55 protein-coding genes (2 of these 55 running past the window's edge) are annotated in these 54,637 nt (G+C 69.6%); 23 read left to right on the plus strand and 32 right to left on the minus strand.

What is annotated here, in order from left to right:
- The 3 genes in view from GGQ96_RS06635 to GGQ96_RS06645 are tightly spaced (each overlapping or abutting the next) and all read right to left on the minus strand, a layout consistent with a single transcriptional unit that may run on beyond the window.
- A protein-coding gene (locus GGQ96_RS06635) for a TolC family protein (protein ID WP_246360214.1) crosses the window boundary here: on the minus strand, positions 1-72 show its start. The gene continues 1,386 nt to the left of window position 1, outside the view; only the first 72 of its 1,458 coding nucleotides appear in the window; it begins with the start codon at positions 70-72; its stop codon lies off the left edge, out of view.
- Positions 72-1,163 (minus strand): efflux RND transporter periplasmic adaptor subunit, encoded by a 1,092-nt coding sequence (locus GGQ96_RS06640; protein ID WP_184112841.1) that lies wholly within the window; start codon positions 1,161-1,163, stop codon positions 72-74. The genes GGQ96_RS06635 and GGQ96_RS06640 overlap by 1 nt, the downstream gene beginning before the upstream one ends.
- Positions 1,147-2,832: an ATP-binding cassette domain-containing protein gene (locus GGQ96_RS06645; RefSeq protein WP_184112843.1), complete on the minus strand. Its 1,686-nt coding sequence runs from the start codon at positions 2,830-2,832 to the stop codon at positions 1,147-1,149. The genes GGQ96_RS06640 and GGQ96_RS06645 overlap by 17 nt, the downstream gene beginning before the upstream one ends.
- Positions 2,833-3,012: 180 nt before the next feature.
- On the opposite strand from GGQ96_RS06645, the gene GGQ96_RS06650 reads away from it, so the two are divergent.
- Complete coding sequence (locus GGQ96_RS06650) at positions 3,013-3,915, plus strand: LysR family transcriptional regulator (RefSeq protein WP_184112845.1); 903 nt, start codon at positions 3,013-3,015, stop codon at positions 3,913-3,915.
- 18 nt (positions 3,916-3,933) lie between these two features.
- Here the strand turns inward: GGQ96_RS06650 and GGQ96_RS06655 are convergent, their stop codons facing one another.
- Entirely contained in the window at positions 3,934-4,995 is a 1,062-nt protein-coding gene (locus GGQ96_RS06655) for an SDR family oxidoreductase (RefSeq protein ID WP_184112847.1), read from the minus strand.
- A 92-nt stretch (positions 4,996-5,087) separates the two neighbouring features.
- Here GGQ96_RS06655 and GGQ96_RS06660 point away from each other — a divergent pair, with 92 nt between their 5' ends.
- Both GGQ96_RS06660 and GGQ96_RS06665 read left to right on the plus strand, forming a co-directional pair.
- A complete protein-coding gene (locus GGQ96_RS06660; protein ID WP_184112849.1) occupies positions 5,088-5,468 on the plus strand; it encodes a winged helix-turn-helix transcriptional regulator in 381 nt (126 codons plus the stop codon).
- Positions 5,469-5,506: 38 nt separating this feature from the next.
- Positions 5,507-5,827 carry a hypothetical protein gene (locus tag GGQ96_RS06665; protein ID WP_184112851.1) on the plus strand — a complete coding sequence of 107 codons (321 nt, stop codon included), beginning with the start codon at positions 5,507-5,509 and terminating at the stop codon, positions 5,825-5,827.
- A 16-nt stretch (positions 5,828-5,843) separates the two neighbouring features.
- Here GGQ96_RS06665 and GGQ96_RS06670 read toward each other — a convergent pair whose 3' ends face one another.
- Genes GGQ96_RS06670 through GGQ96_RS06680 form a run of 3 tightly spaced genes read right to left on the minus strand, consistent with a single transcriptional unit; the run spans position 5,844 to position 8,790 of the window.
- Positions 5,844-6,860 carry a DHH family phosphoesterase gene (locus GGQ96_RS06670; protein ID WP_184112853.1) on the minus strand — a complete coding sequence of 339 codons (1,017 nt, stop codon included), beginning with the start codon at positions 6,858-6,860 and terminating at the stop codon, positions 5,844-5,846.
- A gap of 50 nt (positions 6,861-6,910) precedes the next feature.
- Entirely contained in the window at positions 6,911-7,894 is a 984-nt protein-coding gene (locus GGQ96_RS06675) for a glycosyltransferase family 2 protein (RefSeq protein ID WP_184112855.1), read from the minus strand.
- A complete protein-coding gene (locus tag GGQ96_RS06680) occupies positions 7,891-8,790 on the minus strand; it encodes a polysaccharide pyruvyl transferase family protein (RefSeq protein WP_184112857.1) in 900 nt (299 codons plus the stop codon). Before GGQ96_RS06680 ends, GGQ96_RS06675 begins: the two co-directional genes overlap by 4 nt.
- 161 nt (positions 8,791-8,951) lie before the next feature.
- On the opposite strand from GGQ96_RS06680, the gene GGQ96_RS06685 reads away from it, so the two are divergent.
- Positions 8,952-9,098: a hypothetical protein gene (locus GGQ96_RS06685; RefSeq protein ID WP_184112859.1), complete on the plus strand. Its 147-nt coding sequence runs from the start codon at positions 8,952-8,954 to the stop codon at positions 9,096-9,098.
- Here GGQ96_RS06685 and GGQ96_RS06690 read toward each other — a convergent pair.
- From GGQ96_RS06690 to GGQ96_RS06710, 5 genes are all read right to left on the minus strand, one after another.
- Positions 9,088-9,846: a hypothetical protein gene (locus tag GGQ96_RS06690; RefSeq protein ID WP_246360216.1), complete on the minus strand. Its 759-nt coding sequence runs from the start codon at positions 9,844-9,846 to the stop codon at positions 9,088-9,090. The two genes, GGQ96_RS06685 and GGQ96_RS06690, sit on opposite strands and share 11 nt — an antisense overlap.
- A 36-nt stretch (positions 9,847-9,882) precedes the next feature.
- Positions 9,883-10,191, minus strand: coding sequence for a hypothetical protein (locus GGQ96_RS06695; protein WP_184112861.1), 309 nt, complete (start codon positions 10,189-10,191; stop codon positions 9,883-9,885).
- Between the two features lie 194 nt (positions 10,192-10,385).
- On the minus strand, positions 10,386-11,018 hold the full coding sequence (locus GGQ96_RS06700) for a hypothetical protein (protein ID WP_184112863.1): 633 nt from the start codon (positions 11,016-11,018) through the stop codon (positions 10,386-10,388).
- 88 nt (positions 11,019-11,106) lie between these two features.
- Positions 11,107-12,309: a 3-oxoadipyl-CoA thiolase gene (gene pcaF, locus GGQ96_RS06705; RefSeq protein WP_184112865.1), complete on the minus strand. Its 1,203-nt coding sequence runs from the start codon at positions 12,307-12,309 to the stop codon at positions 11,107-11,109.
- A 128-nt stretch (positions 12,310-12,437) separates the two neighbouring features.
- Positions 12,438-15,986, minus strand: a complete 3,549-nt coding sequence (locus GGQ96_RS06710) for a hydantoinase B/oxoprolinase family protein (protein WP_184112867.1) — start codon at positions 15,984-15,986, stop codon at positions 12,438-12,440.
- Positions 15,987-16,097: 111 nt separating this feature from the next.
- Here GGQ96_RS06710 and GGQ96_RS06715 point away from each other — a divergent pair, with 111 nt between their 5' ends.
- Genes GGQ96_RS06715 through GGQ96_RS06730 form a run of 4 tightly spaced genes read left to right on the plus strand, consistent with a single transcriptional unit; the run spans position 16,098 to position 19,232 of the window.
- Positions 16,098-16,613: a winged helix DNA-binding protein gene (locus GGQ96_RS06715; protein ID WP_184112869.1), complete on the plus strand. Its 516-nt coding sequence runs from the start codon at positions 16,098-16,100 to the stop codon at positions 16,611-16,613.
- 8 nt (positions 16,614-16,621) lie between these two features.
- On the plus strand, positions 16,622-17,287 hold the full coding sequence (locus tag GGQ96_RS06720; protein WP_184112871.1) for a DUF969 domain-containing protein: 666 nt from the start codon (positions 16,622-16,624) through the stop codon (positions 17,285-17,287).
- Entirely contained in the window at positions 17,284-18,249 is a 966-nt protein-coding gene (locus GGQ96_RS06725; RefSeq protein ID WP_184112873.1) for a 5-oxoproline transporter, DUF979 family subunit, read from the plus strand. The genes GGQ96_RS06720 and GGQ96_RS06725 overlap by 4 nt, the downstream gene beginning before the upstream one ends.
- Positions 18,237-19,232 (plus strand): DUF2891 domain-containing protein, encoded by a 996-nt coding sequence (locus GGQ96_RS06730; protein ID WP_221239843.1) that lies wholly within the window; start codon positions 18,237-18,239, stop codon positions 19,230-19,232. The genes GGQ96_RS06725 and GGQ96_RS06730 overlap by 13 nt, the downstream gene beginning before the upstream one ends.
- On the opposite strand, the gene GGQ96_RS06735 is transcribed toward GGQ96_RS06730, so the two are convergent.
- Together GGQ96_RS06735 and glf are read right to left on the minus strand one after the other, a co-directional pair.
- Complete coding sequence (locus tag GGQ96_RS06735) at positions 19,172-21,421, minus strand: sugar nucleotide-binding protein (RefSeq protein WP_184112877.1); 2,250 nt, start codon at positions 21,419-21,421, stop codon at positions 19,172-19,174. The genes GGQ96_RS06730 and GGQ96_RS06735 overlap by 61 nt on opposite strands.
- Before the next feature lie 36 nt (positions 21,422-21,457).
- Positions 21,458-23,614, minus strand: coding sequence for a UDP-galactopyranose mutase (gene glf / locus GGQ96_RS06740; protein WP_184113219.1), 2,157 nt, complete (start codon positions 23,612-23,614; stop codon positions 21,458-21,460).
- 311 nt (positions 23,615-23,925) lie between these two features.
- On the opposite strand from glf, the gene GGQ96_RS06745 reads away from it, so the two are divergent.
- The 4 genes from GGQ96_RS06745 to GGQ96_RS06760 all read left to right on the plus strand — a co-directional run bounded on the left by GGQ96_RS06745 (position 23,926) and on the right by GGQ96_RS06760 (position 27,843).
- Positions 23,926-25,341 (plus strand): glycoside hydrolase 5 family protein, encoded by a 1,416-nt coding sequence (locus GGQ96_RS06745; RefSeq protein ID WP_221239844.1) that lies wholly within the window; start codon positions 23,926-23,928, stop codon positions 25,339-25,341.
- Positions 25,338-26,048 (plus strand): DUF2161 family putative PD-(D/E)XK-type phosphodiesterase, encoded by a 711-nt coding sequence (locus GGQ96_RS06750; RefSeq protein ID WP_184112879.1) that lies wholly within the window; start codon positions 25,338-25,340, stop codon positions 26,046-26,048. Before GGQ96_RS06745 ends, GGQ96_RS06750 begins: the two co-directional genes overlap by 4 nt.
- Before the next feature lie 60 nt (positions 26,049-26,108).
- A complete protein-coding gene (locus GGQ96_RS06755) occupies positions 26,109-26,381 on the plus strand; it encodes a hypothetical protein (protein ID WP_184112880.1) in 273 nt (90 codons plus the stop codon).
- Positions 26,382-26,808: 427 nt separating this feature from the next.
- Positions 26,809-27,843, plus strand: a complete 1,035-nt coding sequence (locus tag GGQ96_RS06760) for a glycoside hydrolase family 5 protein (protein ID WP_343058949.1) — start codon at positions 26,809-26,811, stop codon at positions 27,841-27,843.
- A gap of 94 nt (positions 27,844-27,937) precedes the next feature.
- On the opposite strand, the gene GGQ96_RS06765 is transcribed toward GGQ96_RS06760, so the two are convergent.
- Positions 27,938-29,521, minus strand: coding sequence for a Na+/H+ antiporter (locus GGQ96_RS06765; RefSeq protein ID WP_184112881.1), 1,584 nt, complete (start codon positions 29,519-29,521; stop codon positions 27,938-27,940).
- 215 nt (positions 29,522-29,736) lie between these two features.
- Here GGQ96_RS06765 and GGQ96_RS06770 point away from each other — a divergent pair, with 215 nt between their 5' ends.
- Positions 29,737-30,753, plus strand: coding sequence for a glycoside hydrolase family 43 protein (locus GGQ96_RS06770; RefSeq protein WP_184112882.1), 1,017 nt, complete (start codon positions 29,737-29,739; stop codon positions 30,751-30,753).
- Between the two features lie 344 nt (positions 30,754-31,097).
- Here GGQ96_RS06770 and GGQ96_RS06775 read toward each other — a convergent pair whose 3' ends face one another.
- The 5 genes from GGQ96_RS06775 to GGQ96_RS06795 all read right to left on the minus strand — a co-directional run bounded on the left by GGQ96_RS06775 (position 31,098) and on the right by GGQ96_RS06795 (position 36,977).
- Positions 31,098-31,367 (minus strand): hypothetical protein, encoded by a 270-nt coding sequence (locus tag GGQ96_RS06775; protein WP_184112883.1) that lies wholly within the window; start codon positions 31,365-31,367, stop codon positions 31,098-31,100.
- Positions 31,368-31,499: 132 nt separating this feature from the next.
- The gene (locus GGQ96_RS06780) at positions 31,500-32,288 is read right to left on the minus strand and encodes a DUF1206 domain-containing protein (protein WP_184112884.1); all 789 of its coding nucleotides are present in this window, start codon (positions 32,286-32,288) and stop codon (positions 31,500-31,502) included.
- Positions 32,289-32,422: 134 nt separating this feature from the next.
- Positions 32,423-34,933, minus strand: coding sequence for a glycoside hydrolase family 9 protein (locus GGQ96_RS06785; protein WP_343058950.1), 2,511 nt, complete (start codon positions 34,931-34,933; stop codon positions 32,423-32,425).
- Positions 34,934-35,007: 74 nt separating this feature from the next.
- Entirely contained in the window at positions 35,008-35,949 is a 942-nt protein-coding gene (locus GGQ96_RS06790) for an alpha/beta hydrolase (protein ID WP_184113226.1), read from the minus strand.
- Between the two features lie 152 nt (positions 35,950-36,101).
- The gene (locus tag GGQ96_RS06795; RefSeq protein ID WP_184112885.1) at positions 36,102-36,977 is read right to left on the minus strand and encodes an SDR family oxidoreductase; all 876 of its coding nucleotides are present in this window, start codon (positions 36,975-36,977) and stop codon (positions 36,102-36,104) included.
- Between the two features lie 179 nt (positions 36,978-37,156).
- Between GGQ96_RS06795 and GGQ96_RS06800 the strand changes: the two genes are divergently transcribed.
- The 3 genes from GGQ96_RS06800 to GGQ96_RS06810 all read left to right on the plus strand — a co-directional run bounded on the left by GGQ96_RS06800 (position 37,157) and on the right by GGQ96_RS06810 (position 38,781).
- Positions 37,157-38,068 (plus strand): Gfo/Idh/MocA family protein, encoded by a 912-nt coding sequence (locus GGQ96_RS06800; protein WP_184112887.1) that lies wholly within the window; start codon positions 37,157-37,159, stop codon positions 38,066-38,068.
- 93 nt (positions 38,069-38,161) lie between these two features.
- Positions 38,162-38,419 carry a hypothetical protein gene (locus tag GGQ96_RS06805; protein ID WP_184112889.1) on the plus strand — a complete coding sequence of 86 codons (258 nt, stop codon included), beginning with the start codon at positions 38,162-38,164 and terminating at the stop codon, positions 38,417-38,419.
- A gap of 176 nt (positions 38,420-38,595) precedes the next feature.
- Positions 38,596-38,781, plus strand: coding sequence for a hypothetical protein (locus GGQ96_RS06810; protein ID WP_246360224.1), 186 nt, complete (start codon positions 38,596-38,598; stop codon positions 38,779-38,781).
- An 18-nt stretch (positions 38,782-38,799) separates the two neighbouring features.
- On the opposite strand, the gene GGQ96_RS06815 is transcribed toward GGQ96_RS06810, so the two are convergent.
- On the minus strand, positions 38,800-39,282 hold the full coding sequence (locus GGQ96_RS06815) for a GAF domain-containing protein (RefSeq protein WP_184112890.1): 483 nt from the start codon (positions 39,280-39,282) through the stop codon (positions 38,800-38,802).
- 376 nt (positions 39,283-39,658) lie between these two features.
- Between GGQ96_RS06815 and GGQ96_RS06820 the strand changes: the two genes are divergently transcribed.
- The 4 genes from GGQ96_RS06820 to GGQ96_RS06835 are packed head-to-tail and all read left to right on the plus strand — an operon-like array spanning position 39,659 to position 41,289.
- Positions 39,659-39,907, plus strand: coding sequence for a glutaredoxin domain-containing protein (locus tag GGQ96_RS06820; protein WP_184112891.1), 249 nt, complete (start codon positions 39,659-39,661; stop codon positions 39,905-39,907).
- Positions 39,908-39,911: 4 nt separating this feature from the next.
- The gene (locus GGQ96_RS06825) at positions 39,912-40,439 is read left to right on the plus strand and encodes a TspO/MBR family protein (RefSeq protein WP_184112892.1); all 528 of its coding nucleotides are present in this window, start codon (positions 39,912-39,914) and stop codon (positions 40,437-40,439) included.
- Entirely contained in the window at positions 40,436-40,798 is a 363-nt protein-coding gene (locus GGQ96_RS06830; RefSeq protein WP_184112893.1) for a DCC1-like thiol-disulfide oxidoreductase family protein, read from the plus strand. The genes GGQ96_RS06825 and GGQ96_RS06830 overlap by 4 nt, the downstream gene beginning before the upstream one ends.
- Complete coding sequence (locus GGQ96_RS06835; RefSeq protein WP_184112894.1) at positions 40,795-41,289, plus strand: DUF427 domain-containing protein; 495 nt, start codon at positions 40,795-40,797, stop codon at positions 41,287-41,289. Before GGQ96_RS06830 ends, GGQ96_RS06835 begins: the two co-directional genes overlap by 4 nt.
- Positions 41,290-41,311: 22 nt before the next feature.
- On the opposite strand, the gene GGQ96_RS06840 is transcribed toward GGQ96_RS06835, so the two are convergent.
- From GGQ96_RS06840 to GGQ96_RS06860, 5 genes are all read right to left on the minus strand, one after another.
- The gene (locus GGQ96_RS06840) at positions 41,312-42,292 is read right to left on the minus strand and encodes an aldo/keto reductase (RefSeq protein ID WP_184112895.1); all 981 of its coding nucleotides are present in this window, start codon (positions 42,290-42,292) and stop codon (positions 41,312-41,314) included.
- Positions 42,293-42,371: 79 nt separating this feature from the next.
- The gene (locus GGQ96_RS06845; RefSeq protein WP_184112897.1) at positions 42,372-42,671 is read right to left on the minus strand and encodes a putative quinol monooxygenase; all 300 of its coding nucleotides are present in this window, start codon (positions 42,669-42,671) and stop codon (positions 42,372-42,374) included.
- 96 nt (positions 42,672-42,767) lie between these two features.
- Positions 42,768-43,025, minus strand: a complete 258-nt coding sequence (locus tag GGQ96_RS06850; protein ID WP_184112899.1) for a hypothetical protein — start codon at positions 43,023-43,025, stop codon at positions 42,768-42,770.
- An 18-nt stretch (positions 43,026-43,043) separates the two neighbouring features.
- Positions 43,044-46,307 carry an error-prone DNA polymerase gene (locus GGQ96_RS06855; protein ID WP_184112901.1) on the minus strand — a complete coding sequence of 1,088 codons (3,264 nt, stop codon included), beginning with the start codon at positions 46,305-46,307 and terminating at the stop codon, positions 43,044-43,046.
- Positions 46,307-48,088 carry a Y-family DNA polymerase gene (locus GGQ96_RS06860; protein WP_184112903.1) on the minus strand — a complete coding sequence of 594 codons (1,782 nt, stop codon included), beginning with the start codon at positions 48,086-48,088 and terminating at the stop codon, positions 46,307-46,309. Before GGQ96_RS06860 ends, GGQ96_RS06855 begins: the two co-directional genes overlap by 1 nt.
- Before the next feature lie 252 nt (positions 48,089-48,340).
- Between GGQ96_RS06860 and GGQ96_RS06865 the strand changes: the two genes are divergently transcribed.
- The 3 genes from GGQ96_RS06865 to GGQ96_RS06875 are packed head-to-tail and all read left to right on the plus strand — an operon-like array spanning position 48,341 to position 50,328.
- Complete coding sequence (locus GGQ96_RS06865) at positions 48,341-48,706, plus strand: hypothetical protein (RefSeq protein WP_184112905.1); 366 nt, start codon at positions 48,341-48,343, stop codon at positions 48,704-48,706.
- Between the two features lie 12 nt (positions 48,707-48,718).
- Positions 48,719-49,345: an SOS response-associated peptidase gene (locus tag GGQ96_RS06870; protein WP_184112907.1), complete on the plus strand. Its 627-nt coding sequence runs from the start codon at positions 48,719-48,721 to the stop codon at positions 49,343-49,345.
- 2 nt (positions 49,346-49,347) lie between these two features.
- Positions 49,348-50,328, plus strand: coding sequence for an MBL fold metallo-hydrolase (locus GGQ96_RS06875; protein ID WP_184112909.1), 981 nt, complete (start codon positions 49,348-49,350; stop codon positions 50,326-50,328).
- Between the two features lie 5 nt (positions 50,329-50,333).
- On the opposite strand, the gene GGQ96_RS06880 is transcribed toward GGQ96_RS06875, so the two are convergent.
- The 6 genes from GGQ96_RS06880 to GGQ96_RS06905 form a co-directional block, all read right to left on the minus strand.
- Positions 50,334-51,374, minus strand: coding sequence for an LLM class flavin-dependent oxidoreductase (locus tag GGQ96_RS06880; protein WP_184112911.1), 1,041 nt, complete (start codon positions 51,372-51,374; stop codon positions 50,334-50,336).
- On the minus strand, positions 51,374-52,282 hold the full coding sequence (locus tag GGQ96_RS06885) for an ATP-grasp domain-containing protein (RefSeq protein ID WP_184112913.1): 909 nt from the start codon (positions 52,280-52,282) through the stop codon (positions 51,374-51,376). The genes GGQ96_RS06880 and GGQ96_RS06885 overlap by 1 nt, the downstream gene beginning before the upstream one ends.
- A 72-nt stretch (positions 52,283-52,354) precedes the next feature.
- Positions 52,355-53,611, minus strand: a complete 1,257-nt coding sequence (lysA, locus tag GGQ96_RS06890; RefSeq protein ID WP_184112915.1) for a diaminopimelate decarboxylase — start codon at positions 53,609-53,611, stop codon at positions 52,355-52,357.
- Positions 53,608-53,892 carry a hypothetical protein gene (locus GGQ96_RS06895; protein ID WP_184112917.1) on the minus strand — a complete coding sequence of 95 codons (285 nt, stop codon included), beginning with the start codon at positions 53,890-53,892 and terminating at the stop codon, positions 53,608-53,610. Before GGQ96_RS06895 ends, lysA begins: the two co-directional genes overlap by 4 nt.
- Entirely contained in the window at positions 53,889-54,410 is a 522-nt protein-coding gene (locus GGQ96_RS06900; RefSeq protein ID WP_246360225.1) for an SAM-dependent methyltransferase, read from the minus strand. The genes GGQ96_RS06895 and GGQ96_RS06900 overlap by 4 nt, the downstream gene beginning before the upstream one ends.
- Positions 54,411-54,420: 10 nt before the next feature.
- Positions 54,421-54,637 carry the 3' portion of a hypothetical protein gene (locus GGQ96_RS06905; RefSeq protein WP_184112919.1) on the minus strand. Its footprint extends 47 nt past the window's final position, so the window shows 217 of its 264 coding nt (coding positions 48-264); its start codon lies beyond the right edge, outside the window; it ends in the stop codon at positions 54,421-54,423.

Raw genomic sequence — 54,637 nt, forward strand, 5'->3', positions numbered from 1 at the left:
ACGTTGGGCGACGGCCGGCGCGGGCAGGGCCGTGGTGACGAGCAGGGCGGGTATCAGGAGCAGCGACCGCATCATTTCAGCTTGCCTGCCTTGGCCGCGATCTTCTTGTCGTCGTCCTTGCCGCCGGCATCCTTGCCGGTGCCATCCTTGTCAATCACGGACTGCCCGAACTCGAGCGGAAAGTCGTTGAGCTGGCGCCAGAGCTCATAGCCGACCGTGACCGTCTCGCCCTGCACCCAGCCCTGCACCTTGCCGCCCAGCCGGACGAAGCGCCGCTCCGGCCAGGCGGGCTTGCCGGGGGCGGGTTCGACCAGGATCCGGAACAGCCCCTGCGCATTGGCATTGGGATCGATCGTGCGGACGCGGCCATCGAAGAAGCCATAAGCGACCGAGGGCCAGCCGCTGAACTGTATCGCGGGCCAGCCCTCGAACTCCAGTCGCACCGGCCGGCCGGGACGCAGCAGCGGCACGTCGCGGCCATCGATCAGCAGCTCCACCGCGCGCTCCACCTGTTCGGGTGCCACCACCGCCAGCGCCGTTCCTGCCGAGACATAGGCGCCGCCGGCCGCCGCGTTCAGGTTCTGGATCCGGCCGTCGCGCGGTGCACGGACGAGCTGCGCCGACTGGCGGTTGAGCTGCACGTCGATCCGGTTCAGCTTGGCGCGCGACTCCGCCAGCTTCGCGCCGGAGTCCGCCACTTTGATCTGCGCCTGCTCATAGTCGCGGCGCGACGCCAGTCCTTCGGCATAAAGCTGTCGGGTGCGGTTGACGTCGATCTGCGCGACCGCACGCGACTGCTGCACCGAGGCGATCTCCGCCTGCACCTGGGCCCGCTCGGCCGCGAGGCGCGACAGCAGGTTGGGATCGAGATCGATGATCCGGGCGATCGGGTCGCCACGCTTCACATGCTGGCCGTCATGGACGTACCAGCGTTCGACCCGGCCGGGGACCAGCGCGGTCACGTCCTGCGCTCGGTCCTGCGGGTCGAGCGAGACGACCTGACCGCGCCCCACCGCGGTCTGGAGCCAGGGCACGAGAAACAGGATGACGATGGCCGCGGCGATGCCCATCGCCACGATCCAGGCCACGGCGACCGCGACGCGCGGCGGCCGCAGCGACGCCAGGGTGCGGAAATGGGCGAGCTGTTCAGGCGGATACGGCATCGTCGCCCTCCCGGTTGCAAGCGGCCTGGAGCGCGGCCAGCGTCGCGAAGCGGCGCTGTTCGGTCAGGCCAAGATGGAGATAGCCGTCCAGTGCCAGATCCTCGGGCCGGCCGGTGCAGAGCAGCACGGTGGTGCCATGCGCCTTCAGCACCTGCATGGCGGCGCGCAGCCGCTCGGGCGGCAGCAGGTCGAAGATCTGGCCGAGCAGCAGCAGCTTGGGCCGGACGAGCAGCGCATTGGCCAGCTTCAGCGCCATGGTCTCGCCGACGCTGAGTGGATAGCCCGTCGAGCCGAGCGGCGTGTCGAGCCCCTGCGGCAGGCTGGCGAGCCGGCGTTCCAGCCCGACCATGGCCAGCGCCTCCATCGCCGCGTCGTCCAGCCCCTGCGAGGCGAGGCGGAGATATTCGCGGATCGTCACCTCGACGATCGTCGACCGGTCGAGCACCGTCACGTCCGAGCGCAGACGGTACATGTCGAACGAGCCGAGGTCGCCGCCGCCGATCCGGACCAGGCCGCGCTCCGGCAGCGCGTGCCGCTTCAGCAGCATGGCCAGGCCGCGCTCGGCACCCGGCTCGGCGACGGCCACGAGCTGCTCGCCGGCCTCCAGCGTCAGAGTGTAGCGCGCGTCCCGGAACGCCACGTCGGTCAGCTTGACCGCGCCGTCGCGCGGGCCATTGTCGCCGCGCACCGGGGCCTCCTGGGGAATGGCGAACAGCAACGACAGTTCCTCGGAACTGGCGACCATGTCGTAGAAGATGTCGAGATAAGTGCCGAGCTGGGCGATGCCGTAGAATACGCCCGACAGGATCAGCTCCGCCGCGACGAGCTGGCCCAGCGACAATTGCCCGCGCAGGATCAACATGCCGCCGAGCAGCAGCAGCCCGGCGCTGGCGAAGGCGTAGATCAAAAGGAAGGCGACGGTCTGCGCGAACTGGTAGCGGAAATAGCGACGGTGGGTCGCGACATAGGCCTCGGTCATCGCCTCCGACCGGGTCATCGCGAAGTCGAGATGGCGGGCGGACTTGTAGAAGCCGTTCGATCCGCCGACGCTTTCCAGCCAGCCGGCGGCATTGTGCTTGGCGTGGCTGAGCGCGACCGCGCCGCTGATTGCGCCACGCCGCCAGAGCATCCAGACCAGCAGCACCGCCGCCACCAGCACCGCGTTGAACGCGAGGAACACCGGGTGGTAGAAGCTGGTGATGGTCAGTCCGATCACTGCCTGGAGCATGATCGTGAAGGCGCCGATCACCATGCTCGGCACCGATTTCTGCACGACCACCAGGTCGAAGAAGCGGTTGAACAGGTGACCGCGATTGCCGTCGGCGAAAAAGGGATCCTGCGCATGGACCGCGCGCAGCGTGACTTCCGCCACCACCCGCGCGAACAACCGTCGTTCGAACGCTGCCATGATCCAGACGCGCAGCGCGCTGAGCCCCGCCACCATCAGCAGCAGGAGGAGGAGGACGCCCGACAGAGCCCAGAGCGGCGCCGGCATCGCGGTATTGGCGACGCTGTTGATGAGGAGCTGCACCGAGATCGGCGTCGCCAACGCCAGCAGGCTGATCGCAATCGTATAGACGATCCCCAGCCGGATATAGGCTCCGTCAGGCCCGATGCTCTGCGACAGCCACCCCACCGCGTCGCGAAATCCCAGTCGTTGCGCTGCCAAGACCATCCCCTTTTCGCGCCCTGGCCTGGCTCGGACAGACTCGAGTCCGCCAAAATCCTGCCGCTCAACCCAGGCGCACCATCGACGATTAATTCAGATTGCACCAGGGTAACGACATATCATCCGCAAGGCCAATCGGATTTGGGATGAAGCGCCCATAGGCTCGGGCTATAGGAAGCCATGCCCACGCTGCGTCAACTCGAATATCTGGTCACCATCGCGGATACGGGATCGTTCGCGCTCGCCGCGCGCGTGGCGCGGGTCTCGCAGCCGACGCTCAGCCAGCAGGTTCGCGCCCTGGAGGACCGGCTGGGCGCGCGGCTTCTGGAGCGGAGCGCGTCGGGGGCCATGCTGACGCCGGTGGGGCGCACGATCGTGGCGACGGCGCGGCGCATGTTGAGCGACGCCAGCGATATCGTCGCCTTAGCGGCGGGGGCGTCGAACAGTCTCGCGGGCATCCTGCGGCTGGGCACGACGCCGACGCTCGGGCCGTATCTCCTGTCGCCGATCATCGCCGAATTGCACCGCATGGCGCCGAACCTGCGCCTGCATGTCCGCGAGGGCATTCCCGACGAGCAGATGCTGGAATTGTCGCGGGGCGACATCGACGTGATGCTGGGGCCGTTGCCGATGAGTGGCGACGACCTGACGATCGAGCCGCTGTTCCGCGAGCCGCTCCATCTGGTCGCGGCGCTCGACCATCCGATCGACTCGGCCGCCGAGGCCCCGCCGGAAGCGCTGGCCGGCACCCCACTGCTCACGCTCGACCCGCGCCACCACCTGGCCCGGCAGGCGGCCGAGATCGCAGAGCGCTATGGCATGACGGTCGCCCCGGATTATTACGGCACCAGCCTGGACAGCCTGCACCAGATGGTGGCGAGCGGGTTGGGGCTGGCGTTGCTGCCCGGCCTCTACCTGCGGTCGGATGTCGGTGGCCTGGCCGGCCTCAAGATCCTGTCCGTCCAGAACTGGCGGGCGCATCGGTCGATCGCGATCGCCTGGCGCCGGCAATCGCCGATGAGCGCCGCCTTCCGCCTGATCGCCGACCATGTCCAGGGTTGCGCCCGCCAGCTCTTGGCGTGATGCCGTTCGGGCCCGCCTTTACGGGATCAGGCGATCGTCGCGCAGCCGCTGGAACAGGTCGAAAAAGGCATCGTCGGTCGGACGGTAATCGGTGAAGCCGAGCCGCCGGCTCTTCGACATGTCGGTGACGACTTCGATCGGACGGCCCAGGTCGGCGTCGGTATGCCAGGGCGAGGCGAGGCGGGCCAGGTCGGCTTCGGCAAGTCCTTCGCGCGTCGCGATCTCGCGCCACAGGCCGGCATCGTCCGCCATCTGGTCCTCCAGCGGCCGCACGATGCCGTCGAACGGCGCGGCCTCGATGCCAAACCAGTCGGCGATGCGACCCCACATCCATTGCCAGCGGAAGACGTCGCCGTTGACGATGTTGAACGCCTGATCATGCGCCGCCGCGGTCTCGGTCGCCCACAGCATGTGCCGCGCGAGCTGGCCCGCATCGGTCATGTCGGTCAGCCCGCTCCACTGCGCGGCCGAACCGGGGAAGCGGAACGGGCGGCCGGTCTCGCGGCAGAGCGTCGCATAGACCGCCAGCGTCGTGCCCATGTTCATCGCATTGCCGACCGCCAGGCCGATCACGGTATGCGGGCGATGCACGCTCCAGGTGAAGCGGTCGCGCGCGGCGGCGGCGAACAGTTCATCCTCTTGGGCATAATAGAAATTCTCGACGTCCAGCCGCCCTTGCTCCTCGCGGAACGGCGTTTGGGGCAGGCTTCCCCGGCCATAGGCCTCGAACGGGCCGAGATAATGTTTGAGGCCGGTCACCAGCGCGACATGGCGCGGCCCGGACGCGTCGCGCAGTCCGTCAAGCAGGTTGCGCACCATCGCCGCGTTGACGCGAATGTTCGCCGCCTCGCTGTCCTGGCGCAGCCAGGTCGCAATGAATACTGCGTCGGGATTCAGGTCGCGCAGCGCCGCCCTGGTCGTGTCCGGGTCCTGCAGGTCGGCGGCGACCGGATGGATACCCGGTTGGGTGGAGGGGCGTCGCGCCAGGCCATGCACCGTCCAGCCCCGTTCGTTCAGCAGCGTCGCGGTCGCGCTGCCGACGATCCCGCTCGCGCCCACCACCAATGCCGTTTTTGCCATGACAATCTCCTTTTCGACAGGGCACTTAGTCATGGGTGGACAGGGCCACCAGACGGCACCATCTGGTGCCCTGGGCACCAGGGAGTAACCATATGCAGCCGGGTACGGCGGATGACGAATGGCGGGAGGATTGCGCGCCGCGCCGCGTGCTGGAGCTGTTCGCGACCAAATGGACCAGCATGGTGCTGCACACGCTCCACGCCCGCCACGACGGTGCGGCGCGCACCGGCGTGCTGCTCCGCAGCCTGCCGGGCATCTCGAAGAAGATGCTGACCCAGACCGTCCGCGACATGGAGGCCAGCGGCCTGCTGAGCCGGCAGGTCCACAGCGCCATCCCGCCGATGGTCGAATATCGGTTGACCGATCTCGGCCGGCGCTTCGTCGAGCCGGTCGAACTTTTGTACGGCTGGGGGCGCGACAATGCCGATGCGCTGGATCGCCTGGCGCCGCGTCCGCGGTCGCGGCGCGCCTGACGCTGGCGGCCGGCAGTTCCCGTGCTAAGGGCGCAGCCATGTCGAAGTCCCACCCTACCTCCGGCGCTGTCGCCGTCGATGGCGTCACCTATGACTGGCGCCTCCAGCGCGAACCGCATCAGTCGGACGACGAGGGGTGGAAGGGGATGACCCTCGCGCTTCTCCAGCGCGACGCCAAGCGTGAGGTGTTCGTGGAATTCCCGCCGCCCAAGCGGCTGCTCAAGGGCCTGCCACGCGGGCGGCTGCAACTGGACGACGCGACCATCGCGCGCTGCGTGCGCGCTGCGCTTTCGGCCGGGTGGGAGCCGATGTCGCGCGGGCGGCCGGTGACGGTGGTGGTCGACGCCGAGGGAAACTGACGCCGCCGCGCGAACGTCAGGAGTCGAGCCGGGCCTGGGGCAGGCCGAGCGCCGCGACGAAGCGGTTCCACGCGGCGACCGGCAAGGCGCCGCCCGTCGCTTGGGCGTGGCCATTGCCATAGCGGCCGTCGGCACCATCGGGGCGGTGGTCGGCGAGGAAGGCGATGAGATCGCGGCCGGTGGCCGAGCGGGCGGCGAAATGCACCCAACCGGGTCGGTAGCCCCGATTGGCGGCGATCACGATCTTGTCCTTCAGCCGGCTGCGCCATTGCTGGGCGATCAGCGGATGGATCTGGCAGGGCGTATCCAGGGCTATCAGCGCCACGTCGCCCGCCACCAGCGGGGCAACCCGTTTGCCCGCGTCCATCGCGGCGCGCACCTCCGCCTTGGCGGCATGGAGCGCCGCCGTGTCGGCGTCGTCACCCTTGGTGATCGCCTTGGGGCCGTCGGCCCGCAGCAACAGGCGCAGCGCCGGGCCGGCGTCGGCCAAGGCGGTGCGTCGCGGCGCGTTGATCAACGCGGTCGCATCCCGCAGCGCCGTCTTGCCCCAGCGCGCCTGCGCCGCCGCCAGCTCGGGGAACCGCGACTCCTCCGCCATGTCGCCGATCAGCCCGATCGCAGCCAGCCACAACAGGTCCGACGGGTCGCCGAGCGCCTCGGCGGCCCACCAGGCCAGCAGCGCAGTCGTCGGCTCCGGGTCGAGGCCGTTGCCGCTGATCGTGACGGCGTCCTCCGGCGTGCCGGTCGGGACGTGGTGGTCGATGACCAGGGTCGGACAGCCGGGCAGGACCGGCTCCGCGCGAGTGCCGAGATCGGCGACGATCAGGCCGGCGGGTGCGAGCGTCGACAGCCGGCTGCGGGTGTCGGCGTCCCATGGCGACCCGGTCTTGCCGATCACCACGGGCTCGGCGACCCGACCGGCGCCACGAAGCGCGCGCACCAGAATCGCCGCCGCGGCGAGGCCGTCGGCATCGAAGTGGCTGAGGACGACGACCGGGCCCACGCGCCCGAAGCCATCGAGCGCGTCGGTCATGGCCGATCGCGTCGCGGCCCGAACGTCCACCGCCTGGGAAAGCCTGCCTGTCATGATGATCCCAACGAAGAATCGGGGCGCCGGGTCCGGCGTTCCCGGCCGGTGGCCGCGAGGGTCGGATCGGCGGCCGGCTGGCGCGCCGGCGCCTCGCGAAGATAGGCGATCATCCCCGCCGCCTTGTGCCGCAGGCGGAAGGCGTAGAAGCGGCGGATGCCGCGATGGGTGGTCACCGGGTCGACCAGGTCGCGCCAGAGATCGGCTATGTCGCGCCCGATCGCGCCCACGACGCGCCGGTCGCGCAGCAGATGCTTGGCATAGAGCGCGCCGTCGCCGCGGCTGTAGCCGGCGAGCAGACGCGTCTCGTCCGCGACCAGCCTGCGGCCATGATGGTGATGGACGACAAAGCGGGGATCGTAGCGGAGCGGAATGCCCAGACCCGTGGCGCGGAACAGATAGTCGGTGTCTTCCGCGGAGACGAACGCAGCACCCGCGCCGAACCGCTCGTCGAACGCCCCGACCCGTGCCGCCACCTGGGCGGAGAAGGCCAGGTTCGCCCCCATGACGAAGCCGCCCGGGAAATCGCCAGGCCGCGCCACCATGGCATGATCCTCCAGCTTCAGCGTGACGGGCAGGTCGGCCGGGTCGCCCGGCAGGATGCGCCCGCCGACGATCGCCGGACCGTCCAGCTCGCCGAAACAGCGGGCCAGTTCGTTGAAGTAGCCCGGGTCGAGCACGCAATCATCGTCGGTCATGGCGATGATGGCTCCACGCGCCGCGTCCAGGCCGCGATTCCGGGCCCGGGCGAGGCCGGCTCGTGGTTCCTGCACCACCCGCACGGGGAAAGCCCGGGCGGCGCGCCACTGCGCCAGCCGGTCCGCCGTGTCGTCCTGCGATCCGTTGTCGACCAGGATCACCTCGACCGCGCCGTGCGGCGCGCGGGCGACGGCGACGGTCACGGAGTCGAGCAGCATGGCGAGGGCCGAGGCCCGGTCGCGCGTGCAGACCAGCAGGCTGATCGCCGGGAGCGCGGTCATGCCGCCCTCCGCACCAGCGGCGACGCCGCCGTCCAGGCCGCGACATAGGCGCCCACCTTGCCATAATCGTTGTCGAGCACGCTGTGCGGAATGCCCAGCAGCAGCGCCAGGATATGACCGTGCAGCCGGTCGGTCACCACCCGCTCGCCGCGCGAAAGCAGGCGCAGGCCGCGTTCCAGGCGATGGCGCGCCTGCCGTTCGCGGGCGCTCGGGGAGGTGCCGGCCGGCAGTCCCGGGCCGTCCTCCAGCCAGTCGACCCGCTCGGCGCCGTCGGGGAGGGCGGTGGCGTGATCGCGCCGTTCGGCATCGGTCCGCATCAGCGCCAGCAGCGTCGCCGAGGCGGGCTCCCGCCGCTGCGGCCCGAGCGCGAAGGCGGAGTCGGGGGCCAGGCCGGCATGGCAGCCCAGATGATCGGCGGCGAACGCCGCGCTCGGTCGATCGCGCACATGGAGCGTGAAGGCGGGATGGGCGGCGACGATGCCGGCGAAGCGCCGCGCCGCCGCCAGATCGCGAAAATGGATCGACTGCGGCAACTGGACGACCGGCCGGTCGCGGACCTGGGTCAGGATCGTCTCGCGCAGATGCTGATGATGCGGCCAGATGTCGCCCAGATTGCCGCCGCCATGGAGCAGCACCACCGTATCGGCGGGCATCCGGGCCAGCGCGGCGGCATCGAAGTCGTGCCAGGTCGCGACATGGTCGGGCTCGCGACCGGTGACGGCCCGCAGCATGGCCAGCTCGCCCAGCCAGATGGCGCTGTCGCCGACATTGGCATGGTCGGGGAAGTCGATCAGCGCATAGCGGCTGCCGGCGCGCAGATGCGTGCGGTAGAGCCTATCCAGCGCGGCGCGCTGCGCCGCCACGACATCGACGGGCTCGCCAGCGGTCCGTGGCATGACATGATCGGCATGCACATGATCGCCGGGATGGGGCAGGGCAGCGAGTTGACCGGCATCGGGCTGCCTGTCTCGTCTGATATCGCGCATCGTCCCCAAGTTTCCCTCTCCCAGACCGCCGGCGGGCGGCCGGGGCGGCTCGCAGAACGCGCGAGAGCGTCTTGGGTCCCGATTTGACGCTGGACGACGATGTCTGGCCGCTATCGTTCCACGGCAACCGATCGGTGCCGGGCACGCCGCTGCCCGGCGGGGCGCATCACCCGATCAGCGTGGCCAGGGCGACCGGGGACACGCAGGTCACGGCGTGAGGCGCGCCTGCGTCGTCAGGGCATGGACGCGTAGGCGCGGGAAGACGTCCTCCGCCGACCGGGTGTCCGGCAGGATGTAGACATAGCCGCCCTTCTTCTGGAACAGCGGCCGCAGCGCGGCGCCGTAGAAGGCGCGCGGCACGTTGATGCAGCCGAAGGTGATGCGATTGTCGTCCGGCTCCGGCGACAATAGGCGCTCGCGGCGCATCTCCCCCTTGGCGGCGTCGGCCGGAATGGGGTGGATCGCGACGCTGTTGGTATAGTCGACCCAAAGCACCTTCTGCCGTCCGGCCGCATAGCCGAACCTGGCGAGATACCGGCCGGCCGGAGTCGTTTTTTCGGCGGGTCCGATCTCGCCGAGCGTCTTGCTGCCGACGCCGGGGGTGGCGGTGTCGCCCGGAGCGATGCCGATCAGCACGGGCACCTGCGCGATCGCCTTGCCATGACCATCATAGAGGATCAGCGATGCGCCGTTCTTGTCGATGACCGCGAAGGGTAACGCATGGTTGTCGCCGGACCCGCCGATCCAGGCGGCCATGCGCTGCTGGTCCGGTGTCGGCGCGATAGGTGCTTCGACGGCCGGCGGTTGCGGGGCGGGCTTGGCCTTGATGCGCGCCTTCGGCGTCGCGGCGGCTTGGGCACCGGTGGCGCAGAGCGCCAGTCCGGCGAAAAGGACGATGACCTTGATGATCGGCTCCCTGGTCCGGGGCGCCCCAAAGGGGAAAAGGGGCGCCCCGGTGTTCGTCATGCTTCAGCCATGTAGGCGCCGGTCGGCGCCCGGTCGTCAGTGGCGCGGACGCTTGCCGCGACGCTCCTGCTCCTGCAGCCGCTGCTCGACGCCATCGACTCGACCGTTGATCTGGTCGACGCGCTGGCCCTGTTGCTGGGCCTGGGCCGACGCGGCCTGGGCCTCGGTCAGCGCCTGCTTGGCCGTGCCATCGGTAGCCTGCAATTGGGTCTCGAGCGTGTCGACCCGTGCGCTGACCGGCGCGATCTGCTCACGAACATAGGATTTGGTGGCGCACCCGCCCAGCACCGGTCCGGCGAGCAGGACCAGCGCCAGGGGGGAGAGCGTCTTCAAAGATGGCAGCATCGCTGTTTTCCAAATAGTTAATAGCCCATCGATGGAGCCCGCATCCGCCGCGATCGGCAAGAGCGCGGTCGGTGGCCCGAGCCTGTGGCGCGATCAGTCGAGTGCGCGCCAACCCCTGTTCATCTGGCGGAAATACTTGAAAAGTTTCGGGGATGTAGCTGTGAATGCTTGCTGAACCGGATTGCCAGAATTCGTTACTGCCGCGAATCGCGAGCGGTCGGGGCGGCGAAGGGATCGGTCGGGATCCGGTCCCGGTCCGCCCGTGCCGGTCGGGGGGCACCCGCGGGTGCGCGATACTGGTCGACGCATCGCCGCAACTCGGCGATCGCCGCGCCGCTGCCGTCGAGTCCGAGTTCCTCGACCGGCACATCGCCCCGCCGGACGTGAAGGACGCGCGACGCCGCGAGGCTGGCGGGGAAGGTCTTGCCGAAGCTGGTGACGAACCCCTTCTTCCCCTGCGTGGCGATGCCGATCGCGACATGGCGGGGGAAAGCCGCGTTCGACAGGCGGAAGTCCATCGTCAGCCGCTCGCGCGGGCGGATCGACCAATTGGCATTGAGGATCGTCAGCCGATTGCCTCCGTCGGTATCCAGGCCCAGTTGCAGCGTGGTCTGCCTGGGCGCGGGATAGGTCCGGCTGAGGAAGCAGCCCTGCTGGTCGCTGCTCGGCGATACGACCCAGTCACCAACCGTCCGCGCCTGATAGGCCGCGCCGGCGGCCGCGGCGTTCGTTACCAGCAAGGCGGCGAGCACGAACCGGCGGAGCGAGGGGCGTGGTCCCGGACCTGGGTGGGCGATGAACCGGGGCGTTCGCAGTCTGATGTTCATGGCCCGGGCTTCTAGCGGAACGGGGCCGACATGTCGCATCCGTTCCGCGCCGCGCCAGACCGCGGCCGGGACTGGCGTGCCTGGACGATCATACCCGCGCCATCGCCAGCGCGATGCCCTGGCCGACGCCGACGCACATCGTCGCCAGGCCATGGGTGCCGCCGGTGACCGTCAGTTCCTCGGCGACGGTCATCGCCAGCCGCGCGCCGGACATGCCCAGCGGATGGCCGAGCGCGATCGCGCCGCCATTGGGGTTCACGCGCGGGTCGTCGTCGGCGATCTCCAGCCCGCGCAGCACGGCGAGCGCCTGGCTCGCAAAAGCCTCGTTCAGTTCAATGACGTCGAGCTGGGCGATGGCCAGTCGTTCGCGCGCGAGCAGCTTCGATACGGCCGGCACTGGACCCACCCCCATGATGCGCGGCGGCACGCCGGCCGCGGCGGCACCGATGATACGGGCGCGAGGCGTCAGTCCGTGCCGCTTCGCCGCCGCCTCCGACGCGATGATCAACGCCGCCGCGCCGTCGTTGATGCCGCTGGAATTGCCGGCGGTGACGGTCCCGTCGGCGCGGACGACGGGCTTCAATCCGGCAAGCGCGCCCAGGCTTGTCGCACGCGGATGCTCGTCGACCGCGACCAGCATCGGCGCGCCCTTGCGCTGGGCGACGCTGACCGGCGCGATCTCGCGGGCGAACCGGCCGCCCGCCACGGCGCACGCAGCCTTTTCCTGGCTGCGCAGGGCGAAGGCGTCCTGATCGTAGCGGGCGATGCGATACTGCTCGGCGACGTTTTCGGCGGTGTGGGGCATCGAGTCCACGCCGTAGAGCGCCGCCATGCGCGGGTTGACGAACCGCCATCCGATCGTCGTATCGTGGATTTCCGCGGAGCGTGCGAAAGCGCTGTCCGCCTTCGGCATCACGAAGGGCGCGCGGCTCATGCTCTCAACTCCGCCGGCGATGACCAGCTCGGCTTCCCCGGCGCGGATCGACCGGGCAGCCATGGCGACGGCGTCCAGGCCCGACCCGCACAGCCGGTTGATTGTGGTGCCGCTGATCCCCTCGCTCAGACCCGCCAGCAGCGTCGCCATGCGCGCGACGTTACGATTGTCCTCGCCGGACTGGTTGGCGCAGCCGAAGACGACATCGTCCACCGACGTCCAGTCCAGCGCCGGATTGCGCTCGGCCAGGACGCGAAGCGTATGGGCGGCAAGATCGTCCGGCCGGACGGAGGACAGCGCACCGCCGTAACGACCGATCGGGGTTCGGACGGCATCACAGATAAAGGCTTCGGCCATCGGGCTCGGGCTTTCGTTGGACAGGGGATCGCGAAGACGCGCAAAGCTGGAACAAGCTGGGGTCGCCGGCAAGAGGCTCCGTGCACCGGGCAGGGAGGCGACCGGCGGTTCCCCGATCGGGCAATGGGTTACGGCGAGCCATAGCCGCCACCGCCCGGCGTTTCGATCACGAATCGGTCGCCCGGCATCAGCTCGACCTGCGCCACGCCGGCCAGATCCTCGGTCCGGCCGTCCCGCCTCTCGATTCGCTGCGTGCCGACCGCCCCATCACCGCCGCCCGCCAGGCCGAATGGCGCGATGCTGCGGCGAGAGGCGACGATCGTCGCGGTCATCGGCTCCAGTGCGGTGATCGCGCGGACGACGCCGTCGCCGCCGGGATGCGCGCCGCGACCACCCGATTCGCGACGGATGGCGAACCGGTCCAGCCGCACCGGATAGCGATGCTCCAGGATCTCGGGATCGGTGATCCGCGTGTTCGTCATGTGGCTGTGCACCGCGGCGGTGCCGGCGAAATCGGGGCCCGCGCCAGTGCCGCCGCAGATCGTCTCGTAATATTGATACCGGTCGCTGCCGAACAGGAAATTGTTCATCGTGCCCTGGGCGGCGGCACAGGCGCCCAGCGCGCCGAGCAGCGCATTGCAGACCGCCTGGCTGACCTCCGTGTTGCCGGCGACCACGGCGCGGCCGGGCGGGGGCGCGAGGAAGGATCCCGCGGGGATCACGATGGTGAGCGGCGCTAGGCAGCCTTCGTTGAGCGGCAGGTCCTCCCCGATCAGGCACCGAAAGGCATAAAGGACGACCGCCCGGGTCACGGCGGGCGGGGCGTTGAAATTGCCGGCGCTCGCCGGGCCGGTGCCGGTAAAATCGATCGTCGCGCCGCGCGCCGCGCGGTCGATCGTCACGCGGACGTGGAGCGGCGTGCCGTCGTCCATGGCATAGTCGAACGCGCCGTCGGACAGGCGGGCCAGGACGCGGCGGATGCTGTCCTCCGCATGGGCCATGACATGGCCCATATACGCCCGGACGACCGGCCAGCCGCTGGCGGAGACCAGGGCGGACAGTTCGGCGATGCCGGTCGCGTTGGCGGCCAGTTGCGCCTTGATGTCGGCGACGTTGGTGTCGGGGCTTCGCGCCGGGTAACGCGCCTCGGCCAGCAGGCGGCGGAACTCGGCCTCGCGCAGGCGGCCGCCATCGACCAGGAGGAAATCGTCGATCACCACGCCTTCCTCCTCCAGCGTGCGCGAGCCGGGCGGGGTCGATCCCGGGGTCAGGCCGCCGATATCGGCGTGGTGGCCCCGATTGGCGACGAAGAAGCGGATTTCCCGGCCCGCATCGTCGAACACGGGCGTGATCACGGTGACGTCGGGCAGGTGGGTGCCGCCATTGAATGGATTGTTCAGCGCGACGACGTCGCCCGGCTTCAGCGTCGCAGCCCGGCTGGCGATGACCGTGCGCACGCTTTCGCCCATCGCGCCCAGATGGACGGGAACATGCGGCGCATTGGCGACCAGCCGTCCCTGCGCGTCGAACAGCGCGCAGGAAAAGTCGAGCCGCTCCTTCATGTTCACGCTGCTTGCGGTGTTGCGCAGCACCACGCCCATCCGTTCCGCGATGCCCATGAAGCGGGTGTTGAATAGTTCGAGCCGGACCGGATCGACGCTCGCCGGATCACGCGCGGCCTGGGTGGTGGCGCGGTCGTGGCGGAGGACGAGTTCGCCGCCGTTGCCGACCGTCATCGTCCAGCCCGGCTCCACCATCGTCGTCGCGATCGCCTCGCGGATCAGGGCGGGGCCGATGACGCGATCGCCGGGCCGCAACGCGGCGCGATCATGGATGGGCGTGCGATGCTCCGCGCCCCCGGTCCAGACCGCGACATGGTCGAGAGGCGCGGGCAGATCGCCGCCGCGCGGGGAGAAGGGCGGCGGCGCGATCCGCTCGCCGTCCAGGATCGCTTCGACCAGCACGCTTTCGATCACGATCGGGCGGTCCGGACTGACGAAGCCGAAGCGGGCGCGATGCGCGGTCTCGAAGGCAACGCGCATCGCGCCAGCCTCTGCCCAATCAACCGCGAGCGCGGTGTCGGTGCCGGCATAGCGCAGATGCACGGTCGCGACCCGCCGGGCGTCGGGTGCGATGTCCGTCGCCGCCTCCTCGCCGAGCGCAGCGACGAGCGCGTCCAGCGCCGTACCCAGGGGCCGCTCCACCGATCGCTGGCGGATCGCCACCCGGTCGGCGAGACCCATCCCATAGGCCGACAGGACCCCGGCGAAGCGATGGATCAGGACGGCGCGCATCCCCAGCACCTCGGCGACGCGGCACGCATGCTGTCCGCCCGCCCCACCGAAACATTGCAGCGCGAAGCCGATGACGTCCTCGCCCCGTTCAAGCGCGACCCGCTTGATCGCGGCGGCCATGTGCGCGACCGCGACCTCCAGAAAGCCCTCGGCGACCACGCGCGGATCGTTCATGCCGATTTGCGCAGCCAGCGCGGCGAAGCCGCGGCGCGTTGCCTCGACGTCCAGGGGCTGGTCGCCGCCCTGCCCGAACACCGCCGGGAAATGGTCCGGCCGCACCTTGCCGACCAGGACATTGGCGTCGGTCACGGTCAGCGGGCCGCCGCGACGATAGCAGGCCGGGCCGGGCTGCGCGCCGGCGCTGTCCGGACCGACCCGGAACCGCGACCCGTCATAGCGCAGGATCGACCCGCCGCCCGCCGCCACCGTCTCGATCGCCATCATCGGCACGCGCATCTCGACCCCGGCGATCTCCGCGTCGAGCACGCGCTCGAACTGCCCGGCATAAAGGGCGACGTCGGTGGACGTGCCGCCCATGTCGAAGCCGATCACCCGGTGGAAGCCGGCGGCCGCGGCCGTCCGCGCCGCCGCGACGACGCCGCCGGCCGGACCGGACAGGATCGCGTCCTTGCCCTGGAACGCGCGTGCATCGGCCAGGCCGCCGCTCGATTGCATGAAGTGCAGCGGAATCGGCCCCAGCGCGGCGGCGACGCGGTCGACATATCGGCGCAGCACCGGCGACAGATAGGCGTCGACCACCGTCGTCCGCCCGCGCGAGACCAGTCCGATCAGCGGGCTGACCCTGTGGCTGGCGGAGACCTGGGGGAAGCCCGCCCGGCGGGCGAGGGCCGCGACATGCGCCTCGGTCGCGCCATGCGCCCAGCCATGCGTCAGCGCGATCGCGACCGCCTCATATCCCTCGGCGCGTTTGGCGGCGAGCAGGGCGGCGGTCTCGGCATCGTCGAGCGGCAGCACGATCCCGCCATCGCGGTCGATGCGGCCGCCGATCTCGACGACATCGTCATGCAGCGGGGTCGGCCTGCGGATGGCCAGGTCGAACAGCCTGGGCCGCGTCTGGTCGCCGATCGCCAGCAGGTCGGCGAAGCCCCGGTCGACCACCAGCAGCGTCCGCGCACCCTTGCGTTCCAGCAGCGCGTTGGTGGCGACGGTCGTGCCCATCTTCACCGAGTCGATGCGGTCGGCCGGCAGGTCCGCGTCCGGGGCAAGGCCCAGGATCAGGCGGATGCTGGCGATCGCGGCGTCCGCATAGCGTTCGGGATTCTCGCTCAGCAGCTTGGCGGTGTGCAACGATCCGTCAGGGGCGCGGGCGACGGTGTCGGTGAAGGTGCCACCGCGATCGATCCAGAACGCCCAGCCCGTCATCGCCAATCCCCTCACGGACGAATCATCGATAAATCATCGACGATTTCCCATCGTGGATTGACAGAGTGGCGGCCGAGCGCAACCCTTCTGCTCCGAAAGGGGACGGGCGGCATGGCGGACGAGAAGCAGGCAATCGTGTCCTCGGCGCATCTCGCCGATGGATCGACGCCGGCCCTGTCGGAACTGGAGTTCAGCCTGACCCTGGCGGCCACCGCCTATCACCGCTGGATCGCGCGCTGCGCCGCGGCGGCGGCGGACGGGCCGGCGCTCGCGCCGCTGGAGGTGCTGATCCTCCACACCGTCCGCCACCGCGACCGGGCGAAACGGATCGCCGATATCGGCCTGGTCCTCGACATCGAGGATACGCACCTGGTGACCTACGCCATCCGCAAGCTGGAACGCGCCGGACTGGTCGCCACGCATCGCGCGGGCAAGGACAAGCTGGTCGCCGCCACGGATGCCGGCCGCGCCTTCTGCGCCCGTTACCGGGAAGTCCGCGAACGGGTGTTGGCGACCGCGATCGTCGCCGATGGTCCGGACGGCGCGCGCCTGTCCGATGTGGCCGACCTGCTGCGCCGCCTGTCAGGCCAGTACAACCAGGCGGCTCGCGCCGCCGCGACCCTGTAGGGGGCATCATGCTCGTCCTGTCGGGAATCGCGATCATCATCGTCGGCTTCGCGCTTGGCTTGAACCCGCTGCTCGTCGTCACGGTCGCCGCGCTCGCCAGCGCCGCCGCCGCCGGCCACGGGCCGGTCGAGGTGGTGGCGATGATCGGCCGGGCATTCGTCGATGCCCGCTATCTGGCGATCCCCTATTTGGCGTTGCCGACCATCGGGCTGCTGGAGCGCGCCGGCCTGCGGGTGAAGGCGCGCGCCATCGTCGGGGGCCTCCGCCGGGCGACGACGGGCCGGGTGCTGCTCGGCTATCTGGCGCTGCGGCAGGTCACCGCCGCGCTGGGCCTGATCTCGCTTGGCGGCCATGTCCAGATGGTGCGCCCGATCGTCGCCCCCATGGCCGAAGCGGCGGAGGAACGGGACGAACGGGGCGCGCTGGATCCCGAGACCCGCGACCAGATCCGGGCGCATGCCGCGGCGGTGGACAATATCGGCGTGTTCTTCGGCGAGGACGTGTTCATCGCGATCGGTTCGATCCTGCTGATCCGTGCGATCCTGGCGCAGGAGGGGGTGTCGGTCACACCGCTTGATGTCGCGCTCTGGGCCATCCCGACCGCGATCGCCGCCTTCCTCATCCATGGTGGGCGGCTGCTGCTGCTCGATCGCCGCTTGAAGCGCCGCGCGTGATCGGACTCGATGCGCTTGGCATCGCGGCGGCGGTCCTGCCAGGAGCGGTCGCCGCCCATCATGCCTTGGACCGGACGGCGGCGACGCGGTGGCGCAATACCGGTTTCTGGGGCGTGTTCGCGCTCCTCCTGGCGGCCGGGCCGTGGTTGCCCGACCTGGTGAACGGCGGCCTGGTCCTGGTCATGGTCGCGCTGGCGACACGGGGTCTGCGGGCGGCCCCGGTCGCCAGCAGCGACGCGGCGGCCCAGGCCGTCCAAGCCTCGCGCCTCGGCGCCTGGCTGTTCGTGCCGGCGCTGGCGATCCCGGCAGTGACGCTGGTGGGCACGCTGTCCGTCGCCAATGGCCGGATCGCCGGCCTGGCGCTGATCGATCCGAAGCAGGTGACGCTGGTCGCGCTGACGCTCGGCGCGATTGTCGCGCTCGGCCTGGCCCTGCGGCTCACTCGGCCGCCCCGCGGGGCGCCGGTGGCGGAGGCGCGGCGCCTGGTGGATTCGATCGGCTGGGCGATGGTGCTGCCGCAGATGCTGGCCGCGCTGGGCGGAGTCTTCGCACTGTCCGGCGTCGGCAAGGTCGTGGCCGATGGCGTCGTCAACATGGTCGCGCTCGACACGCCGCTGGTCGCGACCATCGCCTATTGCGTCGGCATGGCGGTGTTCACGATGATCATGGGCAATGCCTTCGCCGCCTTCCCGATCATGACCGGGGGCATCGGCCTGCCGATCGTCATCCGCCACTTCGGTGGCGACCCGGCGATCGTCGCCGCGCTCGGCATGGTGTCGGGCTTCTGCGGCACGCTGATGACGCCGATGGCGGCCAACTACAATATCGTGCCGGCCGCCATATTGGAGCTGCGTGACCGTTTCGGCGTGATCCGCGTCCAATGGCCGACCGCGATCCTGCTGCTGATCTTCAACATCGCGGTGCTCGCCTCGTGCGCCTTTCCCGGAGGATGGGGCCGATGACTCCCGTTCAAGCCGGCCGCTTCGCGCGCATCGCGCTCGGCCATGTGACCCGCCCATATCCGCACAAAGCCGATCACGTGATGACGGGCGACGCCGACGTCTACCGGCCTCAGCGAGTGCATCCGATCTTCTTTGGCAGCTTCGACTGGCATAGCTGCGTCCATGGCTATTGGCTGCTCGCGCGGGTGCGGCGACTGTTCCCGGTCGTGGCCGAGGCGGCGGCGATCGATACGCTGTTCGCCGATGCCTTCACCGCCGAGAAGGTCGAGGCCGAGCGCGCCTATCTCGACCGGCCGATGTCGCGCGGGTTCGAGCGGCCCTATGGCTGGGCTTGGCTGCTGATGCTTCAGGGCGAGCTGATGGTGGGCGACAGCCCGCACGCTGCGACGCTGCGCCCCCTTGCCGATGCCTTCGCCGACCGCTGGCGTGCGCATCTGCCGCTGATGACCTATCCGGTCCGCGCCGGCACCCATGCCAACACGGCCTTCGCGCTGGTCCTCGCCGATCGCTATGCGCGGGTGGTGGGCGACGAGCCGCTGCGCGACCGGATGGCGGAGCACGCGAGGCGTTGGTTCGGCGGCGATCGTGGGGCGCAGGCTTGGGAACCGAGTGGCGAGGATTTCCTGTCGCCGGTGCTGATGGAGGCGATGGCGATGGAGCGCCTGCTGCCCGCCGTAGACTTCGCCGCGTGGTTCGACGCCTTTCTGCCGGCGCTCGCCGGCGGCATGCCCGCCACGCTGCTGACGCCGGCGCAGGTCAGCGATCGCAGCGACGGGCGGATCGCGCATCTAGATGGCCTGAACCTCAGCCGTGCCTGGGCGATGCGGTCCCTCGCCGCCGCCACCGACGGCCCGGCCCGCCGAGTGCTCGAGACCGCCGCCGCCGATCATCTGGCCGCCGCCATCGAGGCGGTCGCGGGGGACTATATGGGCGAACACTGGCTCGCCAGCTTCGGGCTGCTGGCGCTGACCGGCACAGACTGATCGTTCCGCGGCGCATGGCGGGGCCGCACCGATGCCGCGGGGGTCGCCGCGGCGCGGTCGACCGCGCGCTCACGCGCGAAGCGGGAGATCGCGTCGTCGAGGGTGGCGGCCAGGGGGCCGCGCTCGCTGGCGAGGGGCGCATATCGTGGCCGCGGCGCGGGGCCGTGCACGTCCACGCCCGCGACCGGCCGGATCAGGGCGGGATCGTGACCGCACGCCAGGGCGATGCGTCGCCCGAACTCCGCCCAGCTCACCGCCTCGCCGCCGGACAAATGCCAGATGCCCTCCACGCCGTCGATCAACAGGTCCAGAGCCGCATCCACCAGGGCCGGTACATAGGTGGGGGTCACGACATGATCGCTGGCTGCCGGAAACGGGCGTCCCGTGTCCAGCGCCGACACGAGCCGCCCGGCGAAGGCGTCCGAATCGTGGGGCGAGAAGAGGGCAGCCGTCCGTACCACCAGCGACCCGGGCAGCCGCGCGCAGCCCGCCTCCATCATCGCCTTGCTCCGGCCATAGGCGCCCAGCGGCCGGGGTGGGTCGCTCTCGACTAGCGAACGTCCGATGTCGCCCGCGAACACGAGATCGCTCGACAGGTTGAGGCACGCAATGCCATCGCTCGCGCAGGCTCGCGCCAGGGCGGTCGCGGCGACGGCGTTGATCCGCTGGCAGGCCGCTTCGTCCGCTTCCGCATCGTCGACCCCGACCCAGCCCGCGGCGTTGATCACCGCCCAGGGGGTCAGTTCACGCAGGACGGTGGCGATCCTGTCGCTGTCCGTGACGTCCAAGCGATCCCGTCCGGCCGCGACATGGGCGAGGCCGCGCGCCGCGCAGGCGCGGGCAAAGGCGCGGCCGAGCGCTCCATGGCCGCCGCAGATCAGGAGCGGCCGGCCACCGGGGTCCGACGCGGCCATGGCCGGACGGGCTTCGCCATAGGTCAGCCGATCGGGACGTTGCCACCAGCCGGGCTGGTCCACCACCGGGTGGCGTGGTCGCCCGGCCGCCAAATCGCGCCAGAGCGTCGCCAATGCCGTCGCCCGCGGCGTCGCTGCCGTGACGTCGAACAGGCCGGGTTCGTAGACGCCGTCGGCGGTCAGCAGCGTGTTCCATCCCCGACTCCCCAGCAACGCCCAGGGGGTGACCGCGCGGATGTCCGCGCCTTCGGCCGCCACGGCATGGGCGGTGTCCCAGGCCTGGGCGGCCCAACGCAACTGCTCCTCCCGGGTGCAGCCGTTATGGACCTCGGTCAGCGCGATCGGCGTGCGGTAGCGGTGCCAGGTCGCGCGCAGCGCCTCGGCCAGGCCGCCGGGCAGCGGGTCGAGCACGCGCACCGCTTCGGTGTCGACATAGCGGTCCTGCCCGTTGCCGCCGCGCAGATGCTCGGGATAGCGATCCACGCGGTGGTCGAGGAAGCGGTCGCTGGTCAGATAGTGGTTCACCCCGATCACATCGGGCGGGCAGGGATCGTCCGCGATCGCGCGAAGCCGATCCGCAAGGCCCAGCGGCGTCAGCAGCGCGAACAGGGGATGGTCCAGGCCGACCCGCCCGGCCAGGAGGTCCCATCCTGCCCAGCGACGGAGATTGTCGTGTTCGGCCTGGTGGCGGAGGGGCGACGTGGCGCAGGTCAGGCCGAGATCGTCGGTCTGGATCAGCCGCGCCGCCGGATTGACGCGCCGGATCGCCGCCATCGACAGCCGAGTCGCATCGACTTGGTTGAGCAGCGCCACCCAGAAGGCGCGGGCATCTGTCGCATGGGGATACCAATGGCCGTACAGCGCCGAGAAGCGGGCGGTGGTCACCGGCTCGTTGACCGGCGTCCAGTCCGCGACCCACGGATAGCGCTCCGCGACCGCGCCGGCGTGCCGCGCCAGGCCGCGCGCGAAGCCCGGATCGAGCAGATGGGTATGCGACGGACCGCTGCCATGGTGGACCAGCCCGACGATCGGCCGGATGCCCAGCGCGCCCAACCGCTTCAGCCGGGCATCCGGCCAGCTCCAGTCCGGCTCGCCGTCGGGGGCGGTTCGTTCCCACAGGACCGGATAGCGGATCGCCGTCAGCCCCAGGGCGGCAAAACGATCGAGATCGTCCAGCCTGTCGTGGTGCCCGCTGAGCCGGACCTGGTCCCGATAGCGGTCCGCGACCCGGTTGACCGTGCACTCGACCCCGCCCCACAAGGCGATGCCGGTCATCGTCGCGGACCTTCAAGCGGCTGAGGGCCCGGCACCTTATTCGGCCGCTGCGGCCAGTGTCTCCTCGGCCGTTCGCAGCTTCAGCTTGCGATAGGTGGCGAGCGCCTGCCCGACGACCTGGTCCATGTTATAGTAGCGATAGGTGGCCAGGCGTCCGACGAACACGACCTTGGGTTCGGCAAGCGCCAGCGCCTCGTAGCGTTTGAACAGCGCCTGGTTCTCGGGCCGGGGGATGGGGTAATAGGGGTCGCCCTCCGCCGACGGATATTCGAAGGTGACGCTGGTCACGGGGGCGTGCTGACCGGTCAGATGCTTGTATTCGGTGACCCGCGTGTGCGGAACCGCCTCGTCCGGGTAATTCACCACAGCGACCGGCTGGTGCCATTCGGTCGACAGCGTCTCGTGCGCGAAGCGGAGCGAACGATAGGGTAGCCTGCCGTAGCAGTGGCCGAAATATTCATCGATCGGTCCGGTGAACACCAGCAGGTCATAGTCGATCGCGTCCCGAACGGCGGCGAAGTCGGTGCCCAGCCGGAGCTCGATGTTCGGATGGTCGAGCATCGCCGCGAACATCGCGGTGAAGCCTTGCGCCGGCATCGCCTGGTGCGTGTCGGTGAAGTAGCGATCGTCGGTATCGGTGCGGGTTGGAACGCGCGCCGTCACCGCCTTGTCCAGTTCGGACGGGTCCAGGCCCCATTGCTTGCGGGTATAGCCCTGAAAGAACAAGCGGTAGAGCTCGCGTCCGACGGCCGAGACGACGACATCCTCCGATGTCCGCACGTCGGCGACCGGCTCCGCCCGCTCCGCCAGGAAGGCGGCGGCCTCCGCGTCCGTCTCCAGCCCGGCGTCGAACAGCACATTCAGCGTGGTCCGGTTGATCGGAACCGGCACCAGCCGGTCCCGCACCGCCGCCAACACGCGGTGCTCATAGGGACGCCAGTCGGTGAAGCGCGACAGATAGTCGACAATCTCGGCCGAGTTGGTGTGGAAGATGTGCGGGCCGTAGCGGTGGATGAGGATGCCGGCCGCATCCTTCTCGTCGAATGCGTTGCCAGCGATATGGGGGCGGCGGTCGATCACCAGCACGCGCTTGCCGCCGTCCGCGGCCAGGCGTTCGGCCATCACGCTGCCGGCGAAGCCGGCCCCCACCACCAGCACGTCGTAATGCGGCCGGGCCGGGGCCGGCGCGATCGCGGCGATCGCCTCGAGCATCGCCGCCGCGGTCCGGTCCCAGGACGTGGCCGCCAGCGCCGCATCGGCTTCGTCCCGCCAGGCCGGATCGGCGCTGCGGGCGAGGGCGAGCGCCGCATCGCAGGCCTCGACGAAGCGGTCGCGCGGGGCGATGGCGACGCCCGCCATCGCGCCGTAATGGCGGACCACATCGGTGATCGGCGTGGAGACCACCGGGCGACCGGCGGCAAGATATTCGGGCGTCTTGGTCGGGCTGATGAAGCGGGTCGACTCGTTGATCGCGAACGGCATCAGCGCGACGTCCCATCCGGCCAGGACCTGCGGCAGCTCGGCATAGGAGCGCGCGCCCGGATAGAAGAGGTTGTCGCGCTGCGGCAGGTCGGCGGGGTCAATCTTGACGACCGGACCGACGATCTCGATGGTCCAATCGGGCCGAGCGTCGGCAAGGTCCGCCAGCAGCGCCAGGTCCATCCGCTCGTCGATGACGCCGTAGAAGCCGAGGCGCGGCGGCCGGCCCTGGCGTCGCGACGCGGCGCGGGCCTGCGCGAAATGCGCGACATCGACACTGGAGGGGAAGGGGCGCACATTGGCGTGCCGGCTCCGCTTCTCCTCGTACAGGCTGTAGCCACCGGTGAAGACCAGGTCCGCGGCATTGAGCAGCTCGGCCTCCAGCGCCAGCAATTCCGGCGGCGCGAAGCGGAAGGCGGACAGTTCGTCCATGCAGTCATAGACAGTGCACCCGGCGGCGACCTGCCGTGAGAAGGGCAGCATCATCGGCGTATAATACCAGCGGATCGCCACCGTCGGCTGATCGGCGAGAAAGGCGTCCAGCAATGCGGCCAGCGCCACCCGGGTCGCCTCGGCGTCGAGACCCACCGGCAACTGCGGCACGACGATGCGGATGGAGCCCTCGTCCCGGATCCCCAACTCGGGCCGGCTCACCTTGCCGAATTCCGGCTCTTCCCAGAACACGACCGGCATCCGCGTGGCGAAGCGGGTCATCAGATGCTGTGGCCGCTGGAAGACAAAATTCCAGCGTAGATGCGAAAAGCAGAGAAGCAGCCCCGGCTGCGGCATGGAGGAGGCAGGATCGCGCGGCGCCGTGGCGTTCATCAATATATCCCTGACAGGCCCCCGCCTTGTCACCGGGCTAATGGCTGCCGGCCGGCCGCGCGCTAAACTGCGTCAGGCTAGGCTATCGATCTGATAGAGCTAGGTTTATCCGGAAAGTTAACCGTTTCACGATAGCGTCGCCGCCGGCGGAGCGGTAACCGGCACGCGTGGCTGCCTCATCAACTTCGCGTGCTTCGGCGATGGCTCGCATCGGCGTGGTGCCGGACACCCCCTATTTCATGACGGAGGACGGGCTGCCCTGGACGCCGATCGGGCACAATGACGCGATCACCTGGCCGGATCTCGCGCCGTTGTTCCGGCGGCGCGACATGGCGGCCGTGGAGCGGCACCTGCGCCACCTGCGCGCGCACGGCGTCACCTGCATCCGGCTGATGCTGGAATATTGTCACGGCGAGCACCGCTATTTCGAGCGGCCGGCCGGCCACTTCGCGCCTAACATGGTGCGGCTGTGGGATGACCTGTTCGCCCTGCTCGAGCGCGTCGGCCTGCGCGTGCTGCTGACGCCCTACGACACGTTCTTCATGTGGCTGCGCTGGGCACGGCATCCCTATGCGACGGCGAACGGGGGTGTCTGCGCCGGTCGCGACACGTGGCTGACCTGTCCCGACACGCGACGTGCGATCAAGAACCGTTTGGCTTTCGCCAGCGACCGCTGGGGCGGAAGCCCGGCGCTGTTCGCCTGGGATCTGTGGAACGAGATCCATCCCGCCCATGGTGGCGACGACCCGGCCATGGTCGCGCCCTTCATCGACGACCTGTCGGCATGGTTGCGCACGCGCGAGCGACAGCGGCGGGGCCATGCCAATCTCCAGACCGTATCGATCTTCGGCCCCGAGCTGATCCGGCATCCGACGCTGGTCGACCCGATCTTCCGGCATCCGACGCTCGATTTCGCCAATACCCATCTCTACGAACACGGCACGATCGACGATCCGCGCGACACCGTGGCGCCGGCGCTCGCCGCGGCGCGCCTCATGCGGGCGGCCGTCGACGCGGCCGGTCCGTCGCGGCCGGTGTTCGATTCGGAGCATGGCCCGATCCACAGCTTCAAGGACCGCAAGAAGACGCTGCCGGATGCGTTCGACGACGAGTATTTCCGGCACATCCAATGGGCGCATCTGGCCAGCGGCGGGGCAGGGGGCGGCATGCGCTGGCCGAACCGGCATCCCCATGTGCTGACCCGGGGCATGCGGGAAGCGCAACGGGCGCTGGCGGATTTCCTGCCGCGGATCGACTGGAGCCGTTTCCGGCGACGTAACCTTGCCGGTGCCCTGCGCTGCGACGATCCGGGCGTGGCGGTCGTCGGCTGCGGCGATGACGCGCAGGCGCTAGCCTGGCTGGTGCGGACCGATACGATCACGCCGGACGGGACGCTCGGTCCGGGCGACGCCGCGAAGGACAGCAGCCTGACGATCGCCGGCCTGGCGGACGGCCGCTACACCATCGTCACCTATGACACGGCGAGGGGCGCGATCCTGTCGCGTGGCCGGGCGACCAGCGCGGGCGGTACGCTCGTCGCCGCGATCGGCCCGGTGCGCCGCGACCTCGCGGTCGCCATAGCGGGGACGCCGGCCGGACAGGCGGAGGAGGCATGACCGGCGCGGGAACGGCCGCGCCGCCGGCCGAGCGCCGGCGCGAGACCGCGCTTTATCCGCCGGTCAAAGCCTTTCTGGAGGCCCAGGGCTTCAGGGTGAAGGGCGAGATCTGCGGCTGCGACGTGGTTGCGGTGCAGGACGGTGAACCGCCCATCCTCGTCATCGCCGAACTGAAACTGTCCTTCACGCTGGAACTTGTCCTGCAGGCCGTCGACCGCCTGCGCGGCGCCGACAGCCTCTATCTGGCGATCGTCGCTTCTCGGCGCGGGCGGGATAGGGATTTGCGAGTCACGCGATTGTGCCGGCTGCTGGGTGTCGGGCTGCTGGCGGTGGACCTGACGCGCGGCCACGTCGCGGTTCTGTGCGAGCCGTCGGCCTATCGGCCGCGGCCGAACCTGCCGCTGCGCCGACGATTGCTGCGCGAACATGACCGCCGTCGCGGCGATCCCAGCGCCGGCGGTTCGTCCCGCCAGCCGATCATGACCGCCTACCGCCAGCGTGCCCTGGCCTGTGTGTGCGCCATCGGCCACGCCACGGCCCGGCCGCGCGATCTGCGCGATCTCGCCGAGGACGCGGGCGCGATCCTGCTCCGCAACGTCTATGGCTGGTTTGAGCGCGAGCGGCCGGGCCACTACCGCCTGTCGGATCGCGGCCGCGAAATTTTCGCCGCCGCAGCGGTTCCGCCAGGATCGAGCGACGCCGGATAGACGCTGCCCCCCTGTGCCGTGGGGGCTGGGCCGCGGAAGCGGACGGCGGTATGGGCGGGCATGGACTTCGACCATCTTCTGATCGGCTTTTTCGGCACCACCGAACTCGGCGACCTCGCGCCCGACCAACTCGCCTCCGGCATTGATCGGTTGCAGGTGCAGATCGGGCTGGAGCGGGACGACGGGCGGCGCTTCGGCCTGTGGTGCCTGGCCTATATGCTGGGCGTCGCGCCCGAGGTCACGGTCGCGTTCACGGACGAGGAGGATCGCGAGGCCGCGCGCGACTTCATGGAGACGGTCGACCGCGAGATGGATGCGGAGGACGAAGCCTGACCGACGGGGGCCGTCGTCTTGCGGTGATTCTGTAGTGGCGGTGAGCGGGGCTGGGCCGCGCACTCCGATCGCCCGGATGGGCCGAGGCGGTCACATCGTTTGACGCGACCACATGGCCAGGCATGCAGTCACGGCGGCGGAAAGCATGGCGGACGCGAGAATGGCTTGGCTGAGATTGGCGAGCATCACCGAAATCCTCGAACGGGGTGGAATCGCGAACGGTCGAACAGGTCGATAGGATGCATGGCGGCGACCGCGAGCCGAACCGGGGAAAGGTCATGGCCGCCATGCTGGCGGCCATGACGGTCGCGCGCCGGGGTCGCCCGACCCGACCATCATATCACGATCGACCATGGATGGTTGCGTCGGCCACCGATCCGTCCAATGATGAGGCGGGAGGATGTATCTGATGTGGCTAGGAAAAATCGTGGTTGGCCTATCGCTGTCGGTGGCCGCGCCGGCGATGGCGCAGCATCACGCCACGCCTGGCGCGGCCGCCGCATCCGCTGATCGCGGGCAGACCGGACCGGCCTGGGCGACTGCCCGCCGGCTGCGCCGCGGCGTCAATATCATCGGCTACGACCCGGTGTGGCGCGACCCGGCCAAGGCGCGCTTCCAGCCGCGCCACTTCCGCACCCTTCGCCAGGGTGGTTTCGACTTCGTGCGCGTCGTATTGCAGGCCTTCGCGCATATGGACGAGCGAAACCGGCTCGATCCCGAATGGTTGAAGACGCTGGACCGTGTGGTCCGGCAAGCGACGGATGCCGGGCTGGGCGTCATCCTCGACGAACATGATTTCAATCGCTGTTCGGAAGCCCCGGACGCCTGCGAGCCGAAGCTGATCGCATTCTGGCAGCAGATCGGCGCGCGCTACCGCGATGCGCCGGACACGGTGCTGTTCGAACTGCTCAACGAGCCGCATGCGCCGCTCGACGGGCCGCGCTGGAACGCGATGCTGGCGCGCCTCATCCCCGTCGTGCGCGCGACCAATCCGGGGCGCACGCTGGTGATCGGCCCGACCCGCTGGAACAATCTGGAGGAGCTGCCCGGGCTGGCCCTGCCGAAGGACGATCGCAACATCCTGGTCACCTTCCATTCCTATGAGCCGTTCCGCTTCACGCACCAAGGCGCGCCATGGGCGGCGGACATGGCGGGGGTGAAGGACGTGCCATTCACCGCGGCGGACGAAGCGCGGATCAAGGCCGATTACGACGCCGTGGCGGCCTGGTCGAAGGCGAACGACCGACCGGTGCTCATGGGCGAGTTCGGCGCCTATGAGAAGAGCGGCACGCCGATCGCGGCGCGCGCCCGCTATACCGCGACGGTTCGGCGCGAGGCGGAGGCGCATGGATTTCCCTGGGCCTATTGGCAGTTCGACAGCGACTTCATCCTCTACGACATCGACCGGGACCGCTGGGTCGAGCCGATCCGGCAGGCGCTGATCCCGCCCGCCCGGCCCTGAAGCGCGCCGACGGTTGCCATCGGCGCGGTCGCGCCGGGCGGTCATGATCGAGCGGGTGGCGCCTCCGCCTGCGTGGGCGCTTCGGCCGCTTCGATCACCCTTTGGCGGCGATGGCCCCCAGTTCTTCGAGGTCGAGATCATGTTCGAGGTCGTGGAGGGTCTCGTCATCGATCGCGCCGGCGCGATGCAGCCGGACCAGTTCCGCGCGGCCGGCTTCGACCGCGGCGATGATGACGTCGAAGTGGCGGGCGATCGCGGCGGTGCGTTCCTCGGCAGTGCCGTCGAACGTTTCGCCCGCGGTCGCGCGGGCCCGGTAGCGGCGCAGAAGCTGGGGGTGGATCACCTCCCCGTCCGCGTCATGCGCCTCGCGCTCGACCGCCGCCAGCTGGGCGCGGAACATGGCGTGCTCCGCGGCCTGGAGATCGAGCGGTGGCACAGCGGCCCCGTCCTCCGACGGCCGCGCCCGCCGGATCATCCAGCCGAGCGACGTGCCTTGGACGAGGACGGTGACGAGGATGACGGCGAAGGCGGTGACCAGCATCAGGTCGCGCGCGGGCATCGCCTCCGGCAAGGACAGGGCGACCGCCAGCGTCACCACGCCGCGCATCCCCGCCCAGCTCATGACGAGCGCGGCGCGCGTGCCCAGCGGCCGCGCCGATGTCCAGCCGGTGCGGTGGAGCAGCATCACGATCGCATCGGCCCCGAAAATCCAGACGAACCGTGCGGCGATGACCGCCGCGACGATCAGCAGCGCGGGGGCCGCCATGGTGTCCAGGATGCGCGCGGGGTCGCCGACCCGGTCGAGCAAGCCGCGCAGCGAAAGCCCGATGAGCGTGAACACCGCGGCTTCCAGCAGGAAGACCAGCACCTGCCAGAAAGCGAGCGCCCGGATCCGCACGCTCGCGCTGAATACGACATGCTGGTACCAGCCGGCGGTCAGCCCGGCGGTGACGACGGCGATCACGCCGGACACGTTAAGCCGTTCGCCGGCGATATAGGCGCTCCAGCACATGAGCATCGTCGCGGCGATCATCAGCGTGTCGTCACCCAGCCGGCGCAGCAGCATCACCCACAGGCCGCCGATCGCAGCCCCGACGGCGACGCCGCCGAGCACCAGCAGGACGAAGGTGCCGGTGGCCGCGCCGAGGCTGAACGTGCCGGTCAGCACCGCCGCGACCGCGAAGCGGAACAGCACCAGCCCGGCGGCATCGTTGAGCAGGCTCTCGCCCTCCAGCAGCGTCGAAAGGCGGCGCGGCAACCGGACTCGTTGCAGCACCGCGCGCGCCGACACCGCATCGGGCGGCGACAGGATCGCGCCCAGCGCGACGCAGGCGGCCCAGGGCAGGGCCGGCAGCAGCAGCTTGGTCACGAGCGCGACGACGGCGGTGGTGAAGAACACCGCGCCGACCGCAAGCGACAGGATCCCGGCCATGTGGCGGCGGAACGGCGCGATGGCGGTGAACCACGCGCCGTCCATGAGCAGCGGAGGCAGGAACAGGACGAGGACCAGTTCCGGGTCGATCGCGATGCCCGGCAGCCCCGGCACGAAGGCGACAGCGCCACCACCGACGATCAGCGCCGCGGCGGGCGGAAGCGACAGGCGTCGCGCGAGATAATGGAGACCGACGATCACGAGGAACATCGCGATGATCAGCTCGAACCCGGCCGCTGCATGCATGCCGTCACTCTCCCCCCGCACTGGACGCCCTCGGGGAAAGCCGAAAAGAACAACGGAATCAATATGAACGTGCTGGGCCGGGGCAGTATGCCGCACGTGAGGGCGCAGCGCGGCACGGCGGGCAGGGCCGTCGGCGATGGCGGACGTGCCCGAGACGGTTGACCTGCTGATTTGTCAGGCTAATTCAAGAGGGTATCAGAATAGGAGGGGTGATCATGCACTGGCTGCGTGTCTGCGCGTTCGCATTCGGCTCGACCTTGGCGGTCGCCACGTCGGCCGCCACAGGCCAGGTTCGCATCGCGCCCGGTTCCAATCCGATCATCCGCGACACGTTCCTGGCCGATCCTGCCCCGCTCGTCGTCGGCGACACCTTGTACCTCTATGTCGATCATGACGAGGCCAAGGACGGCGAGATGTTCAACATGCGGGAATGGCTGGTCTACTCGACCACCGACATGAAGACCTGGAAGGCGCATCCGCCGATCCTGCGCATCGCCGATCTGAAATGGGCGAAGAAGGACGCATGGGCGCCGCAGGCCATCCAGAAGAACGGCAAATTCTACCTCTACGTTCCAGCCGAGCACGACGATACGCATCCCGGCAAGGCGATCGGCGTCGCGGTGTCGGACAGTCCGACCGGCCCGTTCCGCGACGCGCGCGGATCGGCGCTGATCACCAACGAGATGACACCCAAGGGCACGCATAGCTGGGAGGATATCGATCCGACCGTCTTCACTGACCGCGATGGGACGTCGTGGATCGCCTGGGGTAACCGGCAATGCTACATCGCCAGGCTCAAGCCCAACATGATCGAGCTGGACGGCCCGATCACCGAGATCACGCCGCCTCATTATGTCGAGGGGCCGTGGCTGCATCGACGCGGAACGCTCTATTACCTCACTTATGCGTCGATGGATCCGACCGGCAAGGATCATGACGAGCACATCGCCTATGCCACCGCGCCGAGCATCACGGGGCCCTGGACGTATCGCGGCGAGTTGACCGGGGCGGCCGCGAACAGCTTCACGATCCACCCCGGCATCGCCGAATTCAAAGGCAATTGGTACTTGTTCCTGCACAATGCGGCGTTGACGATCGGCGACCAGAAGGGCGCGTTGGGTCGGCGCGCGATCACGGTCGAGTATCTCCGCTACAATCCCGACGGGACCATGAAGCCAGTGGTGCAGACCCAGGAGGGCGTCTCGGTGCCGCCGGCCGACGCCGGCCGTTAAGGCACTCTTCCCCGTCGGGGTCATGCGGATCATGACCTGAGGTCGGTCTGGGCTCCGAGCTTCTGCTTGCGCGGGTGCACGGACCCGGGCGCGCCATGAATCGTAGGGCTGCCGAGATCCGGCGGCTTCGGATACGCATGATCGCGCCGCGTCGCCGGCGACCGCCACCAGGTCGGCCGTCTGTGAGCTGCGCCGCGCCTGGCGATCTGGCAGGCCGGGGGGCGGGGGGCGGGGGCGGAACAACGCATCCGCGCTGAATTGAAAAAGGGCATCCGAGTATTCCCGGATGCCCCCGTCCAAACCGCCTGGGAGCAGTCTGCCTGTTGTGTTAGTCGGCTTGGCTTTTAGATGCCATTGGAAAGGTTGGTGTCCGCGTCGTTCGTCCGCATGTCGTCGGCTTGGTTCTGGCCGGTCGCGCGCACGGCATCGGCCGCATTCTCAAGGCTGGCTTCCGCTGCGGCGTTGCTCGTGTTGTCGGCCGCTTCCTCGAGATTGTCGGCGACGGCCTCCGTATTCGCCTCGATGTTGTCGGCAGCCTGTTCGCGCGGGGTGGAATTGCAAGCGGCCAGCGAGAGCAGGCCCGTGACGACGGTAGCGGCAAGAATCTTCTTCATGATCAACCCTTTTCTTAGTGGGATATGGATACACCGGAGACGGTGGGATGCAATGCCCATCTGGTCCTTGGACGACCGCCGGTTACGGCGCGGTTGCGGTTCAGTCCTGACCCCCACCGCCTTTCGGTTCGTTCAGCGCCAACTGGTGGCACGTCGGATGGCGCCATCGACCGGCACGTCATGAAGTTGCCGGTAGCGGGCCTCTACGAAGCTGAAGAGGCCGAATGCCAGTAGCCCCACGCCGACGATGACGTCGAACGGGCTGGTCAGCCATGAAAGCACGCGCGCCATGCCGCCGGCGTCGCTGGCCTGCTCCTCGATGCCGGCCCGTGCGAGGAGGTAGCCGCTGATCAGGAACACGCAACCGCGAGCCGCATAGCCGGCGCGCCCGCTCCACCGCACCCAGGCCCGTTGTGCGATCTCGGGCGCGAGGTAGCGGAGGAATGAACCTTTCGCCGCCTTGGCGAGCTGTACCGCGCCCAACACGAGCAGCACCGCCGCGCCGACCAGGACCAGCGCCCATCCACCCGGCACCTGCATCGCCGTCCGTGCGCCTTCCCGTGTGCCGTCGCCCGACAGCGCCGCGCCGCGCATCAGCTGCACGGCCTGCCAGGCGAGCAGCAGATGGATGGCGCCGCTGACGCCCGCGCCCACGCGCTCCATGATGCCCTTGCGGTCAGCGCCGTGGCGCTCGATGTCCAGGGCCGCATCGGCCAGGCGCCAGATGCCATAGCCCGTCAGTCCCGCAGCGATCACTGCGAGCAGCACCTGACCGCCACCCCGGCCCAGATATTCGATCGCGCCGCTCGGATCCTCCGCGCGGCCGGTGCGAAGGATGAGCATCGCAATGACCAGGTACAGCAGGCCGCGCGTGGCAAAGCCGATCCGGGTCAAGGTCGTGAGGCGCGCACTGGCGTTCATACAGTCTCCCTTGTGTCGGCAAACCAAGGACTAGGCGATCTCGTTCCGCCGCTGGAACGGCCGCGCGGGCGGGCTGCCGGACGGGCGACCGAATGCGGGGAGCGGCATGAACGGCGGGGGAAACAGCGGCGGGGTCACCGCGTCTCCGCCGCGCTGGCCTCGGCCGCCCGGGCGGCGAGGATATAGGCGGAGGTGGTGCTGACGGTATATTCGTTCTCGAACCACAGGAAAGGCCAGTCGGTCTTCGCTTCGGGCAGGTCGGGCTTCACGATCAGCACGCCGGGCACCAGGCCCCCCGGGATGAAGCTGTAGTCGGCCCGGTTATGGCCATAGCCGATCAGCTTCGACGCGGTGCCGACCGTCGACACCAGCGACAGGTTGTTCGCCGGATGGCGGCCCAGCACATAGTCGATGGCGTTGAGCGTATAGTCGTTGCCAACGATTTCCGGAAAAGCGCCGTGCAGCAGGTGCATGGTCGCGCCAAAGCTGACGACTTGGTTCGAACCCGCCCAGCTTCCCTCGGTGATCGGCACGCCGAACGGGTTGCTGGACAGATCGCGGTCGGTCCGCGTCTTGAACGCGCGCACGGCGTCGGCGATGGCGGCGCGGTAGCGGGCGTCCATGAGCGGAAGGGCGCGCACCGCCGGGCCGGCGGTGAAGGCGAAGGTCCGGGCGATCACCGGCTGCAGGCGACGCAGCGTGTCGGCATAGATGCGGTCCCTGGTGGTGAGCAGCAGCTCGACCGTGGCGGCGACGTTCGCGGCCTCGGCGGAGCGGGGCGACGCGCTGTCGTCGCGCCCGTCCCCTGATTGGATCTTGCCGCTCTGCTGCCGGGCCCACAGCGCCTTGGCGGCGGCCAGCGCCTCGTCCGCCATGGCCGGGTCGCTCGCCCGCAGCGCACGCGAGGCCGCCGCGAGCGCACCGGCGACGGCCAGGTTGTTTGCCGGCAGGTCGGTGGTGAAGGCCCAGCGGTCGTCGGGCGTTCCGGATGCGTCGCCGCGTCCATCGCCGGGCTTCAGCGTCGCATCGAACCGGCGGCCATCGGTCTGCGACCCCGCGTCGCCCAGATGGGCATATTGGCGAAGCGCCGGGTCGATGATGCCGACGATGGCATGGCCGAACACCTTGTACTGGGCGAGCAGCTGCAGCGTGCCGTGGCGGATCTGCTGCACCGCGTCCTCGATGCCGTCGGGCTTGCGGATCTCGACCGCCCGCAAGGTCTCGTCGACGCTCGTCTCGTCCCAGTCCAGGCCGTAGAGTTCGCGCGCCCAGACCAGATCCCGCACGACTTGCGCATTCTCGGGCGTCTGGATGTCGTAATCGCCGGCATCCTGGAACCCGCCGACCGCGAGGCCGGGGATATGCTCGCCGGGCTTGAACGGCGAGTCCAGGTTCGGTCCCATGCGATAGCCGTCGAAATGGACATGGTTCGGCGGCGCCTGGCGCGCATCGTCGAGATGCGAGGGCGCGGACCAGACGCGATATTGCTCGCGAATGCCCATATGGTCCATCTGCTCGGCGATGAACGTGTCGAGCGAGGTCTGCCAGATCCGGGCATAGGCATCGGCCGCGATGCGGAATGGGTTGGTGGTGCGCCCGGCATAGCGGATCGCATAGACGCCTGGCTCGCGCACCGACGAGAAGTCGAAGGCGGCATAGTCGTAGCGTGTATAGCGTCCGCGCGGACGGGTCGCGGCGTGCAGGACGACCTGTTCGCCATCGCTGCCCAGGCGGACGAGTTCCGCCTCGCGCGGGGCCGGGAAGTTCGGGTCGAGTTCGATCAGCGCGACCTTCGCCCGCCCCGGCGTATAGCCCGCCTGGTTGAACGAGACGACCGGCTGGCGGACCCAATCCTTCACCAGGTTGGGGCGCACGTGCCAGACGATGGCATCGTCCTTCGCGCCGGCCGCGATCTCCGACCGGACGACGAACCAGCCATTCTGGGCGCGGGCGCGAGCGTCGTAGAGCGACAGCGGGCCCGTGTCGGACGTGATGGAGACGCGGGTCAGCGGGTCCTCGGGCGCTAGGGTCAGGCTGTGCCCGCCCGATGCTAGCGGCAGCGGATCGCCCGATCCGTCCTTGGCCATCGGCCCGGTTGGATGGCGCGGGAACAGGCCGCCGGCGGCATCCATCAGGAAGGTCTTGCCGAAATAGCTGCTGGGCAGGAAATCGAGGTTGAAGCCGGCCTTGCCGGCCATCGCGGCGGGCAGGGGACGGTCCAGATCGACCGCGATGCGGAAGGCCCCGTCGCCCTCCGGCGTGACCCGCACGCGGTAGCCCAGGTCCTGCGCCTTGTAGGCGGATCGCACGATCACCGTGTTGGTCGCCCGGTCGACGCTGCGCCCCAGAAAGGCGGGCACCGGCGCCCATTGCTCGGGCGTCTTGTCCAGCCGCACCGCGCCGTCGGTCGCGATCCGTTCGCCATGGAGGACGATCTGGATGCCGGCATTCTTCTCGTCGAAGAAGATCGGGCTGAACTGGTTCTGGTCGATGATGACGCTGAGGCCTCGCCCTTCGAGGGTTTCCGCCGGGGACACGCTGAGCGCCTGGGCGTCCGCCCGTGACGCGGTCGCGAGGCCCGGCAGGCCGATGGTGAGCGCGCAAAGGGCGACACTGGCCGACAAAGCGGGCAAAGCCTTGAGCACGAGACGTCTCCTGAAAACGGGAAGGAAAGGAGCGGTGGAGAAGGGGCAGGGGCGCGCGATCCGGCGTCGCGGCGCTACTCCGCGCGCATCCAGCCGTGCATCGTCATCCAGCGGGCGAAGGCATCGAACCAGCCGGTCGATGTCGTCGCCTTCGGATACATGCCGAAGCCGTGGCCACCCTGTTCGTAGAGGTGGAATTCCACCGGCCGGCCGGCCGTGCGCCAGCTGTCGATCAAGGCGAAGTTCGCCTTGCCGAATAGTGGATCGTCCGCCGCGATCGCGGCGAACAGCGGCGGCGCGTCCGCCGGCACCGTCACCGCCCCCAACGGGCCATAGACATTGCCGAGAAAGGCGGGGCGCGCATCGGTGCCGGCCAGGGCGGTCGTCATCGTCAGCATCGCACCGGCGGAAAAGCCGACCATGCCGATCCGGCGCGGGTCGACATGCCACTGCTCGGCGCGGGCGCGGATCAGGGCGAAGGCGGCGCGCGCGTCGGCGACTTGCGGCGCCAGGCTGGCGGCGGCCCGGTCCGCCGGCGGCCGATCGCCCGGACCGCGCACGACCATCGCCTTCATCGACTGATCGAACGCCGCCATGTCTTGCGGCGTCTGATTGAGGCGGTATTTGAGCACGAAGGCCGCGACGCCGCGCGCGGCCAGGGCCTTGGCGACGTCCCAGCCCTCATTCTGCATCGACAGGGTGCGGAATCCACCGCCGGGTGCGACGATGACGGCGGTGCCGTTCGCCTTGGCCGGATCGGGCAGGAATGGGGTGAGCGTTGCGACCACGACGTTGCGCGCGAAGACGCTGCCATATTGGCTATGCCAGGCTTCCGGCGCAGTCGCGCCGGGCAGGCGGCCCGTATCGAGCGTGATGGCTCGCGGTTGCGCGGGCGTCGGAATCGGGACCATCTGGTCGCTGACAGGACCGCGCGTCGTCGCGATCATGGTCTGCGCCTGCGCCGGCGACACGGCGGACGCGGCACAGGCCATCACTGTAGCAGCAACGCCAGCCATCCGATGGCGCGACAATGGGTGTCCTGTCCCCCGTATGGACGTGCGAATCATCCCGCTCTCCCGAATTTATCGTTCTTTCGGAGGATGTTATCGATAGCGCTACCATCGGGTCAAGCCAGGTTTCGTCTCCCTGTGCGGGGCCTTCGCGGCATTCAGGAGATCGGTACGCCGCCCGTGACGGCGACGACGTTGCCGGACATGTAGCTGCCCTCCGGCGAGGCGAGCAGCACATAGGCGGGGGCCAGTTCGGCCGGCTGTCCGGCCCGCCCGACCGGCGTGTCATGACCAAGCGTCTCCAGTTCCTCCGGGGACTTGGCGATAGGCTGGATGGGTGTCCAGATCGGGCCCGGCGCAACCGCGTTCACGCGGATTCCGTCTGGCGCCAGCAGGTTGGACAGGCCCACCGTCAGGCTCGATATCGCTCCCTTGGTCGCCGCGTAGACGATCATCGACTTCCCCGCGACCTTGGCCTGCTCGCTGGTGGTGTTGATGATCGCCGATCCCGGCTTCATGTGCGGCGCCGCCGCCTTGGCCAGGCGGATCATGGCAAAGACGTTCGCGGCGAAGGCGCCCTGCATCTCGTCGTCGTCGATGCTGTCCAGTCCTTCGTTCATGGTCTGGGCGGCGGCATTGTTGACGAGGACGTCCAGGCCGCCCAGTTCGGTCACGGTGCGCTTGACCAGATGCGCGCAGTGATCCCGGTCGCGAATGTCGCCCGGCAGCAGCAGGCATTGCCGGCCCGCTTTCTCGACCCAGGCGCGGGTCTCCTCGGCATCGACCTGCTCGTCGACCAGATAGGAGATCGCGACATCCGCACCCTCCCTTGCATAGGCGATGGCCACGGCCCGCCCGATGCCGGAATCCCCACCGGTGATCAGCGCGACCTTGTCCGCGAGCAGACCCTTGCCGACATAGCTGGCTTCGCCATGGTCGGGTTTGGTCCGCATCGACCGCGTCAGGCCGGGACGCGGCTGCTGCGGCTCGTCGGGAAAGCGGGTGGGGCGGCTGGCGTGGGGATCATCGGTCATGTCGGTTCCTGCTCATGGCGTGGTCGGGGAACGGCCCACGCGGCGTAACGTGCCGGAGCAACGCGATTTCACGCGCCTAGATCGGGGGCGCGGCGTGTCGAGCGGTTGTGGAAAGCGCCACGGCGACGCTAACGCTGGCCGGCAGAACCGGCGATCGCGCCGGACCGGGGACCAACATCATGCGCGTGCTCCTGACCGGGTTGGGCGACATCGCCCGCAAGGCCTATCTTCCGGTGCTGTCCAGGCGTGCCGATCTCGACCTTCATCTCGCGACGCGGGACGAGACGGCGCTTGAGGCGCTCGGCCGGTCGTACCGCATCGCGCATCGTCATGCCGACATCATGACGGCGCTGTCCGCCACGTCATACGACGCGGCCTTCGTCCACGCGTCCACCCGGGCGCACGCCGACCTGGTCAGAATCCTGGTCGAAGCGGGTGTGCCGACCTTCGTCGACAAGCCGCTCGCCGATCGTCTCGACGCGGTCGAAGCGCTGGTCGCCTTGGCCGAGGTGCGTGGCGTGCCGCTCGTGGTCGGGTTCAACCGGCGCTTCGCACCCGATTATCGCGCCCTGCGCGGCAGCGCCGCGAGCCTCATTGTCATGGAGAAACACCGCTACCGCCAGCCCGACGAGCCGCGGCGGGTCGTCTTCGATGACTTCATCCATGTCGTCGATACGTTGCTCTTCCTGGCTCCCGGACCGGTCCGCCGACGCGCCATCGAGACCTATGTCGTGGACGGCAGGCTGCACACTGTCACCCTGACCTTGGCAGGCGACGGATTCACCGCGATCGGCATGATGGCGCGCGACAGCGGGCTTGACGAGGAACGTCTCGACCTTCTTGGCGGCGGGGTGCGTCGTACCGTGCTGAACCTTTCGGAACGCGTCGAGGCGAGCGGGACGCAAAGCCTGCACCGGCGGGGCGACTGGACCCCGGTCGGGCGGCAACGCGGCTTCGAGGCGATGTGCGACGATTTCCTGCTGGCGGCGCGGGAGCGTAGGCCAGTCGATTCCGCCGCGATCCTGGCGACCCATGAACTGTGCGAAGCCATCGTCGTCCACGCCGGGAAGGCCATCCCCCGACGCGCCTGATCGTCGGGCCGCGGCCGGGCGACGGGGACGGCCGAAAGGCCTTGTCACGGCGGTGGGGAGCCCCGACCTGCTGGCTAAATGGATAGGCAGGCTATGATGGACGAATATGCGCGAGGACGGCGGGACGGCCTAAGGCTCGCCTTATCGATCCTGGAGGCCGAAGAGGCCAAATGGGAGGCCCTGCTCGGCGAGAGCCGGTCCTGGCGCACCAACGCGACGCGCCTGATCCGCCACAAGGCGTTTCAGGTAGCCCGCAAGCGCGTGCAGACCGCGCTCAACCGGTTGCTGCCGAAGGCGGAGACCGAATTGCCGGGCGAATTGGCGTCGATGATCGATCGCGCGGGCTTGTGAGGCGGCGCCGCGACATCCGCCCACGGCGCTTCGTCGAGGAGGCTGCCCGGTGCGTCCTGGCCGGCCCGGCCTTCGCACACATTCGCCGTCGTCGCTGGTCTTCATGGCGGTTAGCGTAATTTGCCTAGTCAGGCGGAGCATATCATGATGTAAGCCAGCATCGGGTTGGAGACATCATGATGATCGTGAACGCCGAGGGAGAAGATACCGGGTCGGAGCGAGCCGAGATCCATTTTCTGTCGGCGCTGGTCGACGAATTGATGCGCAAATTGCTTGCGGCCGGGGTGATGACCCAGGCGGAACTCAACGAGGTCGAGGCGGCGGCCGTCAAGCGGGTCGGCGGAATACCGCGCGCCTGGTAAGCCGCGCGCCTTGCGCCGCTACCGTTGCGACATGAGGCGTTCCGCCTGTCTGGCGAGATGACTGAGGTCGTACACATCGAACGCCTGCAGACGCGGCGCGGTATCGGCGACGCACAGGGCGCCGAGCGCGAAACCCGCGGTGTCGACGAGCGGGATGCCAGCGTAGAATCGGACATAGGGCGCACCCAGGACCGCCGGATTGTCCAGGAATCGGGAATCGCGCGTGGCATCCGTGACGATCAGCGGTTCGCCCGGTCGCATGATCGCGAATGCGCAGAAGGATTCCGACCTCGGCCGTTCGCTGTCGGCTATGCCGACCTTCGCAGCCAGCCACTGACGGTTGCGATCCACGAACGAGATGGCCGCGATCGGTGTGGAGGCCAGCGACGCGGCTTGCTCCGCAATCCGCTGAAATTCGGTCGGTGGCGGGCGTTGCGTGATGCCCGAGGCATCGACAGCCCGTTGTCGATCGGCTTCGTTGGTCGGCCAGGGGGGGCGCATCAGGTTACAATCATTAGGAGGATCGGGGACGGGGCGACCGTTCGCCCTACAAGGGACGTTTCGGGGCGGTCGCCATGCAGCGCCGCAACCGGTCTTCAAGCTCGACCACATAGGACCGTATCTGGCGAGCCGTGCCCGGGTCCGCTGTCATGCCCGCGACACGCGTGGCGACCCGGATCTCGTTCATCAGTTCATCAGCGCTGCTCATCGTAACACCACCAACTGCTGCGACATAAAGGCTGACGTAAAAAAGTTTACAAATGGTAAACGCGCCGCCGCTTCGCCGCGCGTGACCGTTTCCGGGGTACGGGGCCGGAACGTCGCGCGACGCTGGTCGCTATAGCGGCACGGGCGCTCAGGTCCGTGGAGATACAAGATGGCGGATACCAGGATGGCCACCCTTTACCGCATGGTGCTGCCCGAACACACCTGCCCGTTCGGCGTGCGCGCCAAACAGATGCTGGAGGGGGCTGGCTTCACGGTTGACGATCGCCTGCTGCGGTCGCGCGAGGAGGTGGATGCGTTCAAGGCAGAGCAGGGCGTTGCTACCACCCCGCAGATTGTCATCAATGGTGAGCGGATCGGCGGCAGCGACGATCTCGAACGCTATCTAGGACACGGCTGATCGCATGGCGCATCAGGATCGTCGCGCCCCAGGAGGCTTCACGCGTGTAGCGGCACTGGCGGCGGTCGGCGCGGTGCTCGGCGCCAGCGCGCTTGTCGGGCGGCGCAATGCGCCCGATCCTTCGCACCCGGGCATTCGCCGTTGGTATCGCCGCCTGGACAAGCCCGGCTACACGCCGCCCGACGCGGCGTTCGGGGCCGTCTGGCCGGTGCTGGAAACCGGCCTGGCGATCGGCGGCTATCGCCTGCTGCGCCGCCCGGCCGGGGCTACGCGCAATGCCGCCATCGGTCTGTGGCTGGTCAACACCGCGATGGTCGGCGGCTGGACGCAGCTCTTCTTCCGCGAGAAGCGGCTGGGCGCCAGCGCGGCCGCGTCGGGCGCGATGGTCGCGACGGGTGCCGCCTATGTCGCGACGGCCGCGCGGGTCGACCGACCAGCGGCGGCGGTGGCGCTGCCGTTCGTCGCCTGGCTGGGCTTCGCCACGCTCTTGGCCGAGCGGATTTGGCGCGACAATCCGGACGAGGGGCGATGAAGCGGGTCACCGTCTGGCACGACGGAACTTGTCCGCTCTGCCAGCAAGAAATCGCCGCGATGCGCCGGCTCGACACGCGCGGCGCCATCACGTTCGTGGATGCGGCGGCCGGCGGCGACTGTCCGCTCGACCGGGCCGACATGCTGGCGCGCTTCCACGCCCGCGAGGACGGAGGCCCGCTGGTGTCCGGGGCGGCGGCCTTCGCCGCGATGTGGCGTGCGATTCCGGTGCTGCAGCCGCTGGGCGAGATGGCTCGCAACCGGCTGGTCCTGGCGATGCTCGAACGCCTGTACCGCGGATTCCTCCACGTTCGACCGCGCCTGCAGCGATGGCTGGCGCGGCGGGCGACACTGGCATGAGGCCGCAGCCGGACACGCCGTCGCCCGGCCAGGAAAGCGTGTGGCACTTTCCCCGCCCGGCGATCGCGGAGCCGAGCGACCGGCACATCCGTATCGCGCATCGCGGCGTTTGCGTCGCCGATACCCGCAAGGCCGTCCGGACGCTGGAGACCAGCCATCCGCCGAGCTGGTACCTGCCCCCGGCCGACGTGACGCCGGGGTTGCTGCGACGGTCGGACCGGCGGTCGTTCTGCGAATGGAAGGGCCAGGCAGTCTACTGGCATCTGGTGATCGGCGACGATGTGCTGCGCGACGTGGCGTGGAGCTATCCGTCGCCCACTCCAGCCTTCGCGATCCTGCGCGACCATGTCGCCTTCTATGCCGGGCCGCTCGATCGATGCACGGTGGACGGGGAGCCGGTGGTCCCGCAGCCCGGCGGCTTCTATGGCGGGTGGATCACGGTCGACCTGGCCGGGCCGTTCAAAGGCGTGCCGGGCAGCATGGGGTGGTGAGGGGCTCCGCTGGCGGGTGGCGTTACGAGAAGCCCACCACGGCGTGGGGGACATAGGGCGCTTCCAGCCGCGCGATCTCGTCATCCGATAATACCAGGTCGAGCGCGGCGATGGCGTCATCCAGATGCGCGGGTTTCGAGGCGCCGACGATCGGCGCGGAGACCTCCGGCTTGGCCAGCACCCAGGCAAGGGCGATCTGCGCGCGCGGCACGCCCCGCTCGCGAGCGACAGCCGCCACGGCTTCGACCACCGTGCGATCGGCCGCTGCGGTCGCCGCGTAGAGCGTCCGGCCGAACTCGTCGGTATCCGACCGCTCCGTCGTCTCATCCCAGTCGCGCGTCAGCCGTCCACGGGCGAGGGGGCTCCATGGGATCACGCCAATCCCTTCCGCCGCGCACAATGGCAGCATCTCACGTTCCTCTTCTCGGTAGAGGAGGTTGACGTAATTCTGCATGGTCGAGAAGCGCGTCCAGCCGTTCGCCTCGGCGACGTGGAGCATCGTCGCGAACTGCCAGGCCGCCATCGACGAGGCGCCGATATAGCGCGCCTTGCCCGCCTTCACGACGTCGTGCAGCGCCTCCAGCGTCTCCTCGATCGGCACCTCATGGTCGAAACGGTGGATTTGGTAGAGGTCGACATAATCGGTGCCGAGCCGGGTGAGGCTGGCGTCGATCTCGGTCATGATCGCCTTTCGGCTGAGTCCTGCGCCGTTCGGACCCGGGCGCATCCGGCCATGGACCTTGGTCGCGATCACCACCGCGTCGCGGCGGGTGAAGTCCTTCAGCGCGCGTCCGACGATCTCCTCCGACGTGCCGTCGGAATAGACGTTGGCGGTGTCGAAGAAGTTGATCCCGGCCTCCACCGCCTGGCGCAGCAGTGGGCGGCTCGTTTCCTCATCGAGCGTCCAGGCGTGGTTGCCGCGGTCCGGGATGCCATAGGTCATGCAGCCAAGGCAGAGGCGCGACACGTCGAGGCCGGTGGTGCCGAGCTTGATATAGTCCATGGAAGAGTCTCGCCTATCCGGTTTGTCGCCCCAACGAACGGGGCGCGCCATCGGCGCATGTTCCGGAAAGATTTGACGCTCAGCCGAGCCGTTGGAGTCGTTCGACCGAGGGCGGCTCGGCGAGCAACGCGTCGAAGCGCGCGGCGAGCCGGGTCAGGGCGGGGGCGCGGCCGTGGGCATCCAGGGCCGCCTGGTCCGCCCAGGCCTCCACCATCACGATGACGCCGGGCGTGTCGCGGCTCTCATGCGCGTCGTAGAGCAGGCAGCCAGGCTCCGCGCGCACCTCGGCCAGGATCTCACGGAACGCGCCGGCCAATTCCGCGGTCTTGCCGGGACGCGGCACGAGGCGGGCAACGACGTGGACGATCGGATCGGTCATGCACATTCTCCGTTCTTCAAGACGATCTTGCCGTGCATCGTGGCGCTTTCCAATCGCGCCGCGCCGCGATCAGCCTGATCCAGGGCAAGGGAAATTCTATGGCGGATCGGCCCCGATCTGGCGGACGATGCCGTTCAAGGCGGCGGTGCAGCCCTGGGCGCGGCCGATGTCGTGGTCGGTGCCGGCTGCGTTCCAGAACATGTCGAGCGGCCAGCGTTCGGGGCAATGCGCGATCAGGCAGCGCAGCGCGAGCCGCACCTCGATCGTGTCGACCTTGCCCTTGCCCGATCGGGCGGCGGCCGCGCGCAGGATGTGGAGCGACAGTTCGATGATGATCCGTTGATGGCGGGACATGGCGGGTCGATGGGCCGATCAATGGAAGTCGCGCGACTTGATCCGCACCACCTGTTCGGGGTCCATGCCGTTGGCGTGGGGCGGCCAGTAGCTGTCGCGCGGCCCCGGCCGCCAGCCGGCGTCGCCCCGGTCGGGCGAGCCGGCATGGCGCGCGCCGTCGCCGCGCCCGGTGGCGTGCGGAAAGTCCATCTGCCCGACCTGGGCGAGCAGCCCGCCATGGTCGATGATCCGGTCGCAGATGACGTGGATGACCAGCCCCTCGCGCTGGACCCGGCCCTTCATGCCGATCATCGCCGCCGACATGACGGTGCGACGCTGCGCCTCGAACCGATCGGGCCAGAGGATGCCGTTGGCGATGCCGGTCTCGTCCTCGATCGTGATGAACAGCACGCCCTTGGCGCTGCCCGGCTTCTGGCGGACCAGGATGATGCCGGCGACCTCGACATGGCGGCCGTCCTTGATGTGGGCGAGGTCGGCGCAGCGGACGATGCCGCGCCGGGTGAGATCCTGCCGCAGAAAGGCCAGGGGATGGGCGCGCAGCGACAATTGCAGCGCGCGGTAATCCTCCACCACCTCGCGGCCCTCGGTCAGTGGGCGGAGCGACACGTCGGGCTCCAGCCCCTCCGGGCTGAACGAGGCTTCGCGCGCATCGGCGGCGGCGAACAGGGGCAGGGGAGCCTCTCCTAGCCCCTTGACCTTCCACAGGCCCTGGCGGCGATCCTCGGCCAGCGCATGGAAGGCGTCCGCCTCGGCCAGTCGTTCGATTGCGGCGCGAGGCACGCCGGCACGCCGCCACGCTTCCTCCACCGACTGGAAAGGCGCGTCCCCCCGTGCCGCGACGATCGCCGCCCCGTGCACGTTGGCGAGGCCACGCACCTGGCGCAGTCCCAGCCGGACGGCGCAATAGCGGCCATCCGTCGGCTCGAGCGTACAGTCCCAGCGGCTGGCGTTGATGCAGGCGGGCCGCACCTCGACGCCATGCTCGCGCGCGTCGCGCACGACTTGGGCGGGCGCGTAGAAGCCCATGGGCTGCGCATTGAGCAACGCAGCGCAGAACACGTCGGGATGATGGTGCTTCATCCAGCAACTGGCGTACGCGATCTTGGCGAAGCTGGCGGCATGGCTCTCGGGAAAGCCATAGGAGCCGAAGCCCTCGATCTGCTTGAAGGTGCGCTCGGCGAAGTCGCGCGGATAGCCTCGGCTGACCATCCCTTCGACCAGCTTGTCATAGAAGTGGCTGACGCCGCCGGTGAACTTGAACGTCGCCATGGCGCGGCGGAGCTGGTCGGCCTCGACCGCCGTGAACCCTGCGCCGACGATCGCGACCTTCATCGCCTGTTCCTGGAACAGCGGCACGCCCAGCGTTTTCTCCAGCACCGCGCGCAGTTCGGGACGGGGATAGTCGGGCTTTTCCCGTCCCTCGCGGCGGCGGAGGTACGGGTGGACCATGTCGCCCTGGATCGGCCCCGGTCGCACGATCGCGACCTCGATGACGAGGTCGTAGAAGCGCGCCGGCTTCATGCGGGGCAGCATCGACATCTGCGCGCGGGACTCGATCTGAAAGGTGCCCAGCGTGTCGGCCTTCTGGATCATCGCATAGACGGCCGGGTCGTCGTCCTGCAGGTCGGCCATGCCGACGCGCACGCCCTTGGCCTCCTCCAGCAGGGCGAAGGCGCGGTTCATGCAGCCGAGCATGCCGAGGCCGAGCACGTCGACCTTCATGAACTTGAGCGCATCGATATCGTCCTTGTCCCATTCGATCACCTGCCGGTCGACCATCGCGGCGGGTTCGATGGGCACGAGATCGTCGAGGCGGTCATGGGTCAGCACGAAGCCGCCGGGATGCTGCGACAGGTGGCGCGGCACGCCGATCAGCTGGCGCGACAGCTCCAGCGCAAGGCGCAGCCGCCGGTCGTCCATGTTGAGGCCGAGCTGGGTGACCTGCTTCTCGCCGACCCCTTCCTGGCTCCAGCCCCAGACGAGGCCGGCAAGCGCCTTGGTCAGGTCCTCGGGCAGGCCCAGCGCCTTGCCGACCTCGCGCACCGCGCCCCGCGCGCGGTAGCGGGTGACGACGGCGGTCAGCGCGGCATGGGGGCGGCCATAGGTCTCATAGATCCACTGGATGATCTCTTCGCGCCGCTCATGCTCGAAGTCCACGTCGATATCGGGCGGTTCGCGCCGTTCGCCCGAGACGAAGCGCTCGAACAAGAGCTCGTGCTTGATCGGATCGATGCTGGTGATGCCGAGCATGAAGCAGACGCAGCTGTTCGCCGCCGATCCGCGACCCTGGCACAGGATGCCGCGCCTGCGGCTCTCCGCGACGATGCTGTTCACCGTCAGGAAGTACGGGGCGTAACCGAGCTCGCCGATCAGCCGCAATTCGTGATCGATCTGCTGGCGATAGGCCTCGGGCACGCCATCGGGGAACATCCGCTCGACCGCTTGCCCGGTCAGCCGCTCGAGCGCGCCTTGGGCGGTCAGCCCCTCGACCACGCGCTCGTGCGGATATTGATAGCTGAGCTCACCCAGATCGAAGGTGCAGGCCCGCGCGATGGCGGCGGTGGCGGCGATCGCCTCGGGGAAGGCGGCGAAGCGGCGTTCCATTTCCTCGGGCGACTTCAGGTGCCGGTCGGCATGGCGTTCGCGGGCGTAGCCGAGCGTATCGACGGTGCATTTCTCGCGGATCGCGGTGACCACGTCCTGCAGCAGTCGCGCCTCTGGGGCGTGATAGAGGATGTCTCCAACCGCGACGGTCGCCACGCCCGCCGCTCCCGCCTCCGCCGACAATTGGTGCAGGCGCAGGAGATCGTCGGGCCGCCGTCGGAAGGCCAGGCCACAATGGCCGCGCGCCCCGAAGGTTCGGCGCAGATCGGCGAGATGGCGTGCGGTCGTGGCGTCCGCCTCGTGCGGGAGCAGGATGGCGACCAGCCCCTCGTTCCATTCGCCAAGGTCCGACCAGCCGAGCGTGCAGCCGCCCTTGCCGGCGCGCGACTTGCCCAGCGTCAGCAGGCGGGTGAGCCTGGACCAGGCCGCCTTGTCGGTCGGGTAGAGCAGCAGCGCGCGGCCATCGTCGAGATCGACCCGCGCCCCCGCGATCATCCGCACGCCCGTCGCCTTCTGCGCCTCCCACGCCCGCACCAGCCCCGCGACGCTGCCCCGGTCGACGATGCCGAGTGCCGAATGCCCCTGCAGCGCGGCGGCGGCGAAGAGTTCGTCGGGGCTGGAGGCGCCGCGCAGGAACGAGAAATGGCTCGTCACCTGAAGCTCGACATAGATGGTCATCAGCCGAACAGCCCGTGGAGATACCAGCTCAGGTCGCCGGTCGCGGCGTCGACTCCGTCGCCGCGGCGGAACAGCCAGAAGCGCGCGCCGGTATCGTCCTCGACCCGAAAATAGTCGCGGACCGCCCAGACCTCGCCGTCGCGCCGCCACCATTCGCCATGGATGCGCTCGGGGCCATCGCCCGCAACCACGGCATGGACCCGCCCCCGCCAGGTGAAGCGGCGGGGCGGCGCGTCGGGGAGGAGCGCAAGCACGCCGACCAGCGGCTCGGGCCGGGGCAGCAGGCGGACGGGCCGCTTCCAGGACGGCCAGCCCGTCGGCGTGGCGAGCGGCGACACGCGTCGCACGGCGCGCTCGGGCACGTCGCTCTCGACCGGCGCGGTCACGAACAGCGCTTCTTCGCCGACCCGGCCGGCGATCTGGTCGACCAGCAGCGCGACGTCAGGCGGCGCATCGTCCCCCGCCAGACTGGCGGCCAGCGTCGTCGCGCCGAGCGGGTCGGTGCGTGGGGCGGCCAGCCGCATCGCCTCGATCCCGTCGCCAGGGTCGATCCGCTCGATGCGCAGGTGAAAGAGGCGGGCGAGATGGCCGGCATCGCGGGTTGCGCGCGCGGTGCCGATCGACAGATGCTGCGCGCTGCCGTCGATCCGCTCCACGGTGAGGACCAGCGCGCGCGCGCCGCGCCCGCGCTCCACCAGTTGCCGGATCAGCGCGGCGAGCAGATCGCCGATCACCTGCTCGATCGCCTCCGCCGTGCCGATCGGTTCGAGCAGGCGGAGCCGGGCGACGGGCACCTCCTGCGGCACAATGGGCACGATCGGTTCGGCCACGCGCCCCAGCGCCTCGTCGAGACGGCGGAGGCTCGTCATTCCCAGCCGCCGGGCGAGGGGGCCGCGCGGCAGTGGCAGCAGGTCGGCGATCCGGTCGAGCCCGAAGCGGGTCGCGGCGGCGATCGCCTCGGGTGTCAGGCGGAGCGCGGCGGGGGGCAGGGGGGCGAGCGCCTGCGCTTCCTGCCCGCCGGGGAGCAGCCGCATGGCCTCGCGACCGAACCGGGCCAGTGCATGGGCCGCGCCGGGCGTACCGGCGACCGCCACGCGCGCGGTCAGGCCGAAGCGCCGGCAGAAGCGGATCAGCCGGTGGCAGAAGCGCGCCTCGCCGCCATGGAGGTGCGCGACGCCGGTCAGGTCCAGCCAGAGGCCGTCGTCGCCGCTCACGCAGGCGGTCGGCGTCCAGTGGCGCACCGCATGGAGCGCGAGGTCCGCCAAGAGCGCCGCATCCGCCGCCCGGTCGGCGGGACGGATGTCGAGGTCCGGGATCAGCGCGCGGGCCTGCGTCACCGCCATGCCGGGCGTCAGGCCCAGCGCCATGGCGCTGGGGCAGGCGGCGGCGATGACCTGTCGCTGGCCGATCGCTTCGGCCAGGATCATCGGCACATGGTGCGTCGCAGGCGGCGGCGCGGGCTGACGCCGGTCCGGTGCGACCGGCCGCTTGAAGGGGTGATCCGCCGCCTCGGACCGGCGGCCCAGCTCGCGCATCGGGGGGCGCTGGTGGAGCGGCAAGGCGGCCACCTGCTCCTCGACCGCCGCGCGCGCGGCCCCCTGCTGCGCCCAGCGCGCGCCGGGACGCCAGCCGCCGCCCCGCGGCACCGAGCAGGCGCCGGGGTCGTCGTCGACCGGTAGCATGGGCGCGGGCCTCGGCTCGGGCAGCGCGCGCGGCCGCTCCAGCCGCCGCAGTCGCTCGATCGCGAGATGCGGCAGGTAGAGCGAGGCGACCCGCGTCATCGCCAGCCTCCCCTTCCATCGTGAAACCCCGGCCGTCCCACCGGCCCGACGATGCTGTCGAAGGATGCGACGCTGCCCTGACCATCGCACGCCGCGTGCATCGCATCGCGCCGGTGCGACGGTGTTTCGGGGCAAGGGGCGGCGGAAGACATGATTGCTGTGACTCGTATGTTCGCTATATGTTCCTTCGATTCCAAAGCCAGTCAAGGTGTTACGGAAGCGAATCGATGATCGGAACGGGACAGGGGTGGGGTGGGCGAGAGGGCGGGCGAAGGGAGCGGGGGAGCCAGGTCAGGGGCCGATCACGACCATATCGGCCGTCGGCTGCGCACGCTGGAGGAATGCGCCCTGCACAAGCGGACGCTGCGCCTGACCTGCCCGGCCTGCGGCCATGTCCGCGTCCTCGACGCGGTTGCGCTGTGGTGGCTGTTCCAGCGCCGCGGATGGGACGGCACGCTGGGACTGGTGGGGCGACGCCTTTGCTGTTCCGCCTGCCGGGCGGCGGGGCAGGTCCGGCGCCCGCGTCTGGCGATCGGCCGCGACCCGCCGACCGGCGCGGCCCTGCCCTATCCCGACGCCGCGACGTGGAAGAGGCTTGTTTCACGCTACCGGTCGTGATCGAAGGCGAGGATGTGTAATCTTTACAGCATCAAGACCGACCCCCAGCGCTATTTCGACGCGCTCGCCGCCGTCGAGGATGCGAGCAACGGGCTAGCGGTCGAGAAGGATTACGCCGCGCCCGGCAAGCCCGGCTATGTCGTCCGGTTGGAGGGCGGCCGGCGGGTGCTGAGCACGATGCGCTGGGGATTCCCGACCCGCAAACCGCGCAAGCGGCCGGCGCGCGAGGGGGAACTCCCCTTCCTCTACGACTGGTGGACCAATGCGCGGAACATGCAGAGCAACATGTGGAAGCCATGGCTGATGAAGGCCGAGCATCGCTGCCTGGTGCCCTTTACCCGCTTCTCCGAACCCAAGGCTGCCGCCGACCGGCAGGGGCCGGGCGACATCCACTGGTGGTTCACCGTCGAGGACCAGCCGGCGCCGTGCTTCGCCGGGCTGTGGAAGGTCGACCAGGACCATGACCGGGTCTATGCCTTCTGCACCACCGAGCCCAATCCGCTGGTCGCGCCCAAGCATCCCAAGGCGATGCCGGTCATCCTGCTCGCCGAGGAGCAGGATCGCTGGCTGACCGCTCCGGTCGAGGAGGCGCTGACCATGCTGACCGCCTATCCCTCACAGCTGATGAGCGTCGCCTGACCATGGCCCGCAACCCCTATCATGACGGGCCGCCCAGCGATCATTACGACGGCACCCGCTTCTTCAATCCAGGGCAGGCCAGCACCGACCGGGGCCTGCGCGCGATGCTGCGGTGGAAGCTGGCGGGCGCTGCCGCGCCATGGCCGGGGTCGGTGCCGGTGACGCCCGCCAAGCCCGCAGCGCGAGTCGAGGGCCTGTGCGTGACGATGGTCGGCCATGCCTCGCTGCTGATCCAGGCGGCGGGCGTGAACATCCTCACCGATCCGGTCTGGTCGACACGCGCCAGCCCGTTCCGCCGCATCGGGCCGAAACGGGTGACCGCGCCGGGGATCGGCTTCGCGGACCTGCCACCGATCGATGTCGTGCTGCTGAGCCACGCGCATTATGACCATCTCGATGTCGCCACGCTCGCACGGCTCCATGCGGCGCACGAGCCACTCATGGCGATGCCGCTCGGCAACGACGCGGTCGTCCAGGCGGCGGTGCCGGGCGCGCGGTGCGTCGCCGGCGACTGGTGGGACCGGCTGGACCTAGGCGGCGGCGTCGCGACGACGCTGACTCCGGCCCATCACTGGTCCAACCGCTGGCCAAGCGACACGCGCATGACGCTGTGGAGCGGGCATTATCTGGACACCCCCGCCGGAGCGATCTGGTTCGTCGGCGACACCGGCTATGGCGACGGGCGTATCTTCGGCGAAGTGCGCGAACGGCTGGGAGCGCCCGACCTGGCCCTCATCCCGATCGGGGCTTACGAGCCGCGATGGTTCATGGCCGCGCAGCATGTCGACCCCGCCGAGGCCGTGCGCATCTTCACCGACGTCGGGGCGGCGCGTGCGCTCGGCATTCACTGGGGCACGTTCCAGCTGACCGACGAAGCACGCGATGCGCCCGCCGCGGAACTCGCGACGGCGCTAGATGCCGCCCGCGTCGCCCCGGACCGCTTCGTCGCGGCGGAACCAGGCGGCATCTATCGCTTCGGCTAGCGCGTTCAGGCCGCCGCCGGCACCCGCCCGGCGGTCGTGCCCATCACCTGCGCGGCGAAGCGCTCCATCTCCTCGGCCTGCGGGCTCATCTGCAACAGCAGCAGGTCGAGGCCCGCGGCCTCATATTCGGCGATGCGTTCCTTCAACTGCTCGGGCGTGCCGACCAGGTTGGGGCGCAAGCCCCGGTTGGACACCGAATATTCCTGGAGCTTGAGCTCCCGCTCCAATTGCGTTCCCGACAGCCACTGGTCGAAATTGGCGTAGCCTGCCGGCAGATCGGTGACAGTGGTGATGCGCTCCAGCTCGCGTTTCGCCTCCGCCTCGCTGTCGCGGACGATCGCATAGGCGGCCATGCCATATTGCATCGGCGCCCCACCGGCGGCGCGGCGGCGCGCGGCCATGTCCGCGATCTTGGGCGCGATCGCCTCGACGGGGTCCCCGTGCATGACATAGGCGTCGCATTGGCTCGCGATCATCGTCTTGGCGGCCTCGCTCTCGCCACCGGCATAGACGGTCGGCCGCTTGACCGGCTTGGGCGCGCAGATCGCCGCGTCCGTGGTGTAGAATTGGCCCGCGAAACTGAACCGGTCCTGCGTCCACAGCCCGTCAACGACGCTCAGCCATTCCGCCGTGCGCGCATAGCGATCGTCGTGCTGGTCGAATTGTAGTCCGTACTGGCGCGCTTCGTCGGCCCACCAGCTCGACACGACGTTCAGCGACAGGCGGCCGCCGGCGATCCGGTCGATGTTCGCCGCCGCCTTGGCGAACAAGGCGGGATGGTGGAAATTGGGCCGCACCGCGACCATCAGCTCCAGCCGCTCGGTCACTGCGGCAAGCGCGGCCGCGGTCGACCATGCGTCGAGCGCAGGCTGCTCGACCCCCTTGATGTCGTTGAGGTTGAGCTCCGCGATCAGCGTCAGGTCATAGCCCCAACGCTCGGCATCCTGGGTCAGCGCCTTGGCATAGGCCCAGCTCGCCTCCATCCGCTCGTCGGCCACGTTGCGCAGCCAGCCGCCGAACACCGGCATCCAGAAACCATATCGCATCAGCGTGCCTCCCCGATCCAGCCGACGATCCGATCGACCAGCCGGTCGTGCGGGTCCCAGCCCAACACGTCGAGCGGTCGCGCCACGAAATTCGACAGCGCATTGACGTCATAGAAGCGGGGCGTGCCGTCGCGGTCGTCGATCATCACCTCGACCCCGCCGAGGTCGAGCGACGCGGCCCGTGCGATCGCCTCCGCCGCGTCGCGCAACGGCGCGGGCGGCTCGGTCGCGGTCATCGTGATCGCGCTGCCGGGAACCTGGCAGGCATCGGCCGGACACAGGTCGAATGCGCCGGCCCCGGCAACGTCGATCGCATAGAGATAGGCGCGATCGAGCGTCTCGATCCGCGTGATCGTGCCGCCGCGCGCCGGGACATAGTCCTGGACCAGCAGCACGCCGTCGATGCTGGTCGGCAAGCTGCCGTCGGCCACCGCGGCGCGCAGCGCCTCCGCGTCGTCAAATCGCGCGATGCCCGCGCCGGCGCCGCCGATATTGGCCTTCACCACCAGCGGGAAGCCGATCGTCGCGGCCGCCGCCGGCACATCGGCCGCGCGGTGCACGACCCGGGTCGCCGGGATGGCGAGGCCCAGCGACGCGATCAAGGCGAGCTGGCGCGCCTTCGACGTGTCGATCGCCAGGGCCGGCGTGCCGTTCAGCACGCGGGCGCCCCCCATCTCCCAGCGGGCGAGCAGCGCCTGCGCCCAGAAGATCGGATGCTCTGCGTCGCGCAGGAACGCCGACATGGCCAGCCGGCTGAGGATGAGGGGGGCGGGCAGGGCGGCATCGGCCGGATCGAAGGCCGTGCGCGTGGTCAGCGACTCATAGCTGACGCCACGCCGGTCCAGCGCCGCGAACAGCGGAGTAAACCATTGCGGATGTTCATAAAGGATGGCGAGATCAGCGGTCATGGCGGCCATCCCATGCCGAAGCCGCCGGCCGATGCAAACCGCTCAGCGCTATTCCGACCCCAAGCCCAGCTTTCAGGGCGCGGTCGCGGCGGGTGTCGCTGACAGCACCTCCGGCGGCGAGAGGCGATCGCGGACGATGGTGAAGGCGCCGCCGTCAACCATCACCTGCGGGCTGAGCGGGCGGCAGTTGTAGATCGAGGCCATGGCCGAACCATAGGCGCCGGTCGCGTGGAACACCGCCAGATCGCCGCGTCCGACCCGGTCGATCGATCGACCCACGCCGAAGAGGTCGCCGGTTTCGCAAACCGGGCCGGCCAGGGTGGCGGTCATGGTCGTGCCATCGGGCGTGACGGCGGCAAAGCGATGATAGGCATTGTAGAGCGCCGGGCGAGCAAGGTCGGTCATGGCCGCGTCGACGATGACGAGGGGATGGATCGCGCCCGGCTTCACCCATGTCACGCGCGTCAGCAGGATGCCGGCGAGTCCGGTGATGATCCGCCCGGGCTCGAAGGTGAGACCGACATCCCAGCCCCGCGTGAGCCCCGCCACCATCGCCGCATAGTCGGCGAGCGAGGGCATCCGGTCCTCGGGACGGTAGGGGATGCCAAGGCCTCCGCCCAGATCGACCCGCGTGATGTGATGACCCCGCGCCCGAAGCTCGACGATCAGCGTCCCGATCCGGCGATAGGCGGCCTCCAATGGCGCAAGGTCGCTGATCTGGCTGCCGATATGAAGGGCGACCCCGTGCAGCTCGAGCCCGTCGCATCGCGCCAACCGGTCGTACAGGTCCGCCGCCGACGTGATGTCGACCCCGAACTTGCTCTCGCGCCGGCCGGTCGTGATCTTGGCATGGGACCCGCCATCGACGTCCGGGTTGACGCGCAGCACTGCGGGCGCCCGCCTGCCGCGCAGGCTGGCGAGCTGCGCCAGGACGCGACCCTCTTCCTCCAGTTCCAGGTTGAACTGGCCGATACCCGCGTCGAGCGCGTCGGCCATCTCACGGTCGGTCTTGCCGACGCCGGAGAAGACGATATCCGCTGGTGCCATACCGGCCTCCCGCGCCCGGCGCAGCTCGCCGCCCGATACGATGTCGGCGCCGTAGCCGCAGTCCGCCAGCAGCCGCAGCACGGCGGTGTTGGGGTTGGCCTTGACCGCGAACGCGAACCGCGCGGACGACAGGCCGCCCATCGCGGAGGAGAAGGCGCGGGCGGCGTGCCGTAGCGCGCTTGCCGAATAGACGTGGACGGGTGTGCCGACGGCGTCGGCGATGGCGGGCAGCGCGACATCCTCCGCGTGGAGGACGCCGTCGCGATAGTCGAAGGCGTTCATCGCTCCGTCCTCGCGTGTCGATGTTCGACGCGGCCGCCGACCGGCCGGCGGCGTCGGACGCGGGCGGCATGGACGATGTCGGCGGTATGGCCATGACCGCGCCGTTCGGCGCGCAGGAGCTGGCCGACGCGCTTCCCGTGGATCAGCAACGGCAGGCCGAGCAGCGCCAGCGGGAAGAAGAGGATGATCGCCGACGATCCGTCGAGCGCCAGGCCCATGGCGCAGGACGACGCTAGTAACGCGAAGCCCCCCGCTCTCCATTGCAGGTCGCGGCGGGTCATGCGGCCACCGCCGCCGCGCGGGCGGCGCGATCGTCGTCGATGACCACATCGCCGGCCGCGGCAAGACGCGCGCTTGTGCCGGCACGCTCGTCGACCGTGCCGCCGCCGTGCCACAGCACGATGTCGGCGGGCACCTCCGCCTCGCTCGCCAAGGCGTCGATCGGGTCCCCCACCTCGAAGACGATGCCGATGGTCCGGTCGTGCAGACGCGCCGCGGCGGCGCGCGCGCGCCCGATCCTTGCAGGGGAGCCGTCGATGCCGCGACCCTCGACCGCGGTGAAGCCGATCGCCCGCGCATGTCGAAGCGCCGCGATCAGCAGCGTGCCGCAGCCGCAATCGGCATCGACGATGCGCACGGCGCGGCGGCGATCGGCGCGCAGCCGGCCGAGCGCGGTGCAGACGGGCGTCCAGCGTGGGTCGGCCATGGCGCTGCGGCTGCCCGGCATCGTCAGGGCGGGGGGCCTTGTGGCGGTCGCCGTAAGTTCGCTCACGGCGGCGGTCTTTGATCCGATGGTCATGTCGCGCTCCTCAGGCGGCCCGGGAAAGCGCATGGTCGACGGCATCGACCGGGCCGAAGGGGACGAGCGGCACCAGCGGCGCGGGAGCCATCTCCACGGCCGCATGATAGATTTGCCGCTCGGCCTCGGCGAAGCGCAGCGCGGCGCTCCGCGACACGAAGCGGCCTTCCAGCTTCCCGCCGCTATCCTGCACGAGCCAGTGGCCGGCCGTATCCTGGCCGACATAG

The organism is Sphingomonas abaci, from assembly GCF_014199625.1.
Lineage (GTDB): Bacteria > Pseudomonadota > Alphaproteobacteria > Sphingomonadales > Sphingomonadaceae > Sphingomonas > Sphingomonas abaci.

Excerpts from the sequence above, each read along its gene's own strand:
- GGQ96_RS06700 (WP_184112863.1), bottom strand. The coding sequence starts at position 11,018 with ATGAACATCAGACTGCGAACGCCCCGGTTCATCGCCCACCCAGGTCCG.
- GGQ96_RS06855 (WP_184112901.1), bottom strand. The coding sequence starts at position 46,307 with ATGACCATCTATGTCGAGCTTCAGGTGACGAGCCATTTCTCGTTCCTG.
- GGQ96_RS06750 (WP_184112879.1), top strand. The coding sequence starts at position 25,338 with ATGACCGGCGCGGGAACGGCCGCGCCGCCGGCCGAGCGCCGGCGCGAG.
- GGQ96_RS06640 (WP_184112841.1), bottom strand. The coding sequence starts at position 1,163 with ATGCCGTATCCGCCTGAACAGCTCGCCCATTTCCGCACCCTGGCGTCG.
- GGQ96_RS06840 (WP_184112895.1), bottom strand. The coding sequence starts at position 42,292 with ATGGACTATATCAAGCTCGGCACCACCGGCCTCGACGTGTCGCGCCTC.
- lysA (WP_184112915.1), bottom strand. The coding sequence starts at position 53,611 with ATGAACGCCTTCGACTATCGCGACGGCGTCCTCCACGCGGAGGATGTC.
- GGQ96_RS06770 (WP_184112882.1), top strand. The coding sequence starts at position 29,737 with ATGCACTGGCTGCGTGTCTGCGCGTTCGCATTCGGCTCGACCTTGGCG.
- GGQ96_RS06670 (WP_184112853.1), bottom strand. The coding sequence starts at position 6,860 with ATGACCGACGCGCTCGATGGCTTCGGGCGCGTGGGCCCGGTCGTCGTC.
- GGQ96_RS06730 (WP_221239843.1), top strand. The coding sequence starts at position 18,237 with ATGGGGCCGATGACTCCCGTTCAAGCCGGCCGCTTCGCGCGCATCGCG.
- GGQ96_RS06765 (WP_184112881.1), bottom strand. The coding sequence starts at position 29,521 with ATGCATGCAGCGGCCGGGTTCGAGCTGATCATCGCGATGTTCCTCGTG.
- GGQ96_RS06815 (WP_184112890.1), bottom strand. The coding sequence starts at position 39,282 with ATGCGCCCCCCCTGGCCGACCAACGAAGCCGATCGACAACGGGCTGTC.
- GGQ96_RS06895 (WP_184112917.1), bottom strand. The coding sequence starts at position 53,892 with ATGACCCGCCGCGACCTGCAATGGAGAGCGGGGGGCTTCGCGTTACTA.
- GGQ96_RS06850 (WP_184112899.1), bottom strand. The coding sequence starts at position 43,025 with ATGTCCCGCCATCAACGGATCATCATCGAACTGTCGCTCCACATCCTG.
- GGQ96_RS06885 (WP_184112913.1), bottom strand. The coding sequence starts at position 52,282 with ATGACCGCTGATCTCGCCATCCTTTATGAACATCCGCAATGGTTTACT.
- GGQ96_RS06735 (WP_184112877.1), bottom strand. The coding sequence starts at position 21,421 with ATGACCGGCATCGCCTTGTGGGGCGGGGTCGAGTGCACGGTCAACCGG.
- glf (WP_184113219.1), bottom strand. The coding sequence starts at position 23,614 with ATGACCCGCTTCGCCACGCGGATGCCGGTCGTGTTCTGGGAAGAGCCG.
- GGQ96_RS06675 (WP_184112855.1), bottom strand. The coding sequence starts at position 7,894 with ATGACCGCGCTCCCGGCGATCAGCCTGCTGGTCTGCACGCGCGACCGG.
- GGQ96_RS06680 (WP_184112857.1), bottom strand. The coding sequence starts at position 8,790 with ATGCCACGGACCGCTGGCGAGCCCGTCGATGTCGTGGCGGCGCAGCGC.
- GGQ96_RS06755 (WP_184112880.1), top strand. The coding sequence starts at position 26,109 with ATGGACTTCGACCATCTTCTGATCGGCTTTTTCGGCACCACCGAACTC.
- GGQ96_RS06810 (WP_246360224.1), top strand. The coding sequence starts at position 38,596 with ATGATGATCGTGAACGCCGAGGGAGAAGATACCGGGTCGGAGCGAGCC.
- GGQ96_RS06710 (WP_184112867.1), bottom strand. The coding sequence starts at position 15,986 with ATGACGGGCTGGGCGTTCTGGATCGATCGCGGTGGCACCTTCACCGAC.
- GGQ96_RS06860 (WP_184112903.1), bottom strand. The coding sequence starts at position 48,088 with ATGACGCGGGTCGCCTCGCTCTACCTGCCGCATCTCGCGATCGAGCGA.
- GGQ96_RS06745 (WP_221239844.1), top strand. The coding sequence starts at position 23,926 with ATGGCTCGCATCGGCGTGGTGCCGGACACCCCCTATTTCATGACGGAG.
- GGQ96_RS06660 (WP_184112849.1), top strand. The coding sequence starts at position 5,088 with ATGCAGCCGGGTACGGCGGATGACGAATGGCGGGAGGATTGCGCGCCG.
- GGQ96_RS06800 (WP_184112887.1), top strand. The coding sequence starts at position 37,157 with ATGCGCGTGCTCCTGACCGGGTTGGGCGACATCGCCCGCAAGGCCTAT.
- GGQ96_RS06870 (WP_184112907.1), top strand. The coding sequence starts at position 48,719 with ATGTGTAATCTTTACAGCATCAAGACCGACCCCCAGCGCTATTTCGAC.
- GGQ96_RS06825 (WP_184112892.1), top strand. The coding sequence starts at position 39,912 with ATGGCGCATCAGGATCGTCGCGCCCCAGGAGGCTTCACGCGTGTAGCG.
- GGQ96_RS06780 (WP_184112884.1), bottom strand. The coding sequence starts at position 32,288 with ATGAACGCCAGTGCGCGCCTCACGACCTTGACCCGGATCGGCTTTGCC.
- GGQ96_RS06900 (WP_246360225.1), bottom strand. The coding sequence starts at position 54,410 with ATGACCATCGGATCAAAGACCGCCGCCGTGAGCGAACTTACGGCGACC.
- GGQ96_RS06775 (WP_184112883.1), bottom strand. The coding sequence starts at position 31,367 with ATGAAGAAGATTCTTGCCGCTACCGTCGTCACGGGCCTGCTCTCGCTG.
- GGQ96_RS06830 (WP_184112893.1), top strand. The coding sequence starts at position 40,436 with ATGAAGCGGGTCACCGTCTGGCACGACGGAACTTGTCCGCTCTGCCAG.
- GGQ96_RS06665 (WP_184112851.1), top strand. The coding sequence starts at position 5,507 with ATGTCGAAGTCCCACCCTACCTCCGGCGCTGTCGCCGTCGATGGCGTC.
- GGQ96_RS06650 (WP_184112845.1), top strand. The coding sequence starts at position 3,013 with ATGCCCACGCTGCGTCAACTCGAATATCTGGTCACCATCGCGGATACG.
- GGQ96_RS06805 (WP_184112889.1), top strand. The coding sequence starts at position 38,162 with ATGATGGACGAATATGCGCGAGGACGGCGGGACGGCCTAAGGCTCGCC.
- GGQ96_RS06790 (WP_184113226.1), bottom strand. The coding sequence starts at position 35,949 with ATGGCTGGCGTTGCTGCTACAGTGATGGCCTGTGCCGCGTCCGCCGTG.
- GGQ96_RS06820 (WP_184112891.1), top strand. The coding sequence starts at position 39,659 with ATGGCGGATACCAGGATGGCCACCCTTTACCGCATGGTGCTGCCCGAA.
- GGQ96_RS06845 (WP_184112897.1), bottom strand. The coding sequence starts at position 42,671 with ATGACCGATCCGATCGTCCACGTCGTTGCCCGCCTCGTGCCGCGTCCC.
- GGQ96_RS06795 (WP_184112885.1), bottom strand. The coding sequence starts at position 36,977 with ATGACCGATGATCCCCACGCCAGCCGCCCCACCCGCTTTCCCGACGAG.
- GGQ96_RS06720 (WP_184112871.1), top strand. The coding sequence starts at position 16,622 with ATGCTCGTCCTGTCGGGAATCGCGATCATCATCGTCGGCTTCGCGCTT.
- GGQ96_RS06835 (WP_184112894.1), top strand. The coding sequence starts at position 40,795 with ATGAGGCCGCAGCCGGACACGCCGTCGCCCGGCCAGGAAAGCGTGTGG.
- GGQ96_RS06880 (WP_184112911.1), bottom strand. The coding sequence starts at position 51,374 with ATGCGATATGGTTTCTGGATGCCGGTGTTCGGCGGCTGGCTGCGCAAC.
- GGQ96_RS06875 (WP_184112909.1), top strand. The coding sequence starts at position 49,348 with ATGGCCCGCAACCCCTATCATGACGGGCCGCCCAGCGATCATTACGAC.
- pcaF (WP_184112865.1), bottom strand. The coding sequence starts at position 12,309 with ATGGCCGAAGCCTTTATCTGTGATGCCGTCCGAACCCCGATCGGTCGT.
- GGQ96_RS06695 (WP_184112861.1), bottom strand. The coding sequence starts at position 10,191 with ATGCTGCCATCTTTGAAGACGCTCTCCCCCCTGGCGCTGGTCCTGCTC.
- GGQ96_RS06690 (WP_246360216.1), bottom strand. The coding sequence starts at position 9,846 with ATGACGAACACCGGGGCGCCCCTTTTCCCCTTTGGGGCGCCCCGGACC.
- GGQ96_RS06715 (WP_184112869.1), top strand. The coding sequence starts at position 16,098 with ATGGCGGACGAGAAGCAGGCAATCGTGTCCTCGGCGCATCTCGCCGAT.
- GGQ96_RS06655 (WP_184112847.1), bottom strand. The coding sequence starts at position 4,995 with ATGGCAAAAACGGCATTGGTGGTGGGCGCGAGCGGGATCGTCGGCAGC.